Raw genomic sequence first — 57,671 nt, 5'->3', positions numbered from 1 at the left:
CGACCATCGTCGGCACCGATGCAATTGCAACCCAGGCCGAGATCTTGCGCATGTCGGTATTCTGTTGGATACCCACCTTGGCTCCGGCCGCATCGATGAGCGACGTCAGCACCTCGTCGTAGCTCGCGATCTGCTCGTTGACGCTGCTGTGGTGGTCTTGGACATCGCGGAAGTATCGGCGCACTTCCTTGGGCACCAGCTTGTCCTCGGATCCGGTCAGGCGGCGTAGTGCCAATTCGAGTGGATCGACCGCCCGCCGTAGTTCCATCACCTCACGCTTGAGGAGATACACCGGTTCGATCTCGACCCGGCGGCCGGGAGAGAAGACGGTCTCTTCCATGGCGTCGACATCCACCTCGATGCGTGCCGTGACGTCGATATAGGTGTCGATCACGTGGTCGGCCACCGCGTGCATCACCGCGCTGGGTCCCAACACGAGCAGCTCGGGACGCGCTTCGAGATCTTTGCGCACTCCCGCCAATCCGGTGTGATCGCCGTGGCGGACCGTGATGACGAAGTCGGGGCCCGATATCACCATGATCTCGCCCGTTTCGACGACTTCGTTGGCGACCTGAAGTGTTTCGTGTTCAAGATATTTCACGGTTTTGAGCACCAGGAACAGAATGTTGTCGTACTGCTCCAGTTTGGGGCGCTGGTGTGCCAGGACCGCATCTTCCACAACCAGTTCGTGAAGCCCAAAAGCCTCTGCGACACTTTCCATCTGGCGGTTGTCAGGGGCGTGCAGACCGACCCAGACATAGCCTCGACCGGTCGTCTGGACCTCTTTGAGGGCGCCGGAGAAGGTGCGCATGCCGGGCAGGCGGTGACCCTCCACGTACACCGCGCAGTCGACAACCGCTCGTGATGGTGGAATCGGCACCGGTGCCGCGACTTTCGGTTCGACGGCGCCGGGGCGAAGATGTGGCCGCGAGGGCATGACAGCCTCCTTCGTTGCGGGTGTCGAACTCAGACTCGACCCCTCGAAGATCGTACGCCCTCCATACCACCCGGCGTCGCCATCGGCCATGGGTTGCGAATCAGGTGAGAGACTGTGCGCCATGGGCTTCGACACCACGCTCTACCTGACCATGTTGATCACGCTCGTGGTGATCATGGACCCGCCCGGACAGGTGCCGCTGTTCCTGTCGCTGGTCGGTCATCGTCCGCCTGCGGTGCGCAACCGTGCCGCCTGGCAGGCACCGGCCGTGAGTTTCTTGGTGATCACGGTGTTCGCGATCGCGGGCAACGCGATATTGAGCTACCTGCACATCGGCATACCCGCGTTGCAGGGCGCCGGGGGACTGTTGCTGCTGCTGGTGGCGCTGCAGCTACTGACCGGCCTCGGTAACGCCGGGAATCCGCAGTCGGTCTCCGACGATGTGAATGTCGCGCTGGTGCCGCTCGGGACCCCGCTGCTCGCCGGTCCGGGCGCCATCGCGGCGGTCATCGTCAACGTCAGTCAGGCCGACGGTGACACCGCCGCCTACCTCGCGATCGGTGCCGCGATCATCACCGTCCACATCGTGCTGATCGCGGTGCTGCGCTTCTCGACGGTCCTGATCAAGGTGCTCGGTATCGGCGGGATCACCCTGATGGCCAAGATCGCGGGCCTGTTGCTCGCGGCGATCGCGGTCCAGTTGATCGCCGATTCAGTGCGGGGCTTCATCGTCGCAGGCTAGTGACTCGAACCGATCGAAATGTTGCCTGATGCTCACGATCCGGAGGTCTTGGAGTGTGAGCCCGGTCATCTGAAGTAGCGTTGTCGCCGTGACCGAGCCCCGGGGCGCCGAATCGCCCGTAAACGATGACAGTGCAGCAACAACGATCACCCGCGAGGAGATCTTTGCCGGCCATGAAGGCGGCAAATTGTCGGTGAACATCACCGCGCCTCTCGATACCAAGCGGGCGTTGTCCATTGCTTACACACCCGGCGTTGCCGAGGTGTCCCGGGCGATTGCGGCCGACCCCGAACTCGCGCGCCGCTACACCTGGACCAACCGCCTGGTGGCAGTTGTCAGTGACGGCAGTGCAGTGCTCGGACTCGGCGACATCGGGCCGCTGGCCTCGTTGCCGGTGATGGAGGGCAAGTCTGCCCTGTTCAAGAACTTCGCAGGCCTCGATTCGATCCCGCTGGTGTTGAGCACGAAGGATCCCGACGAGATCGTCGAAACCCTGGTTCGGTTGCGGCATTCGTTCGGTGCGGTCAACCTCGAGGACATCTCTGCGCCCCGCTGTTTCGAGATCGAGAGGCGGGTCATCGAGGCTCTCGACTGCCCGGTGATGCACGACGATCAGCACGGCACCGCGATTGTGGTCCTGGCCGCGCTGAAGGCCGCCACCAAACTGCTCGGCAAGCCCCGTGGCTCGCTGAAGATCGTGATCTCCGGTGCCGGTGCCGCCGGTGTGGCGTGTACCAACATGCTGCTGGCCGACGGTATCGCCGATGTCACCGTGATCGACAGCAAGGGCATCGTGCACACCGGACGCACCGACCTCAACGACGTGAAGGCCGAGCTGGCCTCGCGTACCAACCCCGATGGCCGGGTCGGATCGTTGTCGGACGCGTTGGTCGGCGCCGATGTCTTCGTGGGCGTCAGTGCGGGCAAGGTGCCCGAGGCGGCGCTCGCGACCATGAACTCCGACGCCATCATCTTTGCGCTGTCGAACCCCGATCCGGAGGTCCACCCCGAGATCGCGGCGAAGTACGCGGCTGTGGTGGCCACCGGGCGTAGCGACTTCCCCAACCAGATCAACAACGTGCTGGCTTTCCCCGGCGTGTTCCGGGGTGCGCTCGACGCAGGCGCCCGGCGCATCACCGAGGCGATGAAACTCGCTGCCGCCGACGCAATCGTCGAGGTGCTCGGCGACGATCTGTCGGCGCAGATGATCGTGCCCAGCCCGCTCGATCCACGGGTCGCGCCTGCGGTCGCCGCCGCAGTTGCCCGGGTCGCCGCTGAGTGAGCAGTTTCATGAACCGCGGGTCTCGGCGGATGCTGCCGGCGTTGGTGCTGGCAGGCGCACTGATCCTCGGGGGATGCTCAGAACCCGGCCCGACGGCGCAGCCGTTGGTCACCGGGTCGACCCCGGACACCCCGAGCCGCGTGGTGACGGCCATTTATGCAGGCGCTCTGCAGAACGCGGGCGCCGACGTCTCCGACGATCACCCGGTGGGCGACTACTCCGAGCTGCTGGCCGGGATGGACGAGCGTTCGGTCGATCTGATGCCGACCTGGTCGGGGGAGTTGCTCAGCCAACTCAATCCCGGTGCCACCGGCCGCAGTGCCGAAGACGTCTACAACGAGTTGAATCAGGCACTACCGCAGGGTGTTTCGGTGGGTGATGCGACGTCGGTGCAGGACAAGACGCTCGTGTACATCTCGTCGGAACTGGCCACCACGGCCGACGTCGACGAACTCTCCGATTGTGGTCGACTCCCGGCCGGTCTGCCACTGGTGACCGTCACCGAGCCCGACCCGGTCACGCTGACCGAGTTGGGCAGTGCCGGTTGTGCTTTCGCATCACCGGTGGTGCTCGGTGTCGACGAGGCCATCGCGGAGGTCGCGGCAGGCCGGGCCGCGGGACTGTTCTCGGCGCTGGGCGTCGTCGGCGACGATTCCGGGCTGCAGGCCCTGGCCGATACCACCGACACATTGCGTGCCCAGGATCTGGTGCCGGTCTTCCGGACCGCGGCCCTGGACCGCGACCTGTTCCGCGCGATGAACAAGGTTGCCGGAGAGCTGACCACCGCCGACCTCACCACGATGGCGGAGCAGGTCGACGGCGGTGCCGAGGTGTCGGCTGTGGCCGGTCGCTGGCTGGCCGAACACAGCAGCTGACCGCCCCCCTACGTCTGGACGACCGCTAAGTCTCGACGTCCGCGCTGGTTCTGGTCAGGTGCCCGGTCAGGAAGCCGCCGAGTTCGTCGACCGCCGCTGCGGCCGCCGGCATCAGGGGTGCGGCCACGTGCCCGACGTGCCAGAGCCGACCCAGGTCGCTGAAGGTCGTGTCGACCCCGGCCGCCTCGAGGCGGCCGGCGAAGTCGGTGACCTGCTGCAGCAACATCTCCGGCCGGCCGACCTGGACCAGGGTCGGCGGTAGCCCGGTGAGGTCGCCGCGCACGGGTGCATACCTCGGATCGTCGGGATCGCCGTCGCCGAGGTACATTTCGGCGCTTCGGTTGGCCCAGGCAGCATTGACAACGATGTCGGTGCCGTTGTCGTCCTGCCGTGCCGTGGGATCAACCCACGGCGAGATCAGTCCCAGCGCGGCCGGGCGCAGGCCGTGCTCGTCGATCAGGACCCGTGCGGTCGCCACGCTCAATCCGCCGCCTGCCGAGTCACCGGCGATGGCGATGGACTCGGGTTCGTACCCGCGCGTCACCAGATCGCGAAATGCAGCCACCGCGTCGTCGACTGCTGCCGGGCACGGATGTTCCGGCGCCAGGCGGTAATCGAGGACATAGACCTCGGCCCGGGCGGCCGCCGCCAAACTGGTTGTCAGGCCGCGATGGGACCTCGGCGACCCGGTGACATAGGCGCCGCCGTGGAGGTAGAGGATCGCTTGGGCGTGCTGGGTCGGTCCGACGGTGATCCGTTCGGCAGGCAGGCCGCCCAGAACGATCTTGCGGATCACCTGATCGGCGACCGGAGGTATCAGTAATGCGCTGGCATCGAGCAGCCGTCGCGAAACGGTGGGCGTCAACCGAGCATTCAACGCCAGCCGGAAGACGGGTTTGAACAGACGTTCGCTGAGTGGAATCGACAGGGCCAGAGAAGGACTCATCGCTCGATCACAGCACCGACGTCGGGTTGTGGGGAACCTTTTCCGGCTTCGGTGCAACCCGGCCGGCGAACCTGGAGATCACCACTTCGTACAGTGAACCGCCGGCGCGGACCAGGACGTCGATGATCTTTGCATCGGCACCGACCAGCACGCGGGGACGGTTCTTCTCGATCGCGGCGATGATGATCTCGGCGGCGCGCGGTGAGGTCGTCCGGGCCAGCTTCTTGTCGAAGAGTTCGGCGGCGGTGCGCTGATCGTGACCCTCTGACACCGTCGAATTGCGCGCGATGGCGGTCTTGATTCCGCCGGGATGCACGCAGGTGACCTGCACCGGATGCCCGGCGATCCGCATCTCCTGGTAAAGCGACTCGGTGAATCCGCGCACCGCGAACTTGGCTGCGTTGTAAGCGCTTTGGCCGGGCATCGCCAGGATCCCGAACAATGACGAGGTGTTCACGATGTGGCCGTCGCCCGATGCGATGAGGTGGGGGAGGAAGGCCTTGGTGCCGTTGACCACACCCCAGAAGTCGACGTCCATCACGCGCTCGTATTGCTTGAACTCGGTGATCTCGACTTCGCCGTGATGGGCGATGCCTGCGTTGTTGATGACCAGGTTGACCTTGCCGAAATGTGCCGCGACGGTATCGGCGTATTCGAGTACGGCTTCGCGTTCGGCGACATTGAGCAGCTGCGAATGAACCTGTGCACCGCGAGCTTTCAGTAGCCGTTCGGTCTCATCGAGTCCGGAAGGGTTGACGTCGCTGATCGCGACGAGCGCGCCCTTGGCCGCCAGCTGCAGTGCCAGGTCTCGGCCCATGCCTGATCCGGCCCCGGTCACCACGGCAACCTTGCCCTTGAAGTCCTTCACGATGTCACCGTTTCTGTTGCGGGTCGGGTGTGTTCGGCCGTCGCACCGGTGTGCGCACTGGCGGTGTCGTATGCGGCCAGATCGAACTTACGCGTGATACGGCGGTAGTTGAACGTGAATCCGGGCCACAGTGTGGTGATGTTGCCGAAGGCGTCCTTGTACCAACTGGCGCAGCCGCCGGTCTCCCAGACGCTGGACTTCAGGTTCTTCTGGATGCCGACGTTGTAGTCGTGCTGTACATCGGATCGGACCTCGACGCGGGCGATGTCGTACTTGCGTTGCAGCTTGAGGTAGTCGACGAGATAGTTCAGCTGCGACTCGATCATGTAGACCATCGAGGTGTGGCCGAGGCCGGTCGAGGGACCGACCATCAGGAAGAGGTTGGGGAACCCGTGCACGGTGGTGCCCTTGTACGCATTCATCCCGGTCGCGTCCCAGACCTCGGTGAGGCTGGCGCCGTCCTTGCCGATCATGTGCTCGAAGGCGGGGGAGTCGGTGACATGGAAGCCGGTCGCGACAACAATCGCGTCGACGTCGCGGGCGACCCCGTCGGCGGTGATGATCCCGGTGGCGGTGACCTCTTTGATGGGGTCGGTGACCAGGTCGACGTTCTTCTGGCCCAGCGCCGGGTAGTAGGTGTTCGACAGCAGGATGCGCTTGCATCCGACCTTCCAGTTCGGGGTGACCGCGGCGCGCAATGTGCGGTCGGAGATGCCGCGCGCGATGTTCCGCTTGCCGATGATCTTGGCGGGCGCGAGCACATTGGGGGCGTGTGTCAGGCCGAAGGAGACCAGCTCGTGCGAGGCGTAGATACCGCCCCTGGCGGCCTTCTGGAACCCGGGAATGTTCTTGAACGCCCAGTTCTCGGCGGCCGAGTACGGGCGATCCGCGCGCGGCAGCACCCATGGCGCGGTCCGCTGGTAGACGTCGAGTCGGCCGACCTTCTCGGCCAGTTCCGGAATGATCTGGATGGCCGAGGCGCCGGTACCGATGACCGCGACCCGTTTGCCCTCGAGGTCGTAGTCGTGGTTCCACTGCGCCGAGTGGAAGACCTCGCCCGTGAAGTCGCCGATGCCCTTGATGTCGGGGAGTTTGGGTTCGCAGAGCGGTCCGACACCGGCGATCACAAATGTCGCACGGTAGTCACCGGTAGAGGTCTTGATGGCCCACTGGCCGGCAGGCTCATCCCAGGTGATGCTGTTGACCTCGGTGTTCCACTGCGTGTTGGGCGCAAGGTTGTGCTGATCTGCGACCGCGTTGATGTAGCGGTGGATTTCTGGCTGCCGGGAGAACGAGCGGCTCCACGAGGGATTGAGTGCGAACGAATACGAGTAGAGGTGAGAGGGCACATCGCAGGCGGCACCGGGGTAGGTGTTGTCGCGCCAGGTGCCGCCGAAGTCACTTCCGCGATCAAGGATCACGAAGTCGTCGATACCCTGTTGCCGCAGCTTGATCGCGGCGCCGAGTCCGGAGAAGCCCGCGCCGATGATGGCGATCTTTACAACGTTCATGGGTACGAACATACCCACTACTGACCGAGTGTCAATAGGGATGGGTCCAGCTGGCTGCGCTTCGTGTCCACTCACGGGTCCAGCTCCGCTGCGCTTCGTGTCCACTCTTGGGTCCAGCTCCGCTGCGCTTCGTGTCCACTCTTGGGTCCAGCTCCGCTGCGCTTCGTGTCCACTTATTGACGACAAGTCAGTAGGGTGAACATTCATGACCACTGCCCGTCGTACCCGAATGAGTCCGCAGGCCCGTCGCGATCAGCTGATCGAACACGGACTGCAGATGCTCTCCGACCGGGCGCTGGACCAGGTGTCGGTCGAGGAGGTGGCCGAGGCCGCCGGGGTCTCGCGCGCCCTGCTGTTCCACTATTTCGAGTCCAAACAGGACTTTCTGGTGGCGCTGACGACCACGCAGAGTCAGCGGATGCTCGAACGTACCGAACCGGATCTGAGCCTGGGAGATCCTCTCGCGATCGCTCGCGCATCCCTCGCCGAATTCATCGACTACGTCTCGGCCAACAGGTCGGCCTATCTGGCGATCCTGCAGGGTGTCGGCGCCTCGGATCCGGCGATGCGCAAGGTCGCCGACGACACCCGCGCGGTCATGGCCGAGCGGGTTCTCGGTTTGGCCGACCTACTGAATCTGCAGCGCACACCGATCCTCGAACTGGCGGTGCACGGCTGGGTCACGTTCAGCGAACAGGTCACCGTCCGCTGGCTACTCGATGACACCGGCGTCACCCGCGAGACCCTCATCGAACTGATCACCCGAGCCCTGCCGCTGCTCGCGACCACCGCCGGAACCTTGGACACTGCCGGCGATTAGCCCCCGGATACCAATAATGTGCCCTTCTGGCGACTGAAAGCCCTGGTGGGCGCCGCCAAAAGGGCACATTATCGGGGGGTTGGATCAGGCGAACGCGGTATCCACGATCTCCTGCTGCTCGACGGCATGGACCTTCGACGAGCCCGATGACGGTGCGGACATCGCGCGACGCGACACGCGCCGCAATCCGCTGAAGTACTCGGGCAGCATCTCCGGCAGCGTCAGGCCGAAGTACGGCCATGCACCCTGGTTCTTCGGCTCTTCCTGGACCCAGAACACTTCTTTCATGTTCGGGTACTGGTCGAGCGCGTTCTTGAGGCGCTTGTGCGGAACCGGGTAGAGCTGCTCGATCCGGACGATCGCGATGTCATCGCGGTTGTCCTTCGCCTTGCGTGCGGCCAGCTCGTAGTAGAGCTTGCCCGACACCAGCAGCACCCGCTCGACCTTGCTGCGATCGCCGCCACCATCGAAGGCCGGATCGTCGATGACCGAGCGGAACTTGCCATCGGTGAACTCGGAGATCGGGGAGACCGCTGCCTTGTTGCGCAGCATCGACTTCGGGGTGAAGACAACCAGTGGTCGGCTGATCCCGTCGAGGACGTGGCGCCGCAACAGGTGGAAGTAGCTCGCCGGTGTCGACGGCAGTGCGACGGTCATCGAACCCTCGGCGCACAACTGCAGGAACCGCTCGATGCGGCCCGAGGTGTGGTCGGGACCCTGACCCTCGTGGCCGTGCGGGAGCAGCAGCACCACGTCGGAGGTCTGGCCCCACTTGGCCTCACCCGACGAGATGAACTCGTCAATGATCGACTGTGCGCCGTTCACGAAGTCACCGAACTGGGCTTCCCACAGCACAAGTGCGTCGGGATCGCCAACGGAGTAGCCGTATTCGAATCCGACGACCGCGTACTCGCTCAGCGAGGAGTCGTAGACGAGGAACTGGCCGGGGCTGTCCGGGTTGGTCTCGGCAACCGTGCGCAGCGGCGTGTACTCGTCGCCGGTCTCCCGGTCGATGAGCACCGAGTGTCGCTGGGTGAACGTGCCACGACGTGAGTCCTGGCCCGACAGGCGGACCGTGCGGCCCTCTTCGACGAGTGAGCCGAAGGCGAGCAATTCGCCGAACGCCCAGTCGACGTTGCCGTTGCGCGACATGTCCTGACGCTTCTTGAGTACCGGCTGGACCCGCTGATGGACGGTGAAGCCCTCGGGCACGTTGGCGAAGGCGTCGCCGATCCGTTCCACGGTCTCTTTGCTGACCTTGGTCTCCAGTTTCACCGGGAGAGCCTGATCGGATTCGACCGACGGGCTCGGAGTGGCCTGGTACTTCTCGAGTTCGCGGACCTCGTTGAAGACCCGTTCGAGCTGACCCTGGTAGTCGCGCAGGGCGTCTTCGGCCTCTTTGAGCGAGATGTCACCGCGGCCGATGAGGGCTTCGGTGTAGCTCTTGCGGACGCTGCGCTTGGTGTCGATCACGTCGTACATGGCCGGCTGGGTCATCGAGGGATCGTCACCCTCGTTGTGACCGCGACGGCGGTAGCACACGAGGTCGATGATGACGTCCTTGTTGAACTTCTGCCGGTAGTCGACGGCCAGCTTGGCCACCCACACGCAGGCTTCGGGGTCGTCGCCGTTGACGTGGAAGATCGGCGCACCGATCATCTTCGCGACGTCGGTGCAGTACTCCGACGAACGCGACGATTCCGGAGCGGTGGTGAAGCCGACCTGGTTGTTGACCACGATGTGGATCGTGCCGCCGGTGCGGTACCCGGGGAGCATCGCCAGGTTGAGGGTCTCGGCGACCACACCCTGGCCTGCGAATGCGGCATCGCCGTGCAGCATCAACGGCAGAACGGTGAATTCTTCTTCGCCACCCTTGTTGTGAAGGTCCTGCTTGGCGCGGACCAGTCCCTCGAGCACCGGGTCGACGGCCTCGAGATGCGACGGGTTGGCGGTCAGCGAGACGAGGATCTCGTTGTCGCCGAACATCTGGTAGTACTTGCCCTCGGCGCCGAGGTGGTACTTCACATCGCCCGACCCGTGTGCCTGCGACGGATTCAGGTTGCCCTCGAACTCGGTGAAGATCTGCGAGTACGGCTTACCGACGATATTGGCCAGCACGTTCAGCCGACCGCGGTGCGGCATACCGACAACAACCTCGTCGAGTGCGTATTCGGCGCTCTGGTCGATGACACCGTCCATCATCGGAATGACGGCTTCGGCACCTTCCAGCGAGAAACGCTTCTGCCCGACGTACTTGGTCTGCAGGAACGTCTCGAAGGCCTCGGCGGCATTGAGCTTCGACAGGATGTACTTCTGCTCGGCCACCGGCGGCTTGACGTGCTTGATCTCGACCCGGTCCTGCAGCCACTGCTGCTGTTCGGGTTCGAGGATGTGCGTGTACTCGACACCGACGTGGCGGCAGTACGAATCGCGCAGGATCGACAAGATGTCGCGCAGCTTCATCTTGTTCTCGCCGTGGAATCCGCCGACCTTGAAGCTGCGATCGAGATCCCACAGCGTCAGGCCGTAGGTCAGGACGTTGAGGTCGGGGTGGGAGGCGCGTGCATCCGAATCGAGCATCAGCGGATCGATGTCGGCCATCAGGTGGCCCCGATTGCGGTATGCCGCAATCAGTTCCAGAACCCGTGCGTTCTTGTCGACTTCACCTTCGGAGATGTCGCGACGCCACCGGATCGGCTCGTACGGGATGTGCAGCGTCGTGAACATCTCGTCGAAGAAATCATCCGACAGCAGCAACTGGTGGATCGTCCGCAAGAAGTCGCCGGACTCGGCGCCCTGGATGATGCGGTGATCGTAGGTCGAGGTCAGCGTCATCAGCTTGCCGACGCCCATCTCGGCGATGCGCTCGTCGCTGGCGCCCTGGAACTCGGCGGGGTACTCCATCGCGCCTGCGCCGATGATGGCGCCCTGGCCCTTCATCAAACGGGGGACCGAATGCACGGTGCCGATGGTGCCGGGGTTGGTGAGCGAGATTGTCACTCCGGCGAAGTCGTCGCCGGCGAGCTTGCCTTCGCGGGCCCGGCGGACGACGTCCTCGTAAGCGGCATGGAACTCGGCGAAGTTCATGTTCTCGCAGCGCTTGATGGCAGCAACCACCAGCATGCGCGATCCACCCTTGCCGGGAAGATCAATGGCAAGGCCGAGATTGGTATTCGCAGGTGAGACGATATTCGGCTTGCCGTCGACCTCGGCGAAGTGCCGGTTCAGGTTGGGGAACGACTTGATGGCCTGCACGATCGCGTAACCCAGGATGTGGGTGAACGAGATCTTGCCGCCGCGGGTACGGGCGAGATGGTTGTTGATGACCGTCCGGTTGTCGATCATCAGCTTCGCCGGAATCGCACGCACACTGGTGGCGGTCGGGATCTGCAACGATGCCGACATGTTCTTGGCAACGGTGGCCGCTGCGCCGCGCAACACCTGAGAGGAAACCTCGGTGGCAGCCGGGGCGGTCGGCTTCTTTGCGGTGGTCTTCTTCGAGACGGTTGCGTCCTTGGTCGGCGCAGGCGACTTCGCCTTGGCCGGAGCCTTGGGCGCATCTGCCTTTGCCGCAGGCGCGGTGGTGGCCTTTGCCGAGGACGCGGTGGCGGTGGTGGCATTGGATCCGTCGCGACTGGTTTCTGACTGACCTGCTGCGGCCTTGCTGGCGGGCGTCGAATCGACTGCCGGCTTACTCGAACCCGATCCGTTGGATGCGGAGGTGTCGGAAGCGGAGGTGTCGGATGTGGTGGCAGGCGTGGCCTTCGCCGTGTCACCGGTGGTTGTTTTCGTTCCGTTGGCCTCGGCTGCATAGTTCGTCAAGAACTCATGCCAGCTCGGATCAACCGAGGTCGGGTCTTTTTGGAAGCGCTGGTACATTTCCTCAACCAGCCACTCGTTCTGTCCGAAGTCTGAAATCGAACTGCTGCTCACGGCAGTATCTCGCCTCAATTCATTAATTGGTCGGCGTGCGTTTCCGACCTACGTGCGTTGCGAAGTCCCAGATAACAAGGTTAGACCCCACTGGACTGCGAGGCTATGCCGGTTGGCTGCCTTCGTGGCGTGGGTCACTTTGTTCGATCTCATCCGGTGTGATACCCGCTGTCCACAGAGCCCGGTACCGACCATTCAACGCCAGCAGATCCCGATGTGTTCCGAGTTCTACGATACGACCGCCGGACACCACCGCGATGCGATCCGCGCGAGCCGCGGTGGCCAGCCGATGGGCGACGATCACCGACGTCCGAGATCCGGTCAGGTGCCGTCCCGCAGCCAGCACTCGGCGCTCGGTCGACTGATCCAGGGTGGCGGTGGCCTCGTCGAGCAGCAGCAGGTCGGGGTCGACCAGCTCGGCGCGGGCCAGCGCGATCAGCTGTCGCTGACCTGACGACAGCCCCTTTCCGCGTTCCCCGATCGGATGGTTCATCGCCCCCGACAGACCCGCGACCATCGACAGTGCCCCGACGGCCGCGGCGGCTGCGGCGATCTCCTCACGGGTCGCATCGGGCTTGCCGTAGGCGATGTTGTCGGCCACGGTCCCGGTGAACAGGTGCGGCTCCTGCGGCACCACGCCGAGCCGGGACCGGTAGTAGCTCAGCCGGAAGTCGCGGATGTCGGTGCCGTCCATCCGGACCGAACCGGTGGTGGGGTCGTAGAAGCGCGCGAGCAGTTTGACGATGGTCGATTTGCCCGCGCCGGTCTCACCGACCAACGCCAGTGACGTCCCGGCCGGTAGATCGAGGTCGACGGTCGACAGGGCATCGCGCGACGCACCGGAATAGCGGAATGTCACCCCTCGCAGTTCGGCGTGGCCCTCGAAGCCGCCGGGCGGTGGTGGGACGGTCTCGGCCGGTCCGCCGTCACGTGACCCGAAGCTGTCCGGGCACTGCACACTGCTGCGGGTCGCCAGCAGATCAGAGATGCGGCGGAGTCCGACCAGTGCCTGCTGATAGCCGTCGAACACCTGGGACAACTGCTGAACGGGACCGAACAACATGCCGAGATAGAGGACAAACGCGACAAGGGTGCCGGGGCTGGTCTCGCCGCGCGCCACCTGATGGGCTCCGACCGCGATGATGCCTGCGGTGGCCAGATCCGCCATCAGGGTGATGAAAGGGAAGTAGATCGAGATCGCTTGCTGGGAGACCATCCGGGCCCGGACATAGGTCGCCGCACGGGTGGTGAACCGGGCCATCGCGAAGCCCTCGTGGCGGTAGGCCTGCGTGGTGCGGACGCCGCCCACGTTCTCCTGGAAGTCGGCATTCACCTCGCTGATCAGTTCGCGCGATCGGGTGTACGCGCGGGATGAGATCCGGCGGAAGACGATCGTCGCGATGATGATCGGCGGGAAAACCACCAGCATCAGCAGACCCAGCGACAGATCGGTGAGCACGACCGCCACCCCGACCCCGACGATCGTCAGGGTGCTCACGATCGCCGACGACAGTCCGGTCTGCAGGAACGTCGAGAGCGCGTCGACGTCGGTGGTCATCCGCGTCATGATGCGCCCGGACAATTCTCGCTCGTAGTAGTCCAGCCCGAGGCGCTGCAGGTGTGCGTAACTGCGGACGCGCAGCGCGTAGAGGACGCGCTCGCCACTGCGCGCGGTGATCACGGTCATCACCGCGGCGGCGACAAAACCGACGGCCACCGCACCGAGCCCGAGGCCGGTGGCAATCCAGATGCGACTTGACTGATCATCGCTCGCGCCGTCGATCCCGAACCGGGCGATCGTCGGGAACGCCAGGCCGATCAGGGTGTCGACACTGATGCAGACGACCACCGCGGCCAGCAGCCATCGAACCGGCCGCAACAACTGGCGCAGCGAGAAGTCGGGACGGTCACGGCGGATGTCGGCGTCGTCGGTGGGAGGCGATTCGTCCGCAGGCGGCAATGCGGCCACGGATTCGAGGAGTTCGGGTGTGGCGGGCATGGCTCCGAGCGCGCCCGCGATTCCGCCGCCGCCGCCGCGACCCCTGCCGCCGATCGCGTTGGTGACGGCGCGGGTCGGTTCGACCGCGTCCGGCGCGTCGGCCGGCCACAGCGCCGCGGTGTCGACCGAGGGATCGTCGATCGCGGGGTCATCACGAAAGGCGTTGTCGGGATTCGCGAGTTCGCCGTCGAGGGCGTCGAGGTCGGTGGTCATCAAGGCCCGGAACTCGGGGCACCGCTGCGTCAGTTCGGCATCGGTGCCGATGTCGATGATCCGGCCACCGTCGAGCACCGCGACGCGGTCGGCCAGGGACAGGGTCGATCGGCGATGGGCCAGCAACAGCATGGTCCGGGTGGAGGTGCGCAGGTGGGCAAAGATCTTCGCCTCGGTCTGGGCATCGACCGCGGAGGTGGCGTCGTCGAGGATCAGAACGCGAGGGTCGGCATACAGTGCTCGGGCCAACGCGATCCGCTGTCGCTGGCCACCGGACAAGGTGAGTCCGCGTTCGCCGACGATGCTCCGGAAACCGTCTTCGAGTGCAGTCACGAAACCGGTGGCCTGTGCCTGCGATGCGGCGTCGGCGATGCCCGCAGGTATGGGACCGTCCTCGTCGAACTTGCCGACGTGCGCGTTCGGCGCGATGTTCGCGGCGACGGTGTCGGAGTAGAGGAAGGGTTCGTCGAACACCACGCCGACCGCACCACGAAGCTCCTCGGTCGCGATGGTGTTGATGTCGTAGGTGGAGGGCAGCCGGGGGATCTGGGACCAGGCGGTCCCGGCGTGCGTCGTCAGTTCCACCGAACCCGAGTCGGGTCGGTAGAACCGGTCGGCGAGCATGGCCAGGGTCGATTTGCCGGAGCCCGGGGCCCCGACCACCGCGACGACCTCGCCGGGCGCGATGGACAGATCGAGATCACGCAGGACCGGTTCGGCGGCACCGGGATAGGTGAATGTGACGTCGCGGAGCTCGAGTCCGAGTGTGCCGTCGGGCAGCAGGCCGGTTGCCGCCAGCCCGGGATCTGCCGGCTGATCGATCACGCCGTACACCCGCTCGACGGCAGCCCGGGCCAGCTGTGCGGAGACGATGAGCGACGTCAGGACACGGGCCAGTCCGGTCATGGTCGTCACGTAGGTGGCAAACGCCAGGAAGGTGCCGATCGAGATGGACCCGGTCATCGTCAGGTAACCGCCGAGCGCGATGATCGCGACCATGCCCAGCTGTGGCACCGCGGCCAGTGCCGGCGCGAAACGCGCGTTGATCTTCGCGGCCCGCAGGCGCAGCGAGTAGAGGCGACGCCCATACCCGACGAGTTCGTCTACTGCGCGATCCTCTTGACCGAAACCCTTCACCACCCGGACACCGGTGACGGTCTCTTCGACATGCTGCGCCAGATCCGCGGCGGCCTGCTGCGCCGACCACGTGGCCGCGAACATCCGCTTGCGGCTGTTGAAGGCGATGACGGCGACGCAAGGGATGACCAGGAGCGCAACTACGGTCAGCAACGGTGACAGGTAGAACATCACGCCGATGGCAAGGACCACCTGGAGTGCGGCGCCAAGCGACAGCGGCACCATCGCGAGCAGACCCTGCACCAGTTGGAGGTCGGTGATGGACCGCGACACGACCTGGCCGGTGCGGATCTGGTCCTGTGCGGCGCCATCGGTCCGCAGCACTGAATCCAGGACCAACAGCCGCAACGAGTTCTGCACCTTCAACGACAGCTTGCCTGCGGTCAGCCTGCGGCCGTACTGGCATCCGTACCGCACAAATGCCAGGACCACCATCACCAGCGCGATGGCGCCGATCGTGTAGCCGTGACGGGCGACCCCGGTTGCTTCGTCGATCGCGGCCCTCGTCAACAGGGGGAGGGCGAGATCGATCACGACGGCCAGTGCGGTGACGGCCAGCGTGATCGCAACGAGCCGTCGGTGGCGGCCGCACTCGCCGATCAGACGTCGGATCCAACCGGACCCGGTGGATGCAGTGTGTGGTCGGGTCAACTAGCGCTCGGCCCATCTCCGGAGGCCGGGATCTGTGGGGTGCCCACGGCGTTTTGGGGATTGCCCACTGCGTACAGGGGGACATTCGGATCGCGAACCGGCCAGTAGGGCGGCGGTGGTCCGAAGACCTGCCGTGAGTTGTTCACGATGATCCTGCCCAGCGCCCGGTTGCCAACGCCGCCGACGAGCGCACCGAGTCCGGCGGGGAGTAGTTTGCCTGCCGCCAGCGGCAGCTTCTGGAGCGCGTACTTCTTGAAGTAGGTGCGGATCAGCTTCTGATTGAGTGTGCGCAGGACCGGCGCGGGGATGAATCCGCCGAACACCCTGGCCACGGTTCCCGACTTGGCGCCCAGTGAATCCCGGACCACCGCAAGTCCGGATTCACCGAGGGCCACGGTCAGCACCAGGGCTTTGCGGCGTTCCCGATCATCGATCGGGACTCCGTGAACCTCGGCGATCGCCAGCGACAACAGCGCTGAAGCCTCGATGAAGAAGGCGGTTTCGGCGCCGAGCGAGGCAAGAGACACCATCGTCCCGATACCGGGGAATGCGGCGGCCGCACCCACCGCGCCGCCGGATCCGGTCACCGCGAGCAGGAACCGGTTTTCGAGTCGTTCGATGATCTGCGCGGGTGACTCCTGCGGATGCTCGCGTCGAAGGCGGTGGATATATTTCGTGACTGCCGGTGCCTGCAGATGCTGGGCATGATCGACCAGGGAATCGATCATGCCCTCGGTCTTGCGGGTCGCGCCGATCGCGTTGCCGTTGCCGATCGACGAAAGTTGTTTCTTTGCCACGTCTTTTCAGGCTCCTTGTCCGGCGGGTACGCGTTCGGTGGGCAGGGGCGGCGGTGGCGGGGTCCCATCGCCGAAGGGGCGGCCACCGAGTTGTTCGCGGTGATGAGTGCTGCGCCAGCCGGACAGGTCGGGCCCGCGGGGCACGATCCGGCTGGGATTGATGTCGCTGTGGACGATGTAGTAGTGCTGCTTTATCTGGGTGAAGTCGACGGTGTCTCCGAAACCGGGCGTCTGGAACAGGTCGCGGGCGTAGGCCCAGAGCACCGGCATCTCGCTGAGTTTGGAGCGGTTGCACTTGAAATGGCCGTGGTAGACGGAGTCGAAACGGACGAGTGTGGTGAACAGCCGGATGTCGGCCTCGGTGATGGTCTCGCCCACCAGATAGCGCTGCCCGCGCAGTCGTTCCGATAAGTCGTCGAGGCGTGCGAACAACCGGTCGTAGGCCGCGTCGTAGCTGTCCTGGCTGCCTGCGAATCCGGCCTTGTACACCCCGTTGTTGACATCGGTGAAGATCACGTCGATCACCTCGTCGATCTCGGTGCGCAGGTTCACCGGGTAGAGGTCGGGTGCACCTTCGCGATGGAAATCGACCCATTCGGTGGAGAAGTCGAAGGTCATCTGCCGGAACTCGTTGGTGACCACGGCCCCGGTCGGGATGTCCACGATTGCGGGCACGGTGATGCCGCGCGGGTAATCGGGATAGCGGGTGAGATAAGCCTGCTTGAGGCGATGGATCTTCAGGACCGGATCGATGCCGCCGGGGTCGAGATCGAACGTCCAACTGTCCGAGTCATGGGTGGGCCCGCACATGCCCATCGACAACGCCTGCTCCAGCCCGAGTAGGCGGCGCACGATGATCGCGCGATTCGCCCATGGGCAGGCGCGGGCGACGACCAGGCGATAGCGGCCTGCCTCGACCGGGAACGTCTTGCCCGCGGGGCCGATCCCATCACGGGTGATCCGGTCGTCGATGTAGTTGGTGTCGCGCACGAACTCCTGGCCGACGGTCACGTAGCCATCGGGCACATTTCCTTCGGGCACATTTCCATCCGCCGAACTCTGATCGGAAGTCCTCGCCTGAGTGCTCATCGTTTTCCAGACTAGCCGTCCGAAAAAGTCTGGGCACCAGCTCTTTCTCGCGGTATATTCCGCAAGGAGTATTCGACGCCGAATAATCGTCTGGGGTATCTGATGGACGCGCGACCCGGGGTGGCAGCAGCCGCGTTGACGCCGATGGGTGTGATGGTCCTCGGGCTCCTCGTCGAACAGCCGATGCACCCCTATGAGATGTTGCAGACGCTTCGGGCGCGCAAGGAAGACCGGTTTGCAAAACTGCGGCCGGGTTCGCTCTACCACACCGTTGATCGGCTCTGTTGCCGAAACCTGTTGCAGATCAGGGATGTACATCGCGACGGGAACCGGCCGGAACGAACGGTCTATGCGATAACCGGGGAGGGGCGAGAGGCGTTGGAGAGCGCGCTCGTATCCACGCTGCGCACACCGGTCGTGGAGTATCCCGTGCTCTATCTCGCGTTGGCAGAAGCCCACACCCTGGGCCGGGACGAGGTTGTGGCGTTGCTCGATGAACGTCTGGCAACCATGCGTACCGAGTTGTCGGATGTGCGGTCAGCGATGTCCGAAGCCCTCGGACAGGGACATCCAGAGATGTTCCTGCTCGACGTCGGGTGCCGCCAAGCTGTACTCGATGCCCAGATCAGCTGGCTGGAGCAGCTACGCACGCGGCTCGCGACCGGCGAAATGATGTGGCTGCCGGAGTACAAGGAATTGCGTGACGCCGACCCGCAGCAGGATCACACCGATATCACCGGGCCGATCGCCCGCTCAGGAAACGAGGTACGCACGTGAGTAGTCCCACCGCGGAGACCAACGCGCCGATCACCACCAGACCATGGCTGGCGTTGGGCGCGTTGTGCATCGGGTTCTTCATGATCTTGGTCGACATGACCATCGTTGCCGTTGCCCAGCCGGCCATTCAGCGGGCCCTGGACACCGACGTCAACGGCGTCATCTGGGTCTCGAGTGCCTATCTGCTCACCTACGCGGTGCCCATGCTCCTCGCCGGCCGCCTCGGCGATCGCTTCGGGCCGAAGAACATCTACCAGCTCGGGCTGATTGTCTTCACCGTGGCGAGCGTGCTGTGTGGTCTGGCGCAGTCGATCGAGATCCTGATCATCGCCCGCGGGCTCCAAGGCGTGGGAGCGGCCCTGATCACCCCGCAGACCATGGCGCTGATCACCCGGATGTTCCCGGCCGACAAACGCGGTGCGGCGATGGGCGTGTGGGGCACCGTGGCCGGCGTGGCGACGCTGGTCGGCCCACTCGCCGGCGGAATCCTGGTCGATGGCCTGGGCTGGGAGTGGATCTTCTTCGTCAATGTGCCGGTCGGCGTGATCGGCTTGGTGCTGGCCTGGAAGCTGGTGCCCACGGTGCCGACCAGCAAACGCAACTTCGATCTCATCGGTGTCGGACTCAGTGGTGTGGGTCTGGCCGCTCTGGTGTTCGCGATCCAGGACGGCGAGAAGTATGACTGGGCCGGGTGGATCTGTGCCCTGATCGGCGTCGGTCTGTTGTTGATCGCCTTGTTTGTGTACTGGCAGCACAAGATGGTGACGCTGCGACCCGGATCCCAACCGCTGGTCCCGTTGAATCTCTTCCGTGATCGCAATTTCTCGCTGGCGAGTCTGGGCATCGCGACGATGGGTTTCGCGACCGCAGGCATGATGGTCCCGCTGATGTACTACTTACAGCTCGTCGGTGGTCTGTCCCCGACCGAATCAGCGGTGTTGACGATTCCGATGGCGGTCCTGACCGGTGTTCTGGCCCCGATCGTCGGGCAGCAGGTCGACCGGATCCACCCGCGGTACATCATCACCACGGCCTTCCTTCTCAACGCGATCGCGATCGGCTGGATCGCCGTGCTCGCGACCCCGACCACACCGATCTGGCAGTTGCTGCTGCCGGTGAGCCTCATGGGTATCGCGAGCTCCGGTATCTGGGCGCCGCTGGCGGCCACCGCCACGCGGAATCTGCCGATGAGCAGTGCCGGAGCAGGTTCTGGCGTCTACAACACCACGCGCCTGATCGGTTCGGTGCTCGGCAGTGCGGCTGTGGGAGCCCTGATCCAGACGCGTCTGGCAGCAGAGTTGCCGCAATTCGGTGACAACTCGATGGATGATGTGACCGGGCGTCTGCCCGAACAGGTGCGCGACGGTTTCGCGACCGCCATGGGGCAGACCTTGTTGCTGCCTGCGGCCGCATTGCTTCTGGGTGTGGTCGCGGCACTGTTCTTTGCCCGACCTCGGCATATGAGCGCATCGGGCGTTCCGGATCCGACGCCACCGACGCAGGATGAGGCGAAGGTGGCCGACATTCGCGCGAGCGGCGGTGTTTGACGGAGCTGCGCGGGCGGGATGTACTGGGCGACATGCACAGTGACGTCCCGGGTCCGCGCCGCCTGTCCGTCGAGGATCGCCGCGCACAGTTGGTGGAGAGCGCACTGGCACTGGCCGATCGCGGTGGGATGAGCGCGGTGACCGTGCGCGGAGTCGCCGAAGAGGCCAAAGTCTCACTGGGCGTTGTGCATTACTGCTTCGACGACAAAGAGCAACTGGTCGCGGCGATGATCGAGAAGGTGATCACCGAACAACTCCAAGCGCTGATCGGTTCGATTCCGACCGGCACCCTCGAGACCGGCCGAGATGCGTTGCGCACCTGGGTAGAGGAGGCGCTCACCGGGGTGTGGCGCCGCGCGGCGGAATTTCCCGGTCGGTGGCTGCTGATGATCGAATCGATGCTGTTCTCGCTGCGTCAGCCGAGCGGTTCGGCATCCGCGGGTCAGGCGTTGGTACAACATCAGACCGCCGAGAAGTACGGCCGCGCTTATCTATCGGAGATCGGCGAGCGCTGCCAGATGAAGTGGGACATCGATGAGCGAACCCTGGTGCGGTCTGCGTTGCAGATGCTCTTCGGAACAGTCCAATGGTGGCTCGTCGATCGCGACGATGCCGCTGCGCGCAGGTCACTCTCGCTCGTGGCGGGCCTGATAGCCGATTCCGCATCACCCAACTAGGACATACGGCAACAAGACGTACGACATCGGCGGTCAGCCGACCACCGACACCGCGATGGTGTGGAGTCCGGTTGCGCCGTCCGGAACCGAGGGCGCTTCGGCTTCGATCTGCTGTTGCCCGTCGCCGTCGACGGCGCGGACGGTCAGTTGATGTTTGCCGGGTTCGGCGTTCCAGTCCCACTTCCACAACCGCCAGGCATCGATCAGGTCCGGTGGCAGGACCTCGGCATCGTTCCATGGGCCGTCGTCTACCCGGACCTGGACGGCGTTGATTCCCCGGCCCTGGGCCCAGGCGACGCCGCCAACCGTCACCGGTCCTGCCGCCACCGAGGAATTCGGTCGAGGAACGTCGATGCGCGAACTGCTTTTGATCGGACCCTTTTCGGCCCAGCCGAGGGTTGTCCAGTAGGCCCGGGCCCGGTCGAATCGTGTCACCTCGAGCGAGACCACCCATTTGGTCGCCGAGACGTATCCATAGAGTCCCGGGACGACCATGCGCACCGGGTAACCGTGCTCCACCGGCAGGGGTTGTCCGTTCATTCCGACCGCGAGCATCGCGTCTCGGTTGTCGGTCAGTGCGGTCAGCGGTGTTCCGGCCGTCCATCCGTCCGCACTGGTGGACAGGACCATGTCGGCGTCGTCCGCCGGGCCGGCCAGGGCCAGCAGATCGCGGATGCGGTAGCCGGTCCAGGTGGCATTGCCGACCAGATCTCCGCCGACGCTGTTCGACACACACGTCAGCGTCACCACGGCGTCGAACGGGGTGTGGTCGCGGCGCAGTTGATCGAGATCGATGCGGACCTCGCGGTCGACCATCCCGTGGATCCGCAGCGACCACGAATCGCTCTTCACCTGCGGCACCGTGAGCGCCGTGTCGATGCGATAAAAGTCCTTGTTGGGGGTGATGAACGGGGTGACATCCTTGAGTTCCGGGGCGACGGTGGTCACGGTATTGGTGGCCGACGGCACATCGAATGCAGCACGATCGGCGCCGACCGAGCCCGTGTTGCGCCACAACGCCGTGGCGCCGAGGCCGGTGACCGCGACGGCGCCACCCACCACGGAAGCGCCGACGAGGAACTGACGGCGTTCGACTTCCCGTGGTTCAACGTCCCGCGTCTGCACCGCTTCCGGGTCCAGATGTGAGCGGGCGTCGGTCGACTGATCGAACTGGGGCGCCGGCGCTGTTGCAGCGCTGTTGATGCCGGGTTGAATGCGGCCTATGAGGATATGCAGCGCGACCATACCGACAGCAACGCCGAGCAGCGTGGGCAGCGCCCAGGTCCACACCGCGGTCGGCCGGTCCAGCGCGGCGGCGATCCCGATCGCGCCGACCACACCGAAGATCACCAGTCCGGCAGGCGGCCGCCTCGACTCTGCGAACCCGGCGACGGCCGCGATGAGCGCCATGATCGCGCCGATCGACGCGAGGAGCACAGGTTTGTCGTTGGTACCGAATGCGTCGATGGCCCATTCGCGCATCGACGCGGGCGCGCCGTCGATGACAGCGGAACCGACCGCGTGAAGCGGCGCGGCGCCGCGGTCGACCGCGAGTGCGCACAGGTAACCGACGCCGACACCGAGGGCGGTACACAGGACTCCGCCGACCATCGCTGCGAGCGTCCGTTCAGGCGGTGAGAAGGGCATGCAGACCAGTATCCTCGCGCCGATCCCCGTTGGTCGCCGACGAATTGAACCTCTGGGTTCGAACAGCGTCGACGAAGACGTGGAATGGCCGGCGACTGTCGTACGATATGACCCTTGCTTGGGGGGGTTGTAGGGGGAGGAACGCATATGTTGCCAGGGGTGGTTCCCACGCGGGCCGATCGAATGCGTGACGTCATCGCGGTGGTTGCGCTCCTGGTGTCGATGGGCCTGGACTGGAACGCGGACTCGATCGCGTTGCTTCGGGTGGATGCGGCGCTCATCACCGGGATCTCGCTGTTGTCGTTGCTGTTGCCGGCGGCGAGCCGGCGGGGTCTGTTCGGTCCCACCTGGTCGCCGGCGCGGTTGCGGGCGGCGAAAATGATCGCCGGTGTGCCGTATCTGGCGCTGGTTGCGGTGTACCTGTTCTGGGACATCTCCAGTCGGTGGATCGAAGTGTCCTACGGCAGTACCGGATTGGGGCCTGCGGTGTGGGTCGGTTTGGCCGGAGCCGTACTGGCGGCTCAACCGCGAGAGTCGGATCTGTTCGATCTGACTCCGGGTATGCCCTCGCGGGTGGATCTGCACGCCCGGCTGGTGCTGATCTGTCTCGGAGTTCTGTTCGCCATCTCATCCGTCGCCGGAGCGGCGACGTCGGTCTTCCGTTTCGTCGACGGTATCGATGCGGTCGCCGGACTCCGCGTCGGCGCGCTCAACCCGCTCGTCGATGCGATTGCGGCCCTTGTCTGGCTGGTCATCATCGGCCGGTTGGTCTGGTCGGCTGCGGTCGGTAAACCGGCTGCCGGACTGGCACTTTCGCTACCGGCCTGGGCGGTTGCCGGATGGGCGGTGATGGTCTCACTGCCGGGTATGCCATATCTGTCGGTGGACACCGTGCAGTTGAGCTATCTCGGGGTGGGCCTACTCGGCGGGATCGGGGCCGCAGCCCTGTCGCCGGCTCTGCCCACCCGCCCGGCGCTGACCCAGGCCCAGTACTATTTGCCGCCGCTGGGGTTGGTGGCCGCGATCTCGGCGTTGTGGATCGCTCTGTCGGTGGTTCGGCTGACACTGTATTCCGCGTCGGCCGCGACGCTCGGCGCACTGTTGTTCTTCACGATTGCACTCGCCGGGGCGGTTCTCACCCGAGATCGACTGGCGAGCAACGACGCCGATCGGCGCAACACGCTGCTGGCGCTGGCGGCCACCCTGTTCGGGTGTGGGCTGGCGGTTCTGCTGCTGATGAGCCTTCGGGTCGACTGGAACCAGCCCGCGCCGATGGCGTTGTGGCTCAACGCACTTGTGGTACCGGTATTCATCGTCTGGCGAGAAGCGCTCGCGCCTGCGATGGCGGCCCCGGGGGCAACGTCGGCGAAGACATCGGCGAATATGCATGCGAATACGTGGGAGAGCGTCTGACGGGTTCGAACGCGGTTCAGAGCGGGTCACAGTACGGGTACGAGGTGACCGGCGGCACCCGTGTTGCCGGTGGCAGGGCAGGTGACGGTGGAGAGCGAGCGCTCGTGATCGGTCGGTGACCCACCGCGGAAGGTCCAACGCTCTGTCGTAGTGCCCTCGTAGGATCGTCGCAGTACCGACGAAACGGAGAGGAGTCACCTGTGAGTGTCGCGCTTCCACTGTTCGAGCCCGCCACCGAGGTGACGTTCATCCATACCGCCGACTGGCAGTTGGGCATGACCCGGCATTTCCTGAAGGGCGATGCACAGGCGCGGTACACCGCTGCGCGCCAAGAGGCGATCGGCCGTATCGGCCAGTTGGCATCGCAACACAATGCCGAGTTCGTCCTGGTGTGTGGCGATGTGTTCGAGGATCGGCAGGTCTCGTCCCGCGTGATCCGGCAGAGTCTCGACGAACTGTCGCAGGTGCCTGTCCCGGTGTATCTGCTGCCCGGCAACCACGATCCGATGGATGCGTCGAGTATCTACGGCTCCAGGGTCTTCACCGAACACCTGCCGCCCAATGTGCACGTCCTGGGCACGCCCGGCCCGGTGCAGGTCCGGCCCGGGATCCGGATCATCGCGGCGCCCTGGACCACCAAGGTTCCGTTGTCGGATCTGCTGGCCAGGCAGGTCGACGGATTGGCGCCGGGCGACGACATCCGAATTGTCGCCGGGCACGGCCGCGTCGACTACCTCGCACCCGACTCGGACGACCCCACCCTGATCGGTGTCGGTGACCTCGAGAGGGCGATCGACGACGGACTGATCGACTATGTGGCACTGGGAGATCGGCACTCGGCCACCGATGTCGGCCGGACCGGGCGCATCTGGTACTCCGGTGCCCAAGAGGTCACCAACTACGACCACCGGGAGACCGACCCCGGGCAGGCGCTCGTGGTGACGCTCACCCGGGGCGCCGGTCTGCCCGGCCACGACCCCGATGCCGGCCCCCAATCGGTGACGGTGACGCCACACCCGGTGGGGCAATGGTCTTTTCGCACCATCGAGCACGACGTGAACGGTGCCGACGACATCGCCGACCTGCGTCGCCGGCTGGACGAGATCGACAACAAGACTCGCACCGTGGTCCAGCTGGCACTGCGTGGTGCGGTCACCATCACGCAGCGCGCAGAACTCGACGAGATGCTCGAGCAGTTCGCCGACCGGTTTGCCGCCCAGACATTCTGGGCGTTGAAACACGATCTCGTGATCCGGCCCGGGCCGGACGACTTCGACCAGCTGGCGCTGAGCGGTTTCATCGGCGACGCCGTGGCCGAATTGTCGGGCGCTGCAGGCGGCACTGATCCGGAAGCGGTCACGGCGCAGGAGGCCCTGGCTTTGCTCTTCCGGCTGGCAGGGGACCGTCGGTGAAGCTGCATCGGCTGCGGCTCAGCAATTTTCGCGGTATCACCGAGCGCGAAATCCACTTTGCCGCAGTGGGTGTGACGGTGGTCGAGGGTGCCAACGAAGCCGGCAAGTCGTCGATGATCGAGGCGTTGGACCTGCTGTTGGAGATTCGTTCGGACAGCAAGAGCACCCGGGTGCGTGCGGTCGCTCCGGCCGGTGTCGATGCCGGTAGCCTCGTGGAGGCCGATATCAGTTGTGGCCCTTACCGGTTCACTTACACCAAACAGTACAACCGGGCGGCCCGTACCGAGCTGGTCATCCACGAACCGGCACCGGAGCAACTCAGCGGACGGACCGCACACGACAAGGTGTCCGAAATCCTTGACGGCGCTGTCGATATGGGATTGTTCAAGGCACTGCGGCTGATGCAGGCCGCCGATCCGAGTGTCGGCGATCTCAGCGGAAGCTCGGCATTGTCGCGCGCACTCGATGCCGCCGGTGGTTCGCCCGGTTCCGCCGTGGACGGCAGTGACGACAACTCGATTTTGATCGAGCGGGTGCGAACCGAATACGAACGATACTTCACGGCCGCGCAAGGGCGTCCGTCCCGCGAATTGGCCGCAGCGACGGCGGATCTGGAGGCCGCAGAGCTTCGGCACACCGAAATGGTCGCGGTCATGGCCGAGATCGCCAAGGATTCGGCCCGGCTCGACTCGCTCACCGACTCTCGTCGGGAGGTCGCCAACGCCGTCGAATTGGCAACGGTCGACTTGGCGGCGCTCAGTGCCGAACGCGAACAGGCTGCCGGGCTACAAGGCCGTCAACATGACGCGCAACAGACGGTGCGTCTGGTCGGCCAAGAACTTGCGCTGCTCGACCGTGACCTGGCGGCCCGCGCCGAGATCGATCGGCAGATCGCCGACCGCAACAGCGGCATCGAGGAGTCCGACCGGGCGCTCGAAGACCTACGCGAGAAACTTGATGACTGCGTCCGCGAGGTCGAGGTGACAGATGAGCGCCTGGATGCCGCCCGCCGACGTGATGTGGAGGCGACCGAGCGCGTGGCCGCTGCGCGTGTGAGCGCCCGCCTCGACAGCACCCGGGCGCGCCACCGTGAACTCATCGGAATCCTGGAACGCGTGGACCAGGTGCACGCCGAATTGGCGCGCTGTCGCCGTGACGTGGCCGCGGTGGCGTACGGCGGCAACGAGATACCGGTTGCCGAGGCGCTCTCGAGCGACGTCACCGTTGCTCGCGCGAACGCAGAACTCGCTGCCGCGACGATGTCGGTGACCCGGCTGGGCGAGACCGTCGTAGAGGTCGTCGGGCATGCAGATGCCAACGGCCAGGGCGCCGTCGACACCGAGTTCGCGGTCACCGGCGAGACCGTGGTCGAAGTGGCCGGTGTGGTCCGGGTGGTGGTCACACCCGCCGCCGGGTCCGCGACGCTCTCGCATCGCGTGACCCAGGCTGAGCGGGCGCTGGCCGGGTTTTTGTCCGAGCGTGGTGTCGAAGACGTGGCGGAGCTACGGGCGCTTGTGCGGCGACGTGAGCGGGCAGAGAGTGCCGTCGAGGCTCAGCAGGCGCAGCTCGCCGGGATTCTCGGCGAACGTGACGAAGTGGTCCTGCGCGCCGAATGCGCCGAACTCGGTGAGCGCGTGGGTGCGTCGAGTGGATCCGATGATGTTCTCGACGTGGCAGAGGCCGAGCAGGCATCGAATCTGGCGGCTGCCGCTGTGGCCCGGTTGTCCGAGACGGCCTCCGAGTTGCGCAGCCGCCGAGGCGGTCTCGACGCCGAACTGCGCAGGCTGGGGGACAACGCATCAGAACTGCGCAGGCAATGTGACGAACTGCAGACGCAGCGCGCCGAGCTGAGTGAGGCCGCAGATGATGCAGACCTGTCACGCCGTCGCGTCGACCTCCTCGATCGGTTGGTCGATGCAAAACAGGCGCTCGTGCAGATCGACGCGCAGATCGCGGAAGCAGATCTGGAGACCCTCGAGATGCAGTACTCGAACAAGGCTGCGGTGGTCGAGCAGGGCCAACCCAAGCTCAAGGCGCAGGGCGACGAGATCAACGAGCTGCGGGCCCGCATCGACATCCGGCGTGACGACGGCAAGCTCGACCAGTTACACCGGGCAGCAACCGAATTGGAGAGCGCGAAGGCCGAACACGAACGGGTTCGGCTGCGGGCAAGTGCTGTCGCCCTGCTGATGCAGACTTTGGAACGGCATCGGGACAACACGCGTCGTCGGTACGTTGCTCCATTTGCCGACCAGATCCTGCGGCTCGGAAAAGTGGTGTTCGGCCCGACGTTGCAGATCGGGGTCGACGAGGATCTGCGCATCACCACGCGAACCCTCGACGGCGTGACCGTCGACCATGAGTCGTTGTCCGGGGGAGCGAGGGAGCAACTCGGCATCATCAGTCGTCTTGCCTGCGCGATGCTGGTCGACCCGGTCGACGGCGTACCGGTGATCATCGACGACGCGCTCGGATACACCGACCCGGGCCGCTTGGCGGGCATGGCCGCGGTACTCGGGCGTGCCGGGCGGCAGACCCAGGTCATCGTTTTGACCTGCACGCCTGCCCGCTATTCCGGTGTCGGTGGTGCGCAGCTGGTGATGGTCTAAAGACTCGCGCGTCCTGGCGTTTTGGGTTGGCTGAGTCTGATGCGCTACGCTGATCCTCGCCCGATGAGCCCCCGTAGCTCAGGGGATAGAGCGTCCGCCTCCGGAGCGGAAGGCCGCAGGTTCGAATCCTGCCGGGGGCACTTATTTTCTTTCTGGCAACGCTCCGCTTTTCAAGCCGAGTTGCCGTTCTTCTTCCAGGTACCGCGTCAATAGCGTTGTGGTTCAGTGGAAGTCGTCGACCCGTTGGCGAACCGGTAGGATTCGGCGTTCCCGGCCAGTAGGCCTCCGGTACCGAACTGTGGTTCAGTCCACGTTCACGGACATTGCATCAACTCCTTCGTGGACATATAGTTAGTGCGATAACTATGTTGGCACGATCAAAGAGGTGCGATGTCTGATGGGCTGTTGATCCAGGGCGATCCGTTGGCGCTCGAACGGCAGGTCTGCTTTGCGCTGGCCGTGGCCAACCGGACGGTACTCGGTGTGTACCGGCCGCTGTTGGAGCCGTTGGGACTGACGCATCCGCAGTACCTGGTGATGCTCGCGTTGTGGGAGCGGGCGCCGATGTCGGTGCGTGAGATCGCCGAAGCCCTTCGGCTCGATTCGCCGACACTCTCGCCGCTGCTCAAACGCCTCGAGGCGGCCGGATTGATCACTCGCACACGCAGTGTCACCGACGAGCGGCAATTGGTCGTCGAACTCACCGAGGCCGGACGTGACCTCCGGACCCAGGCCGAGAAGATCCCGTACGCGGTCGTCCGGACGCTCGGCGTGGATCTTGATGTTCTCGAAGAACTGCACCGGGTTCTCGGCACCGTAAACCAGGCGGCGGAAGCGGCCATCGCCACCGGCTCGATCACCCTGGAACCGTAGGGTTCCAATGCATTTCAGGAGTAACAAGATGACGCAGCGCAAACGGCCGAACCCCTGGCAGTGGATCGCCTACAGCTGGGGGCGCAAGCTGCCCGACGAGTTGCAGGATTGGGTTCGGCACGACCTGACGGGCCGCTGGCGGGTTGCGCGGCACCTCGTGCGTGGCATGATCCCGTTCCTCCCCGTGTTCGCGCTGTTCCTGCTCTTCCCGGGGCCGATCTACTTGCGGCTGGCGATGATCCTGCTCGGACTCATCCTGGCGCTGTTCTACTGCAGTGCCTACATGCAGATGAACCGTGAACACCGGCTCGAACTCCATGGGCTGCCCGCCGACCTCGAGAGCCCCGCACAGGCGCGCAAGCATGATGCGAACCGGGTCGCCTACGAGAAGATCCACGGCCGCAGCGTCCCGGTGCAACAACGGCGCCACCTGAGCTGATCACCTCTGCACCGAACAACGAAAAGCCCCTGTCCGACATCGGACAGGGGCTTTTCGTGTGTTGATCAGTTGTTGGTCTGATCAGTTCATCGGAAGTGGTGCAGCGCCGCGGCTCTCGAGCATCTTCGTCATGGTCTCCGACTCGGAACTCTGAACGTTGATCATCTGCTGGGCCAGTTCGCGGACAAACTCCTCGTTGACATGGTCGGGCTCCACCGCGTACTCCATCATTCCGATGCCGCCCTGGTGGTGGCGCAACATCAGTTGCAGGAAGTAGATGTCGAGCTCGCTGCCCTGCAGGGATCGCAGCTTGTTCATCTCCTCGGTGGTGGCCATACCGGGCATCGGCACGCCGGACGTCGACATCTCCATACCGGAATCGGTGGATCCCTTGTCCGTCGAATGCCCGTGTCCGGAGCCGCCGTCGGTCATCCAGGCCATGGGTTGGCCAGGATTGCCCAGCGGGTAGTCCCAGCGGGTCAGCCAGGACTGCATCTGACCGATCTGGTTGACCTGCGTCGTCAGGATGTCGTAGGCCAGGCTACGGACCTGCGGATCGCTGCCGCCGTACAGCTCCAAGGTCGCCATCTCGACGCCCTGCTGGTGATGTGCGCTCATATCCTGCGCGAACCCGACCGCAGCCGAATCCTCCGCGGGCCGGTTGCTGCCGTCATCACCGTCGAACGTGGTGCGGAGCAACAGTCCGACCACAACGCCGACGAGAAGTACTGCGATGGCACCGAGGACGAGCACCGCGGTCTGCTGGCTCCGGTGACCGCGCGACGGGTGCCGATCGGTGGTATTCCGATCGGACTCGTCGCGGGGGTCCTCGCCCGGTGCCGTCATCAGCCCGCCGGGTTCGGCGTGGTCGGAACCATGCCGCTTTCGTCGGTGGCCTGCGTCGTACCGGTGCCATCCATCTGGATCGCGTCAGCCGGGAGCGGTCCCACGTCGGCGGCAGGCGGGTTGCTCGGATCGAAGGATCCCGGGATTGCCGCACACTGAGCGCCGACCTCGGGATAGGCGGTCGCGTCCGGATAGTCCGGGTAGACGCCGGTGTTGCTGTTCTGGCGCAGCGCCTCGATGAACTGGTCGATACGCGGGTCGCCTGCGGAGTCCAGCTTGAGCTGGTGGCCCCAGGACTGCAGCGAGATGGGCCGGTCCAGCGTCGGGTACGGCGAGAGCAGCATGTACTGCTCGCTGTCGACCTTCGACTTCAGGATGTCGAGGTCGCCGGGGGCGATGGTCTCCGGGTTGTACGCGATCCAGATTGCACCGTGCTCGAGCGAGTGCACCGCGTTCTCGGTGCGCAACTCGTTGGGGTAGGCGACGCCGGTACACGTGGCCCACACGGCGTCATGCGGCCCGCCGAAGGGCGGCGACTGGTCGTAGGCGACCCGCTGGGTCGGCTCGACATGCTGACCGGCCGGGTAATAGATCTTGGTGACGCCCTCGATCTTGTCCGAAGGATCGGGATTCGAGGCGGACGGCGTGTACTGCGCGACCTCCTGTTTGTCCTCGTACTTCGGGATCAGATAGACGGCGAGTCCGGCGACGATGAGCAGGACCACCGCCACTCCACCGATGGTGCCCCACGGGAACTGGCGTCCACCGCCGGCCTTGACCACCGGTATCTGACCAGCCTTTTTCTTCTTCCCGGAGCCCGCAGGCCTCTTCGGGATGTTGCCTTGGTTCTTGGCGTCAGCCATGGATCTCTTTCGGTGCAATTCTATGGAGAGCGGACGTCGCACTGCCGACTTGTTCACCGGCGATACGAGAGTCTACGTGGGCACCTCCACACCGCCGAGAGTTGACAAGATCGAGCCGACCGCTCGGGCAGTGACAGGCGTCAAGTCAATGCGATTGTCTTTGATGATCGGTCGGCCAATAGGATGGTGCATCGTGACCCCCGCCGACCTCGCGGTACTCCTGCATGCCGCCACCTCCACAGTGCTCACCGACCACGGACTCGATGTGTCCGCGTTGCCGGAGTCTGTTGTCGTGGAACGCCCACGAAACCCTGAGCATGGCGATTACGCCACCAACATTGCGCTCCAACTCGGCAAGAAGGTCGGTGCGAATCCCCGTGAGCTGGCCGGATGGCTCGCGACCGAGCTCATCTCGCGCGACGGTATCGCCACCGCGGATATCGCCGGACCCGGATTCGTGAACATCACACTGGCTGCCGATGCGCAGAACGCGGTTGTTGCCGATGTACTGACCGGCGGCGGTGCCTACGGCACCAGTGAAATCTATGACGGTCTGAAGGTGAACCTCGAGTTCGTCTCGGCCAACCCCACCGGACCCATCCATCTCGGTGGTACCCGCTGGGCCGCCGTCGGCGACGCCCTCGGCCGGGTTTTGTCGGCCGCCGGTGCCGCGGTGACCCGCGAGTACTACTTCAACGATCACGGCGCCCAGATCGATCGGTTCGCGCGATCACTGCAGGCCGCTGCGCTGGGTGAACCGACCCCCGAAGACGGCTACTCCGGCGCGTACATCAACGACATCGCGGCACAGATCGTCGCCGAGGTGCCCGATGTGCTCAGTCGGCCGGAAGCGGAGCGTCTCGAAACGTTCCGCTCACACGGTGTGGACCTGATGTTCGGGCAGATCAAGAAGAATCTTCACGAGTTCGGAACCGACTTCGACGTCTACACCCACGAGAACAAGATGTTCGAGTCCGGTCAGGTCGACAAGGCGATCGCCGAACTCAAGGCCAACGGCAACCTGTACGAGAACGACGGTGCGTGGTGGCTGCGGTCCACCGCCTTCGGCGATGACAAAGACCGCGTGGTCATCAAGAGTGACGGCGAAGCGGCGTACATCGCAGGTGACATCGCCTACTTCAAGGACAAGCGTGATCGCGGCTTCGACCTCTGCATCTACATGCTGGGCGCCGACCACCACGGTTACGTGGTGCGCCTGAAGGCCGCCGCGGCCGCCCTCGGTGACGACCCGGACCGGTTGGAGGTTCTGATCGGCCAGATGGTCAACCTGGTCAAGGACGGGCAACCGGTACGGATGAGCAAGCGCGCCGGAACCGTGATCACCCTCGATGATCTGGTCGAGGCCGTTGGTGTCGACGCCGCCCGCTATTCGCTGATCCGGTCCTCGGTGGACGTCAACATCGACATCGACCTGAACCTGCTCGTCAGTCAGTCGAACGAGAACCCGGTCTACTACGTGCAATACGCACACGCCCGGCTCTGCGCGATCGCTCGTAACGCGGCGGCACTGGGTCTGGTCGGCTCCTCCGATCACCTCGAGTTGCTGGTCGATCCGGCCGAAGGCGACCTGATCCGCACACTCGGCGACTTCCCGGCAGTGGTCGACACGGCCGCGCAATTGCGTGAGCCGCACCGTGTTTGCCGTTACCTCGAGGCGCTGGCCAGCACCTACCACAAGTTCTACGATCGTTGCCGCGTGTTGCCGCAGGGCGACGAAGAGCCTGCCGACATCCATGCCGCACGGCTGGCACTGTGCGGTGCCACCCAGCAGGTCATCGCCAACGGTTTGGCGATGGTCGGCGTCAGCGCACCGGAGCGAATGTGAGCGCCAACCCCGTCGGCCCGCTTCACGCGGAGATACTTGCCGAGGTTCTCGCCGAACCGCGGCTTGCCGAACGTCCCAACAGCGCAGCCGATCTGGCGCAGTTGCCTGCCAACGTCTATCCGCAGGGCACCGACCGCGACAGCAACGATGTCGCCCGGATCGGCGGCATTCCCGTCACCGAGTTGGCGCAGACGTACGGCACGCCACTGTTTGTCATCAATGAGGACGACTTCCGGGCCCGCTGCGCCGCGATGGCCAAGGCATTCGGTTCCGCCAAGCACGTGCACTACGCATCCAAGGCGTTTTTGTCGTCGGAGGTTGCGCGGTGGGTGAAGTCCGAGGGGCTCTCACTGGACGTCTGTTCGGTGGGGGAGCTGACCGTCGCCCTGCGCGCGGGTTTCCCGGCTGATCGAATTGCATTGCACGGCAACAACAAGTCGGTTCCGGAACTCGAACTGGCTGCGTCGTCCGGTGTAGAACACGTGGTGCTGGACTCGATGATCGAGATCGAGCGCCTCGATGAGATCGCCGGCCGCCTCGGTGTCGTGCAGGACGTACTCATCCGGCTCACGGTCGGCGTCGAGGCGCACACCCACGAGTTCATCTCCACCGCGCACGAGGATCAGAAGTTCGGATTTTCGTTGGCCGGGGGCCTGGCCATGGACGCGGTCCGCCGGGTCTTCGCGACCGAGCACCTCCGCCTGGTCGGACTACACAGTCACATCGGCTCACAGATCTTCGACGTCGACGGATTCGAGCTGGCGGCACGCCGCGTGCTGTCGCTGGTGCGTGATGTCGTCGCCGAGTTCGGCCTCGACAAGGCCGCGCAGCTGTCGATTCTGGATCTTGGCGGCGGACTGGGTATTTCGTACCTGCCGTCGGATGACCCGCCGCCTGTCGAGGAAGTTGCCGACAAGCTCGCCCACATCGTCGAAACCGAGTCGGCGGCTCTGGGGCTACCCACGCCGACCATCGTGGTCGAACCGGGCCGCGCGATCGCCGGACCGGCCGGTGTCACGCTTTACACCGTCGGCACCGTCAAAGACGTGCAGATCTCACCGGGTGGGGCGCATCGCCGCTACGTGTCGGTCGACGGCGGGATGAGCGACAACATCCGGGCCGCGCTGTACCAGGCGGAATACGATGTGCGCCTGGCCTCCCGGATCTCGACCGCCGACGCGGTGGTCAGCCGCGTGGTCGGAAAGCACTGCGAGAGCGGCGACATCGTCGTCAAGGACTGTTGGCTGCCCGGCGACGTCGGGCCCGGAGATGTGCTGATGGTTGGTGCAACGGGCGCGTACTGCTACACGATGTCGAGCCGGTACAACATGGTGACCCGACCAGCTGTGGTCGTAGTTGAGGGCGGCGTATCGCGAGTGATGCTGCGGCGCGAGACCGTTGAAGATTTGTTGAGCCTGGAGGTGAACGAATGACGGAGAACGGCACGCGCGCCATTGGTGTTGCGGTACTCGGAATGGGCAACGTCGGTACCGAGGTGGTGCGGATCCTCACCGACAACGCGGCAGATCTGACGGCCCGCGTCGGTGCACCGCTGGAGATTCGTGGTGTGGCGGTTCGCGACCTGACCAAGCCGCGCGGTATCGACCCGGCGCTGCTCACCGATAAGCCCGAAGAGCTCGTGGCTCGCGACGATGTCGACATCGTGGTCGAGCTGATGGGCGGTATCGACCCGCCGCGCATGCTCATTCGTGAGGCACTGCAGAGCGGCAAATCGGTGGTGACCGCCAACAAGGCGCTGTTGGCCGACTACACCGGCGAGCTGGCGACGGCCGCGGCAACGGCAAAGGTCGACCTCTATTTCGAGGCGGCCGTGGCCGGGGCGATCCCGGTGATCCGCCCACTGATGCAGTCGCTGGCCGGTGACACTGTGACCAAGGTGGCCGGAATCGTCAACGGCACCACCAACTTCATCCTCTCGTCGATGGACGCCGACGGCAGCGACTACAACGAGACCCTCGCCGAGGCCGGCCGACTGGGATATGCCGAAGCCGACCCCACAGCCGACGTCGAAGGGTATGACGCCGCAGCGAAGGCAGCGATCCTGGCGTCGATCGCGTTCCATTCGCGGGTGACCGCGCTGAACGTTTATCGCGAGGGCATTTCGAGCATCACCGCTGACGATCTCGCCTCGGCGCACGCACTCGATTGCACGATCAAGTTGTTGTCGATCTGCGAGCGCATCGTCGATGAAGATGGCAGCCAACGGATCTCGGCGCGCGTTTACCCCGCGCTGGTCCCGTTGGAACACCCGCTCGCCGGGGTGAACGGCGCTTTCAACGCCGTGGTGGTCGAGGCCGAGAACGCCGGTCGGCTGATGTTCTACGGCCAGGGTGCCGGCGGCGCACCGACCGCATCCGCAGTGTTGGGAGATCTGGTGATGGCCGCACGGAACAAGGTCCACGGCGGACGCGGTCCGCTGGAATCGACCTACGCGTCATTGCCGATCGCCCCGATGGGCGACGTGCGTACGCGCTACTACGTATCGATGCGGGTCGCCGACAAACCCGGGGTTCTGGCAACGGTTGCCGGTGAGTTCTCCGCCCGCAACATCAGCATCTCCACGGTTCGTCAGGAAGGCGCCGGTGAGGATGCCCGACTGGTTGTGGTCACGCATCGTGCGCCGGATGCCGCGCTGTCGGAAACCGTTGCGGCGCTGGAGAAGTTGGATGCGGTCTTGAGTGTTTCGAGTGTTCTGCGACTGGAGGGTACCAATGAGTGAGTCAGCAGCTGTGCATCGTGCATGGCCGGGCCTGATCGAGGCCTACCGGGATCGGCTCCCGGTCGGCGACGACTGGAAGGTTGTCACCCTTTTCGAAGGCGGCACCCCGCTGATCAGTGCCCCGCACCTGTCCGAGATCACCGGTTGCGACGTGTATCTCAAGATCGAGGGCCTCAACCCGACCGGTTCGTTCAAGGACCGCGGGATGACCATGGCTGTCAGCAACGCCGTCAACAACGGCAAGACCGCGGTCCTGTGCGCATCGACCGGTAACACCTCGGCCTCCGCCGCGGCGTATGCGACCCGCGCCGGGATCACCTGTGCGGTGTTGATCCCCGAGGGCAAGATCGCCATGGGCAAGCTGGCCCAGGCAGTCATGCACGGCGCGAAAATCATTCAGGTGCAAGGCAACTTCGACGATTGCCTCGAGCTCGCCCGTAAGGCGACCGCAGAGTTCCCGCAGATCGAATTGGTCAACTCGGTCAACCCGGCGCGTATCGAGGGTCAGAAGACCGCAGCGTTCGAGATCATGGATGTGCTCGGCCGGGCTCCGGATGTGCACGCGCTGCCTGTCGGTAACGCCGGAAACATCACCGCGTACTGGAAGGGCTACACCGAATACCATCGCGACGGTCTTGTCGATTCGACACCACGGATGTTGGGTGTCCAGGCTGCCGGCGCCGCGCCGCTGGTGACCGGCGTTCCGGTGAAGGATCCCGAAACCATCGCCACCGCAATCCGCATCGGCTCTCCCGCCAGCTGGAATCAGGCCGTGGCGGCCAAGGACGAATCGGGCGGCAAGTTCCTGGCAGCAACCGACGAAAAGCTCCTCGAGGCATACCGGTTGATCGCAGGCCGCGAGGGAGTCTTCGTGGAGCCGGCGTCGGCCGCGAGTGTGGCCGGCCTGCTGGCCGCCCGCGCCGACGGCTGGATCTCCGCCGGTGAACTGGTGGTCTGCACCGTCACCGGCAACGGTCTGAAGGATCCCGATACGGCGCTGGCGGGCATCCCGCCGGTCGAGGCCATCCCGGTCGACCCCGTGGCGGTCGCAGCCGCGCTGGGACTGAGCTGATGACCACCCCGGCGCATGCCGTGCCGAACGTCTTCGCGAGTTGATGGGCGCGGTATGAACCCCGTTCTGCCTGTGGGCCTGCAGGTGCGCGCTCGCGTGCCTGCGTCCAGTGCCAATCTGGGGCCCGGCTTCGACTCGCTGGGTATCGCGCTGGGGATCTACGACGACATCTCGGTGACCGTCTCCGGTCCCGGTCTGCGGATCAGCGTGAGCGGGGAAGGTGCGCAAGGGGTTCCCCTCGACGAACGCCATCTGGTGGTGCGTGCGATCAACCGCGGGCTCGAGGCGGCCGGTGTCACGGCCCCGGGTCTGGATGTCGAGTGCCGCAACAGCATTCCGCACTCCCGTGGCCTGGGTTCATCGGCTTCTGCGGTTGTCGGGGGACTGGCCGCAGCTGCCGGACTGGTTCGCGCGGCGGGCGTGGGCACCCCGTTGTCGACCGATGCGCTCGTGCAGTTGGCCTCGGAATTCGAAGGGCACCCCGACAACGCGTCGGCCAGCGTTCTCGGTTCGGCGGTGGTGTCGTGGTCGGAGGCCGCCTGCGGTGAGGTTCCGGCGGCGCTGGAGACAGATACGTCGCACGAGGTGAGCTATTTCGCCAGGAAACTCGACGTCAATCCGTCCATCCGGGCGTTTGTGATGATTCCGCAGGTCGAGTCGTCGACCGCCGTCACCCGCGGGCTCTTGCCGGACGCGGTCGCACGGGTGGACGCGGTCTTCAACGTCAGCCGTGCCGCGCTCGCCGTGGTGGCACTGACCACCGATCCGGGCCTTCTGCTCGCCGCGACCGAGGATCGGCTGCACCAGGACTACCGCGCCCCCGTCATGCCTGCCACCGCGCAAATGGTTCGTTGGCTACGGGACCGGCAGGTTCCCGCCACCGTCTCCGGGGCCGGCCCGACCGTCCTTGCACTCACGGCGTCACCATTGCCCGACGGGTCGCATGAGAAGGCAGCTGAACTGGGATTTGTGCTCGACGAGGTAGAGATCGCGCCGGGAGTAGTCGTACACTGAAAAGCGGCCGGGTCAGCTGGCTCATCCACTGTTAGGGAACACGCCGTCGTCGCTGGGTGTTGCTCATACTGTTGAACGTGGTTAGCATGTACCCGTCCAGCCGCGAAAGTTTCACCACGCGTGCTTCTCACAAGAAATGTGAAATTCTACGGTCAGAGCCCGCGGGCGTAATTCCGTGAAATCGAAGCGCGGCATACGACACAAAGCCTAAAAGACCGCTCCAAATAGCGGCACCTCTCACCTGGTCTCCGGGTGCGAGAAACACTGCCCCCGCGAATCTACCGGCGGGGGAAGGAAAGGATATCCGTTGACGGATACGGACCTCATCACTGCACAGGGTGCGCAAAACACGCTTGACCTCGGCGGAGTCGACACTCCCAAAGCCGAACGTCGTCGTGGCACCGGACTGTCGGGGATGGTTCTCACCGAGTTGCGCGGCCTCGCCGGCGAGCTCGGCATCAAAGGCACGTCAGGTATGCGTAAGAGCGACCTGATCGCGGCCATCAAGGAGCGCCAGAGCGGTTCGACCGCCGCTGCTGCGCCTGCAAAGACCAAGACGGCCACCAAGGCGCCGGCCGAGAAGACCTCGGCCAAGGCCGATGTGGCCGCGCCGACGAACGCGGCGGATGGTCAGTCGAACGAAGCGAAGACCGAGCCGGCCGCGAAGACCGGAGCCGTGCAGGATGCCAAGAAGGCACCGGTTGCCGAGGCCAAGGGCGAGTCGGCCCCGGCGGAGACGGTCCGTCGTGATCGGCGCCGTGGCGCGTCCACCGACAACGCGGAGTCGGTAGCCAAAGACACCGGTTCCGACACCTCAGTGCAGGTCAACGCAGAATCAGGCGACGACAACGAGTCTGCCGACGGTGCTGATGCGCGTCGTCAGCGTCGTCGCGGACGCGATGGACAAGACCGCGTCGGAGCCGGCCGTGACAACCAGGGCACTGCTCGTGACAACCAGGGCGGACGCGACAACCAGTCCGGTGGACAGAGCCGCGAGGGCGGACAGAACCGCGACCGGGGTGGCGACACCCGGACCGCGGACCGCGACAACCGGGGTGGAGACAACCGGGGTGGAGACAACCGCGGTGGCGACAACCGCGGTGGAGACAACCGCGGTGGCGACAACCGGAACGCAGACCGCGACAACCGCGGTGGCGACAACCGGAACGCAGGCAACCAGAACAGCGGTCCGCGCAACAACAATCGTGACAACGGTCCCGACGACGACGATGGTGACGGCCGCGGCCGTCGTGGACGCCGCTTCCGCGAGCGTCGCCGTGGACGCGATCGCACCGACGGTCCCGGTGGCGGCGGCGAGCCGCAGGTATCGGACGACGATGTGTTGCAGCCGGTGGCGGGCATCCTCGACGTCCTAGACAACTACGCGTTCGTACGGACCTCCGGTTACCTGGCCGGTTCGAACGACGTCTACGTGTCGATGAACCTGATCCGCAAGAACGGTCTGCGTCGCGGTGACGCGATCACCGGTGCGGTCAAGGTTGCCCGTGAAGGCGACCAGTCGAATCAGCGTCAGAAGTTCAACCCGTTGGTTCGGATCGATTCGGTGAACGGTGCCGACGTCGAAACCGCCAAGCGGCGACCGGAATTCAACAAGTTGACCCCGCTGTACCCGAACCAGCGACTGCGGTTGGAGACCACCAGCGATCGGATCTCGACCCGCGTCATCGACCTGGTCATGCCCATCGGCAAGGGCCAGCGTGCGCTGATCGTCTCGCCTCCCAAGGCGGGTAAGACCACGATCCTGCAGAACATCGCCAACGCGATCTCGATCAACAACCCCGAGTGCTACCTGATGGTCGTACTTGTCGACGAGCGGCCTGAAGAGGTCACCGACATGCAGCGTTCGGTCAAGGGTGAGGTCATCGCCTCGACCTTCGACCGGCCGCCGTCAGATCACACGTCGGTCGCCGAGCTTGCCATCGAGCGGGCCAAGCGTCTCGTCGAAGACGGTAAAGATGTTGTCGTCCTGCTGGATTCGATCACCCGCCTGGGTCGCGCCTACAACAACGCGTCGCCGGCATCGGGTCGAATCCTGTCCGGTGGTGTCGATTCCACGGCGCTGTACCCGCCGAAGCGTTTCCTGGGTGCGGCTCGAAACATCGAGAACGGCGGCTCGTTGACGATCATTGCCTCGGCGCTGGTCGAGACCGGATCCACCGGTGACACCGTGATCTTCGAGGAGTTCAAGGGCACCGGTAACGCCGAGCTCAAACTGGACCGCAAGATCTCGGAGCGTCGCGTGTTCCCGGCCGTGGACGTCAACCTGTCCAGTACCCGTAAGGACGAGTTGCTGCTGTCGCCGGAGGAGTTCTCCATCGTGCACAAGCTGCGCCGCGTACTTTCCGGATTGGATTCGCAACAGGCCATCGACCTGCTGGTCAGCCAGTTGAAGAAGACCAAGAACAACATGGAGTTCCTGATGCAGGTGCAGAAGACCGCACCGGGGAACATGAAGGACGACTGAATCGTCCCCGGCACCAACAACAAACCCACTTCTTCCCACCCGGGAAGAGGTGGGTTTGTTCGTCAGCTCTCGGGGACGGTGCCCGGTCCCGGATCAAAGGGCGGGGGATCGGATGGGTCGAATCGTCCCGGCACCATCGCGCACGTGGCGCCGGGTTCGGGATAGCCGGTTGCCGAGGGGCTTTCGTCGTACACACCGGGTTGCGTGTTCTGCCGGGTGGCGGTGATGAACTGGTCGATCCGCAGATCGTCGACGTCGTCGACCTTGAGTTGGTGTCCCCAGGACTGCAACGAGATCGGCTTGTCCAGACCGGGATACGGCGACATCAGCATGTAGTTGAGGCCGTCGACCCGCTGCTCGAGTTCGGCGATCTCACCTGAGTCGAGATCGTCCGGGTTGTAGGTGATCCACACGGCGCCGTGTTCGAGGGAGTGAACGGCGTTCTCGGTCCGGATGGCGGTGGGGTACACCATTCCGGTGCAGGTGGCCCAGACCGAGTCGTGTCGTCCGCCCATGGGCGGAGAGTACGTGTATTTCACCTTCTGGTTGTCCAGAACGTGCTCGGCCGCCGGGTAGTAAACCTTGCGAACGCCGTCGATCTGATCCGTCGGATCGGGATTGGAGCTGCTGGGGACGAAGGCCCGGGTTGAACTGCCACCGTTGCCGCCACTGGTGGTCGCGGCGTGTGGTTCGCCCGTCTGCGACGAACTGCACGCACTCAGGCCGATGACCAGTAGTAATCCGGTTGCGGCAAGCTTTACCACTGGTTTCACGTTCGTACCTGTCTGATCGGCTTGATCGGGGCGTTGGTCTCTGCTGGGCCATCATCCTGTCAGAGCCGCCATCCTGTGAGGGGCGGCAACCCGTCGGAGGTGGCGACGTGTCAGGGCCGGCATCCGATCAGATGTCAGGTCTCGGGCACCGTGCCAGGTCCGGGCTCGAACGGTGGGGGATCTGCGGGATCGAAGGCATCCGGCACCGCAGTGCAGCTGGTCCCCGGGGTCGGGTGGGCGGTGGCGGCCGGATCCTCGGGATACACGTTGGACTGTGCGTTCTGTTTGGTGGCGGTGATGAACTGGTCGATCCGCGGGTCGTCGGCGCTCGCGACCTTGAGTTGGTGTCCCCAGGATTGCAGGGAGATCGGTTGGTCCAGACCCGGATACGGCGACATGAGGGTGTAATCCACATTTGCGACCCGCTCGGCCAGCGCGTCGACCGCGTCGACGTCGAGATCGGGGCTGTACGTGATCCAGACCGCCCCGTGTTCGAGCGAATGGACGGCTGTTTCGTTGCGGATCGCGACGGAGTACACCACGCCGGTACATCCGGCCCAGGCCCAGTCGTGGGTTCCGCCGAACGGTGGCGAATACGTGTAGCGCACCTTTTCGTCACGTTCGACGTGAGCCGGGGACGGGTAATAGACCTTCAGCACACCCTCGATCTGATCAGTGGGATCAGGATTGAGTCCGCTCGGTACGAAATCCAGGAGAGTGAGACTATCCGTTGCCGACGGTTGCGAGACCTCCTGGCGTCCCGAGGCATCGTCCGACTGTGTTGAACTGCATGCGGTCAACCCGATGAGCAGTGCAAATACGGTCGTTCCGAAACGTGCTACGTGTGTCAACGTCAAACCTGCCTGGCCGGAATGAATCTGGGCGCGTTGTTGTTGGGATTATCGTGCCGCAAGAACAGGGCAGCTCCTCAACTGGTACCAGCGATTGGCAGGTCGGGAGGCTGTTCTGGCATACTGAGCGGTCGAGTCCGGTTCCGGTTCACACCTTCGATCCGCGCAGGTGACCCGGCGACCATGAAAGGGACACCAGAATGAAGCAGGGAATCCACCCCGAATACGTCGAGACCACTGTGGTCTGCGGCTGCGGGAACACTTTCCAGACCCACTCCACCCAGGTGTCGGGTCGGATCAACGTCGAGGTCTGCTCGCAGTGCCACCCGTTCTACACGGGCAAGCAGAAGATTCTCGACACCGGTGGCCGTGTTGCGCGCTTCGAGAAGCGCTACGGCAAGCGGGCCGCTGCAAAGAAAGACGCAGCAGACAACTAGCTTGTATGACCGGCGTCTGACTCTGCCCTGCGGCAGGTCAGGCGCCGGTTTCTTTTTTCTTTCGCAGCCCCAATCCGCGCCGTCCGCCCTGCACTCGGGTGTCCACCTTCACTCGGGTGTCACAGCCACACCGTCAAGGAATCAGGTCATGAGCATTTCCGATCCGTCCGCGATCGACGACATCCTTGCCGAGCATGCCGGCTTGCAGAACCAGATGTCCGATCCGTCCTTGCACGACGATCCGACGGCCGCCCGGCGAGTTGGCAAACGATTCGCCGAACTCGCTCCGATCATGGCGACGTACACGAAACTTCAGGCAGCACAGGGCGATCTGGAAGCTGCGCGCGAACTCGCGGCCGACGACAGTGCTTTTGCCGCAGAGATCCCGGAGCTCGAGCAGACGGTCGCTGCCCTCGATCAAACGCTCACCGACCTGCTCTCCCCACGCGATCCGCACGACGGCGATGACGTGGTGCTGGAGGTCAAGTCCGGGGCCGGCGGTGAGGAATCGGCGCTGTTCGCCGCCGATCTCGCGCGGATGTATCTCAAATACTGTGAGCGTCAGGGCTGGAAGGCGCAGATCCTGGGTGTGACCGAATCCGACCTGGGCGGGTACAAGGACGCCACCATCTCGATCAAGTCGAAGGGCGACGGACCGGACGGCGTGTGGTCCCGGTTGAAGTTCGAAGGCGGCGTGCACCGCGTTCAGCGCGTTCCGGTCACCGAGTCGCAGGGCCGAATCCACACCTCGGCGGCCGGTGTCCTGATATATCCGGAACCCGATGAGGTCGAACGGGTCCAGATCGACGAATCCGATCTCCGGGTCGACGTCTATCGCAGCTCTGGCAAGGGGGGACAGGGCGTCAACACCACCGACTCCGCGGTCCGGCTCACCCATCTGCCCACCGGGATCGTGGTGACCTGCCAGAACGAGCGTTCCCAGCTGCAGAACAAGGCGCGGGCGATGCAGGTCTTGGCTGCCCGGTTGCAGGCCGCCGCAGAAGAGGCCGCCAATGCCGAAGCGTCGCAGGGGCGGGCCGCACAGATCCGCACCGTCGACCGCTCGGAGCGAATCCGCACCTATAACTACCCGGAAAACCGCGTCACCGACCATCGCATCGGCTACAAAGCCCAGAATCTCGACGCGGTGCTCGCCGGTGACATGGATGCGCTCCTCGACGCGCTGCGTGCCGCGGATCGTCAGGCCCGCCTCGAGGCGGAGTGAACGCCAGAGATATCCGCCGCGCCGCCGTCGCACAGCTGATCGCGGCCGGTGTTCCGAATGCGCAGGTTGATGCCGGGTTGCTGCTGGCATTCGTGCTCGATCGGTCGGTCGGTGAACTGATCGCCGTCGATGAACTCTCAGATGCCGACGCCGCCCGTTATCGCGAACTCGTCGACCGCCGCGCGCAGCGCGAACCACTGCAACACATCATCGGACGTGTCGCATTCGGGCCGATCGACATCGAGGTCGGCAGGGGGGTCTTCATCCCGCGAATGGAAACCGAACTGCTCTACGCGTGGGCGGCGGCTCGGATCGAGACGATGACACATCCCGTGGTCGTCGATCTGTGCAGCGGTAGCGGCGCGCTGGCCCTGGCTTTGGCCGCGTCCCACCCCGGCGCACGGGTCCATGCGGTCGAAATCGATGGCAGCGCGCATAAATGGTTGTGCCACAACTTGTCTCGTATGCCCGCCGACGTCCGGGAACGGGTCACCGTCCACCTGGGCGATGCGGCCGACCCGAACATCTTGTCGGACATCAGGGCTGACCTGGTGGTGTCGAATCCGCCCTACATCCCGGTGGGCGCGGACCTGCCGGTCGAGGTGGCCGATTACGATCCGGCACTGGCGTTGTTCGGTGGTGCCGACGGGATGTCGGTGATCACGCCGATGATCTCGGTGATCGCGCGGATCCTGCGGCCGGGTTGCGCAGTCGGGATCGAGCACGACGACAGCACCGGTGACCTGGTGATGGATGCGCTCGATACGGACGGCAACTTCGACTCGATCACCCAGAAACCCGATCTCGCCGGACGCGCGCGGTTTGTCACCGCCACGCGTCGCTGATCGCACGCAGGCAACGTGCAAGGATGGACGCCGTGAGCACTACGTTCGATTGCAGCAATCCCGGATCTCGGTCCGCAGGCCTGCGCGCCGCGGTCGGCGCCGTCAAAGGTGGGCGCCTGATCGTCATGCCCACCGACACCCTCTACGGAATCGGTTGTGACGCTTTCGATTCCGAGTCTGTGAATAGCCTGCTGGCCGCCAAGGGCCGCGGCCGTGACATGCCCGTGCCGGTCCTGGTCGGTTCGTGGACAACGATCGACGGCCTGGTGCTGTCGGTGTCACCGACCGCTCGCGAGCTGACCCGCGCGTTCTGGCCCGGTGGCCTGAGTCTGGTTGTGCATCAGGCTCCGTCGCTCGCCTGGGATCTGGGTGACACCCGCGGCACCGTGATGCTGCGGATGCCATTGCATCCGGTGGCGATCGAGGTGCTGCGTGAGGTGGGCCCGATGGCGGTGTCGAGCGCGAACATCTCCGGTCGCCCGCCGGCAACCACCGTCGAGCAGGCGCGGGAGCAATTGGGGGAGTCCGTGGCGGTCTATCTCGACGGCGGACCTGCGGCGAAGGCGGTGCCGTCGACGATTGTCGACCTCACCGACGTCACACCCAAGATCTTGCGGGAAGGTGCGATCAGCGCGGAAGAAATCGCCGAGGTCATCGGCGCCGACGTCGAGAGTCTTCGGGTCTGACCCGCATGCCCGACCTCTGTAGCGTCCGTACTCGTGGCCTATTCGACAACGTTGAATGAGGGCAGTGGTGTGTTGATTGCCGCCCAGTCCGGCCTCACCAGCAGTGGTGCGGGTGTGCCGCTGCGCGAATTGATGCTGGTCGGACTGTGTGCAGCGCTGATCACGTACCTGATCACCGGCCTGGTGCGAGTTGTCGCGACCCGAACCGGTGCGGTCGCGGTGCCGCGTAACAGGGACGTCCATGCGGTTCCGACGCCCCGTCTCGGCGGCGTCGGCATGTATGTGGGTGTGCTTGCCGGAATGGTCCTGGCCGGTGAGTTACCTGCGTTGACCCGAGGCTTCGACTACACCGACGACATGAACGCCGTCGTGGTGGCGGGCGGGGTGATCGTCCTGGTGGGCATCATCGATGACCGGTGGGGGATCGACGCGCTGACCAAGTTCGTCGGTCAGCTCACGGCCGCCGGGGTGCTGGTGATCATGGGTTTGAGCTGGACGGTCGTGGCGGTGCCGTTCGGGGGCATCGGGACCGTCGTCCTCGATCCGCTGCAATCGGGGCTTCTCACGGTCGCGGTCACTGTCGCGACGGTGAATGCGATGAACTTCGTCGACGGGCTCGACGGGCTCGCTGCCGGCCTGGCATTGATCGCAGCGCTGGCAATCTGCGTGTTTTCGCTGGGCCTTCTGCACGATCAGGGTGGCGACGTCAGCTATTACCCGCCTGCCCTCATCGCGGCGATTCTCGCAGGCGCCTGTCTCGGCTTCCTCCCACACAACTTCCAGCCGGCCCGCATCTTCATGGGCGACTCCGGTTCGATGCTCATCGGCCTGATGCTCGCCGCGGCGTCGACCAGCGCCTCCGGCCGTATCGCCATCAACGCATACGGTCCGGCCGATGTCTTCACGCTGCTTTCGCCGATCATCCTGGTGGCAGCGGTCATGTTCATCCCGATGCTCGACATGTTGCTCGCGGTCATCCGGCGTACCCGTGCCGGCGTCGGTTTCTACACACCGGACAAGATGCACCTGCATCACCGGCTGCTCGAACTCGGCCACTCCCATCGTCGTGTGGTTCTGGTGATCTACCTCTGGGTGGGTGTCCTGGCATTCAGTGCCGCTGCGAGCACGCTGTTCTCGGCCTCCGTGGTGCTTCCGGTCCTCGGTGGGGGACTGATCATCGCGATGCTCGCGACAATCGTTCCCCGACTGCGGAACCGTCACCGAACGGGTGTGAGTATCAGCGGCTCGTGAACGACCCTTACCCTGGAAGCGTGAACGAAGCTTCTGAACCAGCACTGACCACCCCGAACGACGCAAAGCAGATCACCCCATTGCAGAAGGCGATCCGCTACGGCGCGCTCGGACTTGTTGCACTCACCGTGATCAGCGCGGGTGCGTGGGCGTTGATCGATGGCACCGAGGGCTTGTGGGGTGCGCTGGTGGGTGCGGCGTTCGGCGGCGGATTCATCCTCTTCACGGTGATCGTGGTGGTGCTGACCGCCAATGTGTCGCCGAATACCGGCGGTGCCATCCTGATGGGCACCTGGCTGCTCAAACTGTTGCTGGCCATGCTCGCCCTGGCAGCACTCAGCAACGTCGATTCGCTCAACCATGTCGCCCTCGGTGTGACCGCCATCATCGCGATGGTCATCGTGCTGGCCTGCGAAACGTACGCGATCATGACCACCAAAGTGCCGTACGTCGACGTCGGGCCGGAAGGCAACGTTGACGACGAAGATTGAATCCGGACATACTACACAGGGTAGTAATAACGTCCGGTAGATACCCGCACTATGAGGGTCACCTACGGTGTTGCTAAAGTTGCCCCGCAGAAGAGAACCGGACTTGACCAGCCCGGTGCTCAGACTGCCGTGCCACGCGAGAAGGCGCAGTAATGCGACTTCAGCCCGGGTGAGACCCGGGCCGTGTACGGCACGAAATCTGAAAGAACTTTTTGCTTGATCTGAACTTATGTCCGGTCGAACTGCAGGCAGGCTGCCTGCGGCCAGAGCACGGGAGAGAGTGCTGAGCGTCTTGAACCTCGCGGCAGGCGATGGGGGTTACCACCCGCCTTCGCTGTCCGACTTTTACCCTGATGCAGTCCTTTTTGAAGGAACGATCTTCGAACTCGATCGTCTGATGCTGATCCGGCTGTTGATGGCCGGTGTCTGTGTCGTCTTCTTCTTGCTGGCGTTCCGGAGCCCGAAGCTGGTTCCTCGCGGCCTGCAGAACGCAGGCGAGATGGCGTTGGACTTCGTCCGTATCCAGATCGCAGAGAGTGTCCTCGGGAAAGAGAACGGGAAGCGTTTTCTCCCGATCTTGGTGACGATATTCTTCACGGTGTTGTTCCTGAACTTCTCCGGTGTAATCCCGCTCTTGAACATCTCGTCCAACGGTTTGATCGGTATGCCGATCGTGTTGGCTGCGCTGGCGTACATCGTCTTCAACTACGTCGGCATCAAGAAGTACGGGTTCTTCGGTTATGTGAAGTCGAGCATCGTGGTGCCGGATGTGCCGCCCGCGCTGCACATCCTCCTGATCCCGATCGAGTTCCTTTCGACCTTCATTCTGCGGCCGTTCACGCTGACGGTCCGTCTGATGGCCAACATGCTTGCCGGTCATATCCTGTTGGTACTGTTCTTCAGCGCCACCCAGTACTTCTTCTTCACCACGGAGGCCTGGACCTGGATCTTCGGCTTGCCGGCATTGCTCGGCGGCATCGCATTCACTTTCTTCGAACTCTTGGTGATCGTGTTGCAGGCGTACATCTTCGCCCTGCTGACAGCCGTCTATATCGACCTGGCTGAACACGCCGCCGACCACTGACCGAAGCACCACCCCCAGATTCATCTAGACCAACAAACTGGCCGCTGCGGCTAACCTCGCCCAGCGGATCAAGAAGAAAGGGATCCAACACCATGAGCAACCTCGCGCAAGTATCCGGTGAGATCAGCGAACTGAACTTTGGCGCCATCGGATACGGTCTGGCTGCCATCGGCCCCGGTATCGGTATCGGTATCGTCGTCGGTAAGACCATCGAGGGCACCGCGCGTCAGCCGGAGCTCGCCGGACAGCTGCGTACCACCATGTTCCTTGGTATCGCATTCACCGAAGCGCTGGCCTTGATCGGCTTGGTTGCCGGCTTCATCTTCTGATCCGATGAGTGCCAACTCCTTGATTCTCGCCGCCGAAGAGGAATCTCATAATCCTCTTCTGCCTGCGACCTACGACATCACCTGGTCCATCGTGGCCCTCGTGGTTGTGGGACTCGTCTTCTGGAAGCTAGTGCTTCCACGTGCACAGAAGGTTCTCGAAGAGCGCACCGACGGCATCGTCGGTGGACTCAAGCGGGCCTCTGATGCACAACTCGAAGCCGACGCCCTGCTCAAGCAGCGTGAAGAGCAGCTGCTCGAAACCCGTGCAGTCGCCGCTCAGATTCGCGAGGACGCACGACTGCGCGGACAAGAGATCGTCGCCGAACTCCGCGCTCAAGGCGAAGCGGAGAGTGCGCGCATCGTTGCCGCCGGACGCTCGCAGCTGAAGGCCGAACGCGATCAGATCGTCACCGAACTCCGGTCGGACCTCGGTCGGACCGCTGTTGACCTGGCGGAGAAGATCGTCGGCGAGCACCTGGAAGAAAGCGCCAAGCGCGGACAGACCGTTGATCGGTTCCTGGCTGAGCTCGACGCAACTTCTGCGCAGAGGAAGTGAAGGCGATGTACGCAGCCAGCCGCGACGCTTTGAGCGGTACCCGGGCAATCCTGGCCGAGACGATTTCAGCGGCAGGCGGCGACGCCGCCACGGCCGCGCAGCAGATCGGATCCGATCTGTTCGCAGTTGTCGGGTTCCTCGACAGCGAGCGATCGTTGCGTACCGCGTTCGGCGACATCTCCGCACCTGTGGATGTCCGGCAGGGTCTGGCACGCCAGTTGTTCGGCAGCCAGATCGGTGCCGGCTCTCTGGCGGTGGTGGTCGAGGCAGTCGGCCGTGACTGGTCGAACATCTCCGACCTGCTGGACGGGCTTGAACTCCTCGGTCGCGAGGCGTATCTCAAGTCGGCGGCCGAAGCCGGAACACTCGACGCGGTCGAGGAAGAACTGTTCTTGCTCGGCCGGACGGTCGCCGCTCATCCCGAGCTCGAGATCATCCTCAAAGACAAGTCCCGTTCGGCCAAGGCGCGCCAGGAACTGCTGGCGTCGCTGACCACCGGCAAGGTGTCAGCGGTCACCGAAGCACTCGCGGTGCAGTCGATCGCCCGGTTGTTCGATCAAAAACCGGCTGACGCACTGGACGCATTGTCGAACCTGGCCGCCGGACAGCGGGATCGTCTGGTTGCGAAGGTGCGGGCATCCGTCGAGTTGACGAGCTCGCAGGTGGAAGCCTTGACGTCCACACTGACGCGTATCTATAACCAGCCGATCATCACCCATGTTGTCGTCGATCAGGACCTGCTCTCAGGCTTGGTCGTCAAGATCGGTGACGAAGTGATCGACGGTTCAGGCGCCGGCCGATTGGCCACGATCCGCAAGTCGCTGGGCTGAGCTTCGCCGCAGACGACGCACGACACCGATTCCACAAAACTCACGACCACGCAGGAAGAGCAGGGCAAGAATATGGCGGAGTTGACGATCACCTCCGATGAGATCCGAAGTGCGATTGAAACCTACACCTCGAATTTCTCAACGGAAGTTGCACGTGACGAGGTCGGGTATGTCACTGATACCAGCGACGGAATCGCACACATCAGCGGGCTGCCGTCCGCAATGTCGAACGAACTCCTCGAGTTCCCCGGCGGCGTCCTCGGCGTAGCGCTGAACCTCGACGAATCCGAGATCGGCGCAGTCATCCTCGGTGACTACGAGACTCTCGCAGAAGGTCAGGAAGTCCGCCGGACCGGCGACGTGTTGTCGGTTCCTGTCGGCGACAACTTCCTCGGCCGCGTCGTGGACCCGCTCGGCAAGCCGATCGACGGCCGCGGCGACATCGTGTCGTCGGAGAGCCGCGTCCTCGAACTCCAGGCGGCCTCGGTGCTCGAGCGCCAGCCCGTCGAGGAGTCGCTGGCCACCGGTATCAAGGCCATCGATGCGATGACCGCAATCGGTCGTGGACAGCGTCAGCTGATCATCGGCGACCGTAAGACCGGCAAGACCGCGGTCTGCATCGACGCGATCATGAACCAGAAGGCCAACTGGGCCACCGGCGACCCCAACAAGCAGGTTCGCTGCATCTATGTGGCAATCGGCCAGAAGGGTTCGACCATCGCGGGCGTCAAGACTGCCCTCGAAGAGTCGGGCGCGATGGAGTACACCACCATCGTTGCTGCTCCGGCTTCGGATTCCGCCGGCTTCAAGTGGCTCGCGCCGTACACCGGTTCGGCCATCGGTCAGCACTGGATGTACGAGGGCAAGCATGTCCTCATCGTGTTCGATGATCTGTCGAAGCAGGCTGAGGCCTACCGCGCGATCTCGCTGCTGCTGCGTCGTCCGCCGGGCCGCGAGGCATACCCCGGTGACGTCTTCTACTTGCACTCGCGTCTGCTGGAGCGTTGCGCAAAGCTGTCCGAGGCAATGGGTGGCGGTTCGATGACCGGTCTGCCGATCATCGAGACCAAGGCCAACGACGTCTCGGCGTTCATCCCGACCAACGTCATCTCGATCACCGACGGTCAGGTCTTCCTCGAGTCCGACCTCTTCAACAAGGGTGTGCGTCCGGCGATCAACGTCGGTACGTCCGTCTCCCGTGTTGGTGGCGCCGCTCAGACCAAGGGCCTGAAGAAGGTTTCGGGTTCGTTGCGTCTGGAGCTCGCTCAGTTCCGTGAGCTGGAAGCCTTCTCGGCCTTCGCCTCGGACCTCGACGATGCCTCGAAGGCTCAGCTCGATCGTGGCGCCCGCTGGGTGGAGTTGCTCAAGCAGGATCAGTATTCGCCCGTGTCGGTGGAGGATCAGATCGTCTCGATCTACCTCGCCGGTGAGGGCCACTTCGACACGGTGAACATCGAAGATGTCCGCCGCTACGAAGCGGAGCTGATCAGTGATCTGCATCGCTCGGCATCCGGTGTCTACGAGACCATCGCCGGCGGCAAGGCACTGACAGACGAAGCCGCTCATGCTCTGGTGGCCGCTGCTGACAAGTACAAAGAAAGCTTCTGGGCCAGCGAGAAGTCTGACACCGTGAACGAAGCAGCTGCTTCGGCTCTCGCCGCAGACAAGGTCGAGGACGAAACCGTCAAAGTTCGCAAGTAATAGGGAATCGTTTGATGACTGGTAAAGGTTTGACGGGCCGGGAAGGGCTGTGACAGTAGATGGCTAGCATTCGCGAGCTACGTTCGCGCATCCGGTCTGTGCAATCGACCAAGAAGATCACGAAGGCACAGGAGCTGATCGCGACTTCGCGCATCACCAAGGCTCAGGCTCGTGTGGCGGCCTCGAAGCCTTACTCGGAGGAGATCACTGCGGTCCTCTCCGAGTTGGCTTCGAGCGCCACCTCGCTGACCCATCCGTTGCTGACGGAGCGTCCCGAGCCGAAACGTGCTGCGGTGCTGATCGTTACGAGCGACCGTGGCATGGCCGGCGGTTACAACTCGAATGTCCTGCGCGAGGCTCGCCGGCTCATCGAGTTGCTGACCGAGGAGGGCAAGGACGTCGTTCTTTTTGTCACAGGACAGAAAGGCACGACGTACTTCAACTTCCGGAAGCTGCCGATCCAGGGGAGTTGGACCGGGTTCTCCCAGCAGCCGGCCTACACCGATGCCTGGAACGCCTCCGAGCATCTGATCGACCTGTTCATGGCGGGATCGGGCACCTCGGTCGAGTCGCCCGACGGCAGTCAGACCGAGGGCGTCGACGAGTTCCACATCGTGTACACGCGCTTCGTCAGCATGCTGACGCAGACACCGGTTGTTCGTCGCGTCGCACCCCTGGTGGTGACCGTGGACGAGAGCGGGGAGAGCACCGGAGCTTCTCGGAACTACGAGTTCGAGCCTGGTGCAGAAGCGTTGTTGTCGGCGTTGCTGCCGAAGTACGTGGCGACTCGGGTGTACTCGGCGCTGCTCGACTCGGCTGCTTCGGAGTCGGCGGCCCGCCGTACCGCCATGAAGGCGGCCACGGACAACGCCGAAGAGTTGGTCACGAACTTGTCCCGCGAGGCGAACCAGCTGCGACAGGCCCAGATCACACAAGAGATCAGCGAGATCGTCGGCGGTGTGGATGCCCTTTCGTAACCGGACTCGACACTTTTCAGGCAACCGGCCGGTGGGGTCGCCGTTCGCGAAACATGCCAATGCCATCGTCACAGAGGAAGAGACATCATGACCACAACTGAAACCCAAACTTCCCGGAAGGGTTCCGCTGGGCTGACCGGCCGCGTCGTGCGTGTCATCGGTCCGGTCGTCGACGTGGAGTTCCCGCGCGGCGCCATTCCGCCACTGTTCAACGCACTTCACGCCGAGATCACCCTGAAGTCGGTTGCCAAGAAGCTGACGCTCGAGGTTGCCCAGCACCTCGGCGACAACTTGGTCCGCACCATCTCGATGCAGCCGACCGACGGTCTGACCCGCGGCACCGAGGTGACCGACACCGACAAGCCGATTTCGGTTCCCGTCGGTGACGTCGTCAAGGGCCACGTGTTCAACGCACTCGGCGATTGCCTCGATGCTCCGGGCACCGGTCGCGACGGCGAGCAGTGGGGCATCCACCGGAAGCCCCCCGCCTTCGATCAGCTCGAGGGCAAGACCGAGATCCTCGAGACCGGCATCAAGGTCATCGACCTGCTGACCCCGTACGTCAAGGGCGGCAAGATCGGTCTGTTCGGTGGTGCCGGTGTCGGCAAGACCGTTCTGATCCAGGAGATGATCACCCGTATCGCTCGCGAGTTCTCCGGCACCTCGGTGTTCGCAGGCGTCGGTGAGCGTACCCGTGAGGGCACCGACCTCCACCTCGAGATGGAGGAGATGGGCGTTCTGCAGGACACCGCGTTGGTGTTCGGCCAGATGGATGAGCCGCCGGGCACGCGTATGCGCGTCGCTCTGTCCGCGCTGACGATGGCGGAGTACTTCCGTGACGTCAAGCGTCAGGACGTGCTGCTGTTCATCGACAACATCTTCCGTTTCACGCAGGCCGGTTCCGAGGTCTCCACGCTTCTCGGCCGTATGCCGTCTGCCGTCGGTTACCAGCCGACGCTGGCCGACGAGATGGGCGAACTGCAGGAGCGCATCACCTCGACGCGTGGTAACTCGATCACCTCGCTGCAGGCCATCTATGTGCCCGCCGACGACTACACCGACCCGGCGCCGGCGACCACGTTCGCCCACCTGGATGCCACCACGGAGCTCTCGCGTCCGATTTCGCAGCTCGGTATCTACCCGGCTGTGGACCCGCTGACGTCGACTTCGCGGATCCTCGAGGCCTCGATCGTCGGTGACGAGCACTTCCGCGTCGCCAACGAGGTCAAGCGCATCCTGCAGAAGTACAAGGAACTCCAGGACATCATCGCGATTCTTGGTATGGACGAGCTCTCCGAGGAAGACAAGATCACCGTGCAGCGTGCGCGGCGCATCCAGAAGTTCCTCGGACAGAACTTCATCGTTGCCGAGAAGTTCACCGGCCAGACGGGCTCCGTTGTGCCGCTTGCCGACACGATCGAGGCTTTCGACAAGGTCGCCAAGGGCGAATACGATCATCTTCCCGAGCAGGCGTTCAACAGCTGTGGTGGACTCGACGACGTCGAGGCCGCTGCCAAGAAGATCACCGGAAAGTGATATCACCCGATGCCTGACACGCCATTTCACGTCGAGTTGGTCGCGGTTGAATCGCGTATGTACTCCGGCGAAGCAACGTTTGTAGTGGCTCAGACCACCGAGGGCGCTGTTGGTCTGTTGGCCAAACACGAGCCGATGCTGGGTCAGTTGGCACCGGGCGGGTATGTCGCGATCGACGAGGTCGATGGCAAGCGCCGTGTGGCAGCTGTTCAGGGTGGTTTCATCTCGGTGACCGGTGAGGTCGTCACGATTCTCGCCGAGTCCGCCGAGTGGGCCCGCGACGTAGACGAAGCTGCCGAACGTTCGGTTCTCTCCTCTGCCGAGAAGGGCAGTACCGAGTACCTGCGTGCCGAATCTCGTCTCCGCGCGGTGGAAGTACTGCAGCAAGTCAAATAAAGTGCTGCGCGAATGGCATCCTGTAGAGCAGGGGCCGTTCGAATGGCTAATTGTTCTACGGTCCCCGCAAACTTCAGACAAGTTTGCGGGGATCGTTGTATTTGTGGCGGGGGCTGAAGGAGGTGTCGTCTGTGAACTGGAATCTGGCTGCCCTTGCGGTGATCGTGCTTGTTCTTGTGTTTGTGCTCTACATGCTTTATCGGATCAACGAGCTGCGCGGTTCGGGCACTTCGGCTTTGCTGCGTGAACTACCCGCAGACGACGGCCGGGCCTGGCGGCACGGAGTGGTCCGCTATGACGACAATGCGCTCGAGTACTTCCGCCTTCGCAGGGTGCTGCCCGGTCCACAACGGCTGGTGTTGCGGCAAGCCGTGACCGTGAGCGGTCGACGGTCACCCACCGCCTCGGAGGCCGATGTCATCGACGACAACATGGTGATCCTCGAACTCGAAGATCGCGATGGGGAGTTCGAGCTCGCCCTGGACAGCGGTGGTGTCACCGCATTCCAGTCGTGGCTCGAGTCCCGGCCGTCGCAACGCGCAGAACGCAGACGCCGCGACCACTAGCGCCAACCGCTCAACAGCGTCGACGAGTGTCCTCACAATCGACAAAAAGGCCCAGACCGAATCCGGTCTGGGCCTTCTCGTGTCTCTGATCAGTCTTCCTTCGACCCGCCAGGGTGTCCGCAGGTCAGGTCTTGTCGGGCTTGCTCGTGTCGCGTTGGGCGCGCTTACGCTGCTCTCCTGGCTGCCACAGGATGTCGCCGCCCGGGTTCGCGATTCTGGAGAGGATGAACAGGAGATCGGACAGCCGGTTGAGATACTGCGCAGGCAGGGGACTGGTGTTGTCCGGGAAGGCCTCGATGGCCGCCCACGCCGTCCGCTCGGCGCGTCGGGTGACCGTCCGTGCGACGTGCAGGTACGCACTGAGCGGGCTACCGCCGGGCAGGATGAACGAATTGAGCGGATCGAGCTTGTCGGTGTAGTGATCGCACCAGACCTCGAGGTCGTCGATGTAGCTCTGCAGGATGCGCAGCGGCGGGTACTTCGGATCCTCGACCACCGGAGTCGAGAGGTCGGCGCCTGCATCGAACAGGTCGTTCTGTACCCGCAGCAGGATCTCGGCGACGTCGGGCGTCGGGTTACCCATTGCCAGTGCAACACCGATCGCGGCGTTGGCCTCGTCGCAGTCGGCATAGGCGAGCACGCGGGGATCGTTTTTGGATACGCGCGAAAAGTCGCTGAGTCCAGTGGTTCCCGCATCGCCGGTACGGGTGTAGATACGGGTCAGATGAACAGCCATGAGAGCAAAGCTACCCGGTATCCTCGCAGTGGTAATGGCCGGTCAGGGCCGCGACCACTTCAATCGGGAGACACCGTTGGCGCCACAGCCCTACACCATCGAACGATCCATCACGATCGCGGCGCCGGCCGAGGCGATCTACCCATTGGTCGTGGATTTCCATCAGTGGAGCCTCTGGTCACCTTGGGAGGATTTGGATCCATCGCTGGAGCGGACCTATGACGGACCGGCAGGCGCGGTAGGCGCGAGCTACGCCTGGAAGGGCAATCGCAAAGCGGGTCGGGGATCGATGACCGTGACCAATCTTGTTGCCCCGGAGTCTGTGTCGGTGCAATTGGACTTTCTCAAGCCGTTCAAGGCGTCCAATCTGGCGGTGTTCACTCTCAGTGAGGATCTCGCGGCCGCAGGCACCGTCGTGAAGTGGACGATGACTGGTGAAAATGCCGGGGTGGCAAAGCTATTCGCGAAGATCGTGCCCACCGACAAGCTGGTTGGCGGCGATTTCGAGAAGGGACTCGCCTCGCTGAAGCTCGTAGTCGAGAACCGGTGAACACTATTGCGGGCCGTCGGTCGCCGCTGTGTTCCGGTCGCCTAGGCTACGTCCGTGGTTGATGATCGTTTTTTGGTGACCGGGGGCGCACGACTGACTGGTGAGGTCGAAGTCGTGGGCGCCAAGAACAGTGTTCTCAAGTTGATGGCTGCGGCGTTGCTCGCCGAGGGCAGGACGACCATCACCAATTGTCCGCAGATCTTGGATGTGCCGTTGATGGCCGATGTCCTGCGGGGCCTGGGTGCTGTTGTCAGCCATGACGGTGACACCGTGGTGATCGATACGCCTGCCGAACTGAAGTTTCACGCGGATTTTGACGCGGTGAAGCAGTTCCGGGCGTCGGTTTGTGTTCTCGGTCCGTTGGTGGCGCGTTGCAGGCGGGCCGTGGTTGCTCTGCCGGGTGGCGATGCGATCGGGTCGCGCCCGCTGGACATGCATCAGGCCGGTCTGCGGCTGCTCGGCGCGCACAGCGTGATCGAACACGGGTGTGTGGTCGCCGAGGCGGACAAACTGATCGGCGCACCTATCAGCCTGGAGTTCCCGTCCGTGGGTGCCACCGAGAACATCCTGATGGCGTCGGTGCTGGCCGAGGGTGTGACAACCATCGACAATGCCGCTCGCGAGCCCGAGATCGTCGACCTTTGCGTGATGTTGCAGCAGATGGGCGCGAAGATCAGCGGTGAAGGAACCTCGACCTTGACGGTGGAGGGCGTCGAGCGGCTGCAGCCGGTGACCCATCGGGTGATCGGTGATCGGATTGTCGCCTCGACCTGGGCTATCGCCGCCGTCATGACGCGAGGCGATATCACGGTTCGCGGGGTCGACCCGCGCCATCTGCAGTTGGTGCTGTCCAAGCTCGTCGGCGCCGGGGCGTCGGTATCCCAGTTCGAGAACGGCTTCCGTGTTGTCCAGGTGGGCAGGCCCGCGGCCGTGAACTACTCGACGCTGCCATTCCCCGGTTTCCCCACCGACCTACAGCCGATGGCCATCGGACTGGCCGCGATCAGCGACGGCATGTCCGTGATCACCGAAAACGTCTTCGAGGCCCGCTTCCGATTTGTCGAGGAGATGGTGCGGTTGGGTGCAGACGCCCGGACCGACGGCCATCACGCGGTGATCCGTGGCATCGAACAGCTGTCGAGCGCACCTGTGTGGAGTTCGGACATCCGCGCCGGCGCCGGATTGGTTCTTGCCGGTCTGGTCGCCGACGGTGTGACCGAAGTACACGACGTCTCGCATATCGACCGGGGCTATCCCAATTTCGTCGAGATCATGCGCAGCCTTGGCGGCGAGATCGTGCGTGTGACGCCGGATTCGACGCCAGGTACTGACCGGTAGGTTGTCAACGCAACGCGCCTGAAGGTCCTCGGTGGTGGTCATCACAAGGGCAACTTCGGGCGAAAGTTGCCGTCCGGTTACGGTCACGAGGCTGTCGAGAAGCGACTGACCTGCACGGATGCTTCTCGAAGCCACTGCGCACCAGGCGATTTGACGCCGACGGACTTGTTCCCGTAACTTTCTTCAAGTCAGCCAGTGAGGCGCCGGAGAGCAAGAAGCCGGGGGCCGAGAACACCGACAGGGAAGTCTTTTCCTGAAGGAACAAGGTTGACCGCCCATAGTTGAATGTGCTCCGCTTTTCGGTGGAGGGTTCAGACGCGGGTGGCGACGGACTGCGAGAGCAGCGAGTTGCGGACCGGATGCGAGTCGGGTAAGCTTGAAAAGTTGCCTCCGAGACGGAGACAGCCGGTTAGATACAACAAAATATCCCTTCCAGGATGGCATCGAATGCGT

The 57,671-nt window shown here is 64.2% G+C and carries 49 protein-coding genes and 1 tRNA gene (1 of these 50 running past the window's edge); 36 read left to right on the top strand and 14 right to left on the bottom strand.

The features are described from left to right. A protein-coding gene (locus AC1TPF_RS12260) for a magnesium and cobalt transport protein CorA (protein WP_482138631.1) crosses the window boundary here: on the bottom strand, positions 1-937 show its 5' portion. 134 nt of this gene lie to the left of the window's left edge; 937 of the gene's 1,071 nt are visible here — the first part of the coding sequence; the start codon lies at positions 935-937; the stop codon falls past the left edge of the window. Positions 938-1,058: 121 nt separating this feature from the next. Here AC1TPF_RS12260 and AC1TPF_RS12255 point away from each other — a divergent pair, with 121 nt between their 5' ends. The 3 genes from AC1TPF_RS12255 (at position 1,059) to AC1TPF_RS12245 (ending at position 3,836) form a co-directional block, all read left to right on the top strand. Further along, positions 1,059-1,679: a MarC family protein gene (locus AC1TPF_RS12255; protein ID WP_482138632.1), complete on the top strand. Its 621-nt coding sequence runs from the start codon at positions 1,059-1,061 to the stop codon at positions 1,677-1,679. 88 nt (positions 1,680-1,767) lie between these two features. Then, positions 1,768-2,961 (top strand): NAD(P)-dependent malic enzyme, encoded by a 1,194-nt coding sequence (locus tag AC1TPF_RS12250; RefSeq protein WP_482144174.1) that lies wholly within the window; start codon positions 1,768-1,770, stop codon positions 2,959-2,961. Between the two features lie 8 nt (positions 2,962-2,969). Further along, positions 2,970-3,836, top strand: coding sequence for a glycine betaine ABC transporter substrate-binding protein (locus tag AC1TPF_RS12245; RefSeq protein WP_482144172.1), 867 nt, complete (start codon positions 2,970-2,972; stop codon positions 3,834-3,836). Positions 3,837-3,861: 25 nt separating this feature from the next. Here AC1TPF_RS12245 and AC1TPF_RS12240 read toward each other — a convergent pair whose 3' ends face one another. The 3 genes from AC1TPF_RS12240 to AC1TPF_RS12230 are packed head-to-tail and all read right to left on the bottom strand — an operon-like array spanning position 3,862 to position 7,161. After that, positions 3,862-4,782 (bottom strand): alpha/beta hydrolase, encoded by a 921-nt coding sequence (locus tag AC1TPF_RS12240; protein WP_482138637.1) that lies wholly within the window; start codon positions 4,780-4,782, stop codon positions 3,862-3,864. Between the two features lie 7 nt (positions 4,783-4,789). After that, complete coding sequence (locus AC1TPF_RS12235) at positions 4,790-5,650, bottom strand: SDR family NAD(P)-dependent oxidoreductase (RefSeq protein ID WP_482144170.1); 861 nt, start codon at positions 5,648-5,650, stop codon at positions 4,790-4,792. Then, positions 5,647-7,161, bottom strand: coding sequence for a flavin-containing monooxygenase (locus tag AC1TPF_RS12230; RefSeq protein WP_482144167.1), 1,515 nt, complete (start codon positions 7,159-7,161; stop codon positions 5,647-5,649). Before AC1TPF_RS12230 ends, AC1TPF_RS12235 begins: the two co-directional genes overlap by 4 nt. Before the next feature lie 205 nt (positions 7,162-7,366). Here AC1TPF_RS12230 and AC1TPF_RS12225 point away from each other — a divergent pair, with 205 nt between their 5' ends. After that, positions 7,367-7,981 carry a TetR/AcrR family transcriptional regulator gene (locus AC1TPF_RS12225; protein WP_482144166.1) on the top strand — a complete coding sequence of 205 codons (615 nt, stop codon included), beginning with the start codon at positions 7,367-7,369 and terminating at the stop codon, positions 7,979-7,981. Between the two features lie 84 nt (positions 7,982-8,065). Here the strand turns inward: AC1TPF_RS12225 and AC1TPF_RS12220 are convergent, their stop codons facing one another. From AC1TPF_RS12220 to AC1TPF_RS12205, 4 genes are all read right to left on the bottom strand, one after another. Then, complete coding sequence (locus AC1TPF_RS12220) at positions 8,066-11,914, bottom strand: multifunctional oxoglutarate decarboxylase/oxoglutarate dehydrogenase thiamine pyrophosphate-binding subunit/dihydrolipoyllysine-residue succinyltransferase subunit (RefSeq protein WP_482144164.1); 3,849 nt, start codon at positions 11,912-11,914, stop codon at positions 8,066-8,068. A gap of 103 nt (positions 11,915-12,017) precedes the next feature. Further along, positions 12,018-15,914: an ABC transporter ATP-binding protein gene (locus AC1TPF_RS12215; protein WP_482144162.1), complete on the bottom strand. Its 3,897-nt coding sequence runs from the start codon at positions 15,912-15,914 to the stop codon at positions 12,018-12,020. After that, positions 15,911-16,711 (bottom strand): hypothetical protein, encoded by an 801-nt coding sequence (locus AC1TPF_RS12210; protein ID WP_482144160.1) that lies wholly within the window; start codon positions 16,709-16,711, stop codon positions 15,911-15,913. Before AC1TPF_RS12210 ends, AC1TPF_RS12215 begins: the two co-directional genes overlap by 4 nt. Before the next feature lie 6 nt (positions 16,712-16,717). Then, a complete protein-coding gene (locus AC1TPF_RS12205) occupies positions 16,718-17,800 on the bottom strand; it encodes a glutathione S-transferase family protein (RefSeq protein ID WP_482144158.1) in 1,083 nt (360 codons plus the stop codon). A gap of 102 nt (positions 17,801-17,902) precedes the next feature. Between AC1TPF_RS12205 and AC1TPF_RS12200 the strand changes: the two genes are divergently transcribed. From AC1TPF_RS12200 to AC1TPF_RS12190, 3 genes are read left to right on the top strand one after another with little or no spacing between them, the layout of a single operon-like run. After that, positions 17,903-18,577, top strand: a complete 675-nt coding sequence (locus tag AC1TPF_RS12200) for a PadR family transcriptional regulator (RefSeq protein WP_482144156.1) — start codon at positions 17,903-17,905, stop codon at positions 18,575-18,577. After that, complete coding sequence (locus AC1TPF_RS12195; protein ID WP_482144154.1) at positions 18,574-20,124, top strand: DHA2 family efflux MFS transporter permease subunit; 1,551 nt, start codon at positions 18,574-18,576, stop codon at positions 20,122-20,124. Before AC1TPF_RS12200 ends, AC1TPF_RS12195 begins: the two co-directional genes overlap by 4 nt. A 32-nt stretch (positions 20,125-20,156) precedes the next feature. Then, the gene (locus AC1TPF_RS12190; RefSeq protein WP_482138653.1) at positions 20,157-20,801 is read left to right on the top strand and encodes a TetR/AcrR family transcriptional regulator; all 645 of its coding nucleotides are present in this window, start codon (positions 20,157-20,159) and stop codon (positions 20,799-20,801) included. 33 nt (positions 20,802-20,834) lie between these two features. On the opposite strand, the gene AC1TPF_RS12185 is transcribed toward AC1TPF_RS12190, so the two are convergent. After that, positions 20,835-22,448, bottom strand: a complete 1,614-nt coding sequence (locus AC1TPF_RS12185; protein WP_482144152.1) for a molybdopterin-dependent oxidoreductase — start codon at positions 22,446-22,448, stop codon at positions 20,835-20,837. Between the two features lie 147 nt (positions 22,449-22,595). Between AC1TPF_RS12185 and AC1TPF_RS12180 the strand changes: the two genes are divergently transcribed. The 6 genes from AC1TPF_RS12180 (at position 22,596) to AC1TPF_RS12155 (ending at position 29,194) form a co-directional block, all read left to right on the top strand. Then, complete coding sequence (locus tag AC1TPF_RS12180) at positions 22,596-23,861, top strand: DUF7937 domain-containing protein (protein WP_482144151.1); 1,266 nt, start codon at positions 22,596-22,598, stop codon at positions 23,859-23,861. Between the two features lie 200 nt (positions 23,862-24,061). Beyond that, positions 24,062-25,273 carry a metallophosphoesterase family protein gene (locus tag AC1TPF_RS12175; RefSeq protein WP_482138658.1) on the top strand — a complete coding sequence of 404 codons (1,212 nt, stop codon included), beginning with the start codon at positions 24,062-24,064 and terminating at the stop codon, positions 25,271-25,273. After that, the gene (locus AC1TPF_RS12170; RefSeq protein ID WP_482144149.1) at positions 25,270-27,882 is read left to right on the top strand and encodes an AAA family ATPase; all 2,613 of its coding nucleotides are present in this window, start codon (positions 25,270-25,272) and stop codon (positions 27,880-27,882) included. Before AC1TPF_RS12175 ends, AC1TPF_RS12170 begins: the two co-directional genes overlap by 4 nt. 67 nt (positions 27,883-27,949) lie before the next feature. Next, positions 27,950-28,022, top strand: a tRNA-Arg gene (locus AC1TPF_RS12165). Positions 28,023-28,272: 250 nt separating this feature from the next. After that, positions 28,273-28,755 carry a MarR family winged helix-turn-helix transcriptional regulator gene (locus tag AC1TPF_RS12160; RefSeq protein ID WP_482144148.1) on the top strand — a complete coding sequence of 161 codons (483 nt, stop codon included), beginning with the start codon at positions 28,273-28,275 and terminating at the stop codon, positions 28,753-28,755. A gap of 28 nt (positions 28,756-28,783) precedes the next feature. After that, positions 28,784-29,194, top strand: a complete 411-nt coding sequence (locus AC1TPF_RS12155) for a DUF5313 family protein (protein ID WP_482138664.1) — start codon at positions 28,784-28,786, stop codon at positions 29,192-29,194. 81 nt (positions 29,195-29,275) lie between these two features. Here AC1TPF_RS12155 and AC1TPF_RS12150 read toward each other — a convergent pair whose 3' ends face one another. Both AC1TPF_RS12150 and AC1TPF_RS12145 read right to left on the bottom strand, forming a co-directional pair. Beyond that, positions 29,276-30,040, bottom strand: a complete 765-nt coding sequence (locus AC1TPF_RS12150; RefSeq protein WP_482144146.1) for a DUF305 domain-containing protein — start codon at positions 30,038-30,040, stop codon at positions 29,276-29,278. After that, entirely contained in the window at positions 30,040-30,903 is an 864-nt protein-coding gene (locus tag AC1TPF_RS12145) for a DUF3105 domain-containing protein (protein ID WP_482138668.1), read from the bottom strand. Before AC1TPF_RS12145 ends, AC1TPF_RS12150 begins: the two co-directional genes overlap by 1 nt. A gap of 193 nt (positions 30,904-31,096) precedes the next feature. On the opposite strand from AC1TPF_RS12145, the gene argS reads away from it, so the two are divergent. The 6 genes from argS to rho all read left to right on the top strand — a co-directional run bounded on the left by argS (position 31,097) and on the right by rho (position 40,060). Then, positions 31,097-32,749, top strand: a complete 1,653-nt coding sequence (gene argS / locus AC1TPF_RS12140) for an arginine--tRNA ligase (protein ID WP_482144144.1) — start codon at positions 31,097-31,099, stop codon at positions 32,747-32,749. Beyond that, positions 32,746-34,182 (top strand): diaminopimelate decarboxylase, encoded by a 1,437-nt coding sequence (gene lysA, locus AC1TPF_RS12135; protein ID WP_482138672.1) that lies wholly within the window; start codon positions 32,746-32,748, stop codon positions 34,180-34,182. Before argS ends, lysA begins: the two co-directional genes overlap by 4 nt. Further along, on the top strand, positions 34,179-35,489 hold the full coding sequence (locus AC1TPF_RS12130; protein ID WP_482138674.1) for a homoserine dehydrogenase: 1,311 nt from the start codon (positions 34,179-34,181) through the stop codon (positions 35,487-35,489). Before lysA ends, AC1TPF_RS12130 begins: the two co-directional genes overlap by 4 nt. Then, the gene (gene thrC / locus AC1TPF_RS12125; protein ID WP_482138675.1) at positions 35,482-36,561 is read left to right on the top strand and encodes a threonine synthase; all 1,080 of its coding nucleotides are present in this window, start codon (positions 35,482-35,484) and stop codon (positions 36,559-36,561) included. Before AC1TPF_RS12130 ends, thrC begins: the two co-directional genes overlap by 8 nt. Positions 36,562-36,615: 54 nt before the next feature. Continuing rightward, entirely contained in the window at positions 36,616-37,575 is a 960-nt protein-coding gene (thrB, locus tag AC1TPF_RS12120; RefSeq protein ID WP_482144143.1) for a homoserine kinase, read from the top strand. A 307-nt stretch (positions 37,576-37,882) separates the two neighbouring features. Further along, entirely contained in the window at positions 37,883-40,060 is a 2,178-nt protein-coding gene (gene rho, locus AC1TPF_RS12115; RefSeq protein ID WP_482144141.1) for a transcription termination factor Rho, read from the top strand. Positions 40,061-40,122: 62 nt separating this feature from the next. On the opposite strand, the gene AC1TPF_RS12110 is transcribed toward rho, so the two are convergent. Both AC1TPF_RS12110 and AC1TPF_RS12105 read right to left on the bottom strand, forming a co-directional pair. Beyond that, positions 40,123-40,833: a DUF3105 domain-containing protein gene (locus AC1TPF_RS12110; protein ID WP_482144139.1), complete on the bottom strand. Its 711-nt coding sequence runs from the start codon at positions 40,831-40,833 to the stop codon at positions 40,123-40,125. 134 nt (positions 40,834-40,967) lie between these two features. Next, positions 40,968-41,684, bottom strand: coding sequence for a DUF3105 domain-containing protein (locus AC1TPF_RS12105; protein ID WP_482144138.1), 717 nt, complete (start codon positions 41,682-41,684; stop codon positions 40,968-40,970). A gap of 200 nt (positions 41,685-41,884) precedes the next feature. On the opposite strand from AC1TPF_RS12105, the gene rpmE reads away from it, so the two are divergent. From rpmE to AC1TPF_RS12030, 15 genes are all read left to right on the top strand, one after another. Next, a complete protein-coding gene (gene rpmE, locus AC1TPF_RS12100; RefSeq protein ID WP_482138683.1) occupies positions 41,885-42,121 on the top strand; it encodes a 50S ribosomal protein L31 in 237 nt (78 codons plus the stop codon). 148 nt (positions 42,122-42,269) lie between these two features. Continuing rightward, positions 42,270-43,346 carry a peptide chain release factor 1 gene (gene prfA / locus AC1TPF_RS12095; protein WP_482138685.1) on the top strand — a complete coding sequence of 359 codons (1,077 nt, stop codon included), beginning with the start codon at positions 42,270-42,272 and terminating at the stop codon, positions 43,344-43,346. Beyond that, on the top strand, positions 43,343-44,191 hold the full coding sequence (prmC, locus tag AC1TPF_RS12090) for a peptide chain release factor N(5)-glutamine methyltransferase (protein ID WP_482144136.1): 849 nt from the start codon (positions 43,343-43,345) through the stop codon (positions 44,189-44,191). The genes prfA and prmC overlap by 4 nt, the downstream gene beginning before the upstream one ends. Before the next feature lie 32 nt (positions 44,192-44,223). After that, entirely contained in the window at positions 44,224-44,877 is a 654-nt protein-coding gene (locus AC1TPF_RS12085; RefSeq protein WP_482138689.1) for an L-threonylcarbamoyladenylate synthase, read from the top strand. 33 nt (positions 44,878-44,910) lie between these two features. Next, positions 44,911-46,128: a glycosyltransferase family 4 protein gene (locus AC1TPF_RS12080; protein WP_482144134.1), complete on the top strand. Its 1,218-nt coding sequence runs from the start codon at positions 44,911-44,913 to the stop codon at positions 46,126-46,128. A gap of 20 nt (positions 46,129-46,148) precedes the next feature. After that, the gene (locus AC1TPF_RS12075) at positions 46,149-46,619 is read left to right on the top strand and encodes a Cg1360 family ATP-synthase-associated protein (protein ID WP_482138693.1); all 471 of its coding nucleotides are present in this window, start codon (positions 46,149-46,151) and stop codon (positions 46,617-46,619) included. 229 nt (positions 46,620-46,848) lie between these two features. Further along, positions 46,849-47,703 (top strand): F0F1 ATP synthase subunit A, encoded by an 855-nt coding sequence (atpB, locus tag AC1TPF_RS12070; RefSeq protein WP_482138695.1) that lies wholly within the window; start codon positions 46,849-46,851, stop codon positions 47,701-47,703. A gap of 92 nt (positions 47,704-47,795) precedes the next feature. Then, positions 47,796-48,032, top strand: a complete 237-nt coding sequence (locus AC1TPF_RS12065) for an ATP synthase F0 subunit C (protein ID WP_482138697.1) — start codon at positions 47,796-47,798, stop codon at positions 48,030-48,032. A gap of 4 nt (positions 48,033-48,036) precedes the next feature. Continuing rightward, a complete protein-coding gene (locus AC1TPF_RS12060) occupies positions 48,037-48,588 on the top strand; it encodes a F0F1 ATP synthase subunit B (RefSeq protein WP_482138699.1) in 552 nt (183 codons plus the stop codon). 5 nt (positions 48,589-48,593) lie between these two features. Beyond that, positions 48,594-49,418, top strand: coding sequence for a F0F1 ATP synthase subunit delta (locus tag AC1TPF_RS12055; protein ID WP_482144132.1), 825 nt, complete (start codon positions 48,594-48,596; stop codon positions 49,416-49,418). Positions 49,419-49,490: 72 nt separating this feature from the next. After that, positions 49,491-51,119, top strand: a complete 1,629-nt coding sequence (gene atpA / locus AC1TPF_RS12050) for a F0F1 ATP synthase subunit alpha (protein WP_482144130.1) — start codon at positions 49,491-49,493, stop codon at positions 51,117-51,119. Positions 51,120-51,178: 59 nt separating this feature from the next. Beyond that, a complete protein-coding gene (locus AC1TPF_RS12045; RefSeq protein ID WP_482138705.1) occupies positions 51,179-52,096 on the top strand; it encodes a F0F1 ATP synthase subunit gamma in 918 nt (305 codons plus the stop codon). A gap of 87 nt (positions 52,097-52,183) precedes the next feature. Continuing rightward, positions 52,184-53,632 (top strand): F0F1 ATP synthase subunit beta, encoded by a 1,449-nt coding sequence (gene atpD, locus AC1TPF_RS12040; RefSeq protein ID WP_482138707.1) that lies wholly within the window; start codon positions 52,184-52,186, stop codon positions 53,630-53,632. A gap of 9 nt (positions 53,633-53,641) precedes the next feature. Next, on the top strand, positions 53,642-54,028 hold the full coding sequence (locus AC1TPF_RS12035) for a F0F1 ATP synthase subunit epsilon (RefSeq protein WP_482138708.1): 387 nt from the start codon (positions 53,642-53,644) through the stop codon (positions 54,026-54,028). 131 nt (positions 54,029-54,159) lie between these two features. Then, the gene (locus tag AC1TPF_RS12030) at positions 54,160-54,594 is read left to right on the top strand and encodes a DUF2550 domain-containing protein (protein ID WP_482138710.1); all 435 of its coding nucleotides are present in this window, start codon (positions 54,160-54,162) and stop codon (positions 54,592-54,594) included. Positions 54,595-54,718: 124 nt separating this feature from the next. Here AC1TPF_RS12030 and AC1TPF_RS12025 read toward each other — a convergent pair whose 3' ends face one another. Further along, positions 54,719-55,330, bottom strand: coding sequence for a cob(I)yrinic acid a,c-diamide adenosyltransferase (locus AC1TPF_RS12025; protein ID WP_482138711.1), 612 nt, complete (start codon positions 55,328-55,330; stop codon positions 54,719-54,721). On the opposite strand from AC1TPF_RS12025, the gene AC1TPF_RS12020 reads away from it, so the two are divergent. Together AC1TPF_RS12020 and murA are read left to right on the top strand one after the other, a co-directional pair. Beyond that, complete coding sequence (locus AC1TPF_RS12020; RefSeq protein WP_482144128.1) at positions 55,329-55,880, top strand: SRPBCC family protein; 552 nt, start codon at positions 55,329-55,331, stop codon at positions 55,878-55,880. The genes AC1TPF_RS12025 and AC1TPF_RS12020 overlap by 2 nt on opposite strands. 54 nt (positions 55,881-55,934) lie before the next feature. After that, on the top strand, positions 55,935-57,218 hold the full coding sequence (gene murA, locus AC1TPF_RS12015) for a UDP-N-acetylglucosamine 1-carboxyvinyltransferase (RefSeq protein ID WP_482138715.1): 1,284 nt from the start codon (positions 55,935-55,937) through the stop codon (positions 57,216-57,218). Positions 57,219-57,671: the final 453 nt, after the last annotated feature.

The organism is Williamsia sp. Y853, assembly GCF_056786495.1.
This window is presented reverse-complemented; position numbering and strand designations above follow the sequence as displayed.

Excerpts from the sequence above, each read along its gene's own strand:
- rpmE (WP_482138683.1), top strand. The coding sequence starts at position 41,885 with ATGAAGCAGGGAATCCACCCCGAATACGTCGAGACCACTGTGGTCTGC.
- AC1TPF_RS12200 (WP_482144156.1), top strand. The coding sequence starts at position 17,903 with ATGGACGCGCGACCCGGGGTGGCAGCAGCCGCGTTGACGCCGATGGGT.
- AC1TPF_RS12190 (WP_482138653.1), top strand. The coding sequence starts at position 20,157 with ATGCACAGTGACGTCCCGGGTCCGCGCCGCCTGTCCGTCGAGGATCGC.
- AC1TPF_RS12060 (WP_482138699.1), top strand. The coding sequence starts at position 48,037 with ATGAGTGCCAACTCCTTGATTCTCGCCGCCGAAGAGGAATCTCATAAT.
- thrB (WP_482144143.1), top strand. The coding sequence starts at position 36,616 with ATGAACCCCGTTCTGCCTGTGGGCCTGCAGGTGCGCGCTCGCGTGCCT.
- atpB (WP_482138695.1), top strand. The coding sequence starts at position 46,849 with ATGTCCGGTCGAACTGCAGGCAGGCTGCCTGCGGCCAGAGCACGGGAG.
- AC1TPF_RS12155 (WP_482138664.1), top strand. The coding sequence starts at position 28,784 with ATGACGCAGCGCAAACGGCCGAACCCCTGGCAGTGGATCGCCTACAGC.
- AC1TPF_RS12225 (WP_482144166.1), top strand. The coding sequence starts at position 7,367 with ATGACCACTGCCCGTCGTACCCGAATGAGTCCGCAGGCCCGTCGCGAT.
- AC1TPF_RS12025 (WP_482138711.1), bottom strand. The coding sequence starts at position 55,330 with ATGGCTGTTCATCTGACCCGTATCTACACCCGTACCGGCGATGCGGGA.
- AC1TPF_RS12185 (WP_482144152.1), bottom strand. The coding sequence starts at position 22,448 with ATGCCCTTCTCACCGCCTGAACGGACGCTCGCAGCGATGGTCGGCGGA.
- AC1TPF_RS12205 (WP_482144158.1), bottom strand. The coding sequence starts at position 17,800 with ATGAGCACTCAGGCGAGGACTTCCGATCAGAGTTCGGCGGATGGAAAT.
- AC1TPF_RS12240 (WP_482138637.1), bottom strand. The coding sequence starts at position 4,782 with ATGAGTCCTTCTCTGGCCCTGTCGATTCCACTCAGCGAACGTCTGTTC.
- atpA (WP_482144130.1), top strand. The coding sequence starts at position 49,491 with ATGGCGGAGTTGACGATCACCTCCGATGAGATCCGAAGTGCGATTGAA.
- AC1TPF_RS12045 (WP_482138705.1), top strand. The coding sequence starts at position 51,179 with ATGGCTAGCATTCGCGAGCTACGTTCGCGCATCCGGTCTGTGCAATCG.
- AC1TPF_RS12245 (WP_482144172.1), top strand. The coding sequence starts at position 2,970 with ATGAACCGCGGGTCTCGGCGGATGCTGCCGGCGTTGGTGCTGGCAGGC.
- AC1TPF_RS12130 (WP_482138674.1), top strand. The coding sequence starts at position 34,179 with ATGACGGAGAACGGCACGCGCGCCATTGGTGTTGCGGTACTCGGAATG.
- AC1TPF_RS12055 (WP_482144132.1), top strand. The coding sequence starts at position 48,594 with ATGTACGCAGCCAGCCGCGACGCTTTGAGCGGTACCCGGGCAATCCTG.
- atpD (WP_482138707.1), top strand. The coding sequence starts at position 52,184 with ATGACCACAACTGAAACCCAAACTTCCCGGAAGGGTTCCGCTGGGCTG.
- AC1TPF_RS12255 (WP_482138632.1), top strand. The coding sequence starts at position 1,059 with ATGGGCTTCGACACCACGCTCTACCTGACCATGTTGATCACGCTCGTG.
- AC1TPF_RS12065 (WP_482138697.1), top strand. The coding sequence starts at position 47,796 with ATGAGCAACCTCGCGCAAGTATCCGGTGAGATCAGCGAACTGAACTTT.
- AC1TPF_RS12035 (WP_482138708.1), top strand. The coding sequence starts at position 53,642 with ATGCCTGACACGCCATTTCACGTCGAGTTGGTCGCGGTTGAATCGCGT.
- AC1TPF_RS12160 (WP_482144148.1), top strand. The coding sequence starts at position 28,273 with ATGTCTGATGGGCTGTTGATCCAGGGCGATCCGTTGGCGCTCGAACGG.
- AC1TPF_RS12020 (WP_482144128.1), top strand. The coding sequence starts at position 55,329 with ATGAGAGCAAAGCTACCCGGTATCCTCGCAGTGGTAATGGCCGGTCAG.
- AC1TPF_RS12150 (WP_482144146.1), bottom strand. The coding sequence starts at position 30,040 with ATGACGGCACCGGGCGAGGACCCCCGCGACGAGTCCGATCGGAATACC.
- prfA (WP_482138685.1), top strand. The coding sequence starts at position 42,270 with ATGAGCATTTCCGATCCGTCCGCGATCGACGACATCCTTGCCGAGCAT.
- AC1TPF_RS12230 (WP_482144167.1), bottom strand. The coding sequence starts at position 7,161 with ATGAACGTTGTAAAGATCGCCATCATCGGCGCGGGCTTCTCCGGACTC.
- thrC (WP_482138675.1), top strand. The coding sequence starts at position 35,482 with ATGAGTGAGTCAGCAGCTGTGCATCGTGCATGGCCGGGCCTGATCGAG.
- AC1TPF_RS12180 (WP_482144151.1), top strand. The coding sequence starts at position 22,596 with ATGTTGCCAGGGGTGGTTCCCACGCGGGCCGATCGAATGCGTGACGTC.
- AC1TPF_RS12145 (WP_482138668.1), bottom strand. The coding sequence starts at position 30,903 with ATGGCTGACGCCAAGAACCAAGGCAACATCCCGAAGAGGCCTGCGGGC.